This is a genomic window from Aquitalea aquatica (genome assembly GCF_013911085.1).
In the GTDB taxonomy this organism is placed as follows: Bacteria; Pseudomonadota; Gammaproteobacteria; order Burkholderiales; family Chromobacteriaceae; genus Aquitalea; species Aquitalea aquatica.
Genome location: NZ_JACERN010000022.1, coordinates 287581 through 345124, shown reverse-complemented (window position 1 = coordinate 345124; position 57544 = coordinate 287581). Strand labels below are relative to the sequence as shown.

Annotated in this window: 53 protein-coding genes, 2 tRNA genes and 1 riboswitch (2 of these 56 running past the window's edge); of the genes, 17 read left to right on the top strand and 38 right to left on the bottom strand. The window is 59.3% G+C overall.

Annotation, left to right across the window (positions count from 1 at the left end; genetic code table 11):
- A protein-coding gene (locus tag H2Z84_RS07440) for a histone deacetylase family protein (RefSeq protein ID WP_181835409.1) crosses the window boundary here: on the top strand, window positions 1-102 show its 3' portion. Its footprint begins 858 nt before the window's first position; only the last 102 of its 960 coding nucleotides appear in the window; the start codon falls outside the window, past its left edge; the stop codon is at window positions 100-102.
- Between the two features lie 107 nt (window positions 103-209).
- Here the strand turns inward: H2Z84_RS07440 and plsY are convergent, their stop codons facing one another.
- Window positions 210-836, bottom strand: coding sequence for a glycerol-3-phosphate 1-O-acyltransferase PlsY (gene plsY, locus H2Z84_RS07435; RefSeq protein ID WP_181835408.1), 627 nt, complete (start codon window positions 834-836; stop codon window positions 210-212).
- A 72-nt stretch (window positions 837-908) separates the two neighbouring features.
- Here plsY and H2Z84_RS07430 point away from each other — a divergent pair, with 72 nt between their 5' ends.
- Together H2Z84_RS07430 and H2Z84_RS07425 are read left to right on the top strand one after the other, a co-directional pair.
- Window positions 909-1268 carry a dihydroneopterin aldolase gene (locus H2Z84_RS07430; protein ID WP_089085860.1) on the top strand — a complete coding sequence of 120 codons (360 nt, stop codon included), beginning with the start codon at window positions 909-911 and terminating at the stop codon, window positions 1266-1268.
- 91 nt (window positions 1269-1359) lie between these two features.
- Complete coding sequence (locus tag H2Z84_RS07425) at window positions 1360-1788, top strand: PaaI family thioesterase (protein ID WP_181835407.1); 429 nt, start codon at window positions 1360-1362, stop codon at window positions 1786-1788.
- 66 nt (window positions 1789-1854) lie between these two features.
- Here the strand turns inward: H2Z84_RS07425 and H2Z84_RS07420 are convergent, their stop codons facing one another.
- The 9 genes from H2Z84_RS07420 to rplM form a co-directional block, all read right to left on the bottom strand.
- A complete protein-coding gene (locus tag H2Z84_RS07420; RefSeq protein ID WP_181835406.1) occupies window positions 1855-2241 on the bottom strand; it encodes a group II truncated hemoglobin in 387 nt (128 codons plus the stop codon).
- Between the two features lie 3 nt (window positions 2242-2244).
- Window positions 2245-3444: a formate-dependent phosphoribosylglycinamide formyltransferase gene (gene purT / locus H2Z84_RS07415; protein ID WP_181835405.1), complete on the bottom strand. Its 1200-nt coding sequence runs from the start codon at window positions 3442-3444 to the stop codon at window positions 2245-2247.
- A gap of 69 nt (window positions 3445-3513) precedes the next feature.
- The gene (locus H2Z84_RS07410; RefSeq protein WP_181835404.1) at window positions 3514-4770 is read right to left on the bottom strand and encodes a D-amino acid dehydrogenase; all 1257 of its coding nucleotides are present in this window, start codon (window positions 4768-4770) and stop codon (window positions 3514-3516) included.
- Between the two features lie 110 nt (window positions 4771-4880).
- Window positions 4881-5744: a CheR family methyltransferase gene (locus tag H2Z84_RS07405; protein ID WP_181835403.1), complete on the bottom strand. Its 864-nt coding sequence runs from the start codon at window positions 5742-5744 to the stop codon at window positions 4881-4883.
- A 77-nt stretch (window positions 5745-5821) separates the two neighbouring features.
- On the bottom strand, window positions 5822-6172 hold the full coding sequence (gene erpA / locus H2Z84_RS07400) for an iron-sulfur cluster insertion protein ErpA (protein WP_103525493.1): 351 nt from the start codon (window positions 6170-6172) through the stop codon (window positions 5822-5824).
- 96 nt (window positions 6173-6268) lie between these two features.
- Complete coding sequence (gene argC, locus H2Z84_RS07395) at window positions 6269-7312, bottom strand: N-acetyl-gamma-glutamyl-phosphate reductase (protein WP_181835402.1); 1044 nt, start codon at window positions 7310-7312, stop codon at window positions 6269-6271.
- Window positions 7313-7413: 101 nt separating this feature from the next.
- On the bottom strand, window positions 7414-9294 hold the full coding sequence (locus H2Z84_RS07390; RefSeq protein ID WP_181835401.1) for a methyl-accepting chemotaxis protein: 1881 nt from the start codon (window positions 9292-9294) through the stop codon (window positions 7414-7416).
- A gap of 351 nt (window positions 9295-9645) precedes the next feature.
- On the bottom strand, window positions 9646-10038 hold the full coding sequence (rpsI, locus tag H2Z84_RS07385; protein ID WP_103526466.1) for a 30S ribosomal protein S9: 393 nt from the start codon (window positions 10036-10038) through the stop codon (window positions 9646-9648).
- 10 nt (window positions 10039-10048) lie between these two features.
- Window positions 10049-10483, bottom strand: coding sequence for a 50S ribosomal protein L13 (gene rplM / locus H2Z84_RS07380; protein WP_059284599.1), 435 nt, complete (start codon window positions 10481-10483; stop codon window positions 10049-10051).
- A 45-nt stretch (window positions 10484-10528) separates the two neighbouring features.
- Between rplM and H2Z84_RS07375 the strand changes: the two genes are divergently transcribed.
- Entirely contained in the window at window positions 10529-10723 is a 195-nt protein-coding gene (locus H2Z84_RS07375) for a hypothetical protein (protein ID WP_181835400.1), read from the top strand.
- Window positions 10724-11027: 304 nt separating this feature from the next.
- Here H2Z84_RS07375 and deoD read toward each other — a convergent pair whose 3' ends face one another.
- The 7 genes from deoD to mutY all read right to left on the bottom strand — a co-directional run bounded on the left by deoD (window position 11028) and on the right by mutY (window position 19110).
- Window positions 11028-11738 (bottom strand): purine-nucleoside phosphorylase, encoded by a 711-nt coding sequence (deoD, locus tag H2Z84_RS07370; RefSeq protein ID WP_181835399.1) that lies wholly within the window; start codon window positions 11736-11738, stop codon window positions 11028-11030.
- 23 nt (window positions 11739-11761) lie between these two features.
- On the bottom strand, window positions 11762-12976 hold the full coding sequence (locus H2Z84_RS07365) for a phosphopentomutase (RefSeq protein ID WP_181835398.1): 1215 nt from the start codon (window positions 12974-12976) through the stop codon (window positions 11762-11764).
- A gap of 17 nt (window positions 12977-12993) precedes the next feature.
- Window positions 12994-14319, bottom strand: a complete 1326-nt coding sequence (deoA, locus tag H2Z84_RS07360) for a thymidine phosphorylase (protein WP_181835397.1) — start codon at window positions 14317-14319, stop codon at window positions 12994-12996.
- A 117-nt stretch (window positions 14320-14436) separates the two neighbouring features.
- A complete protein-coding gene (deoC, locus tag H2Z84_RS07355; RefSeq protein WP_181835396.1) occupies window positions 14437-15204 on the bottom strand; it encodes a deoxyribose-phosphate aldolase in 768 nt (255 codons plus the stop codon).
- Window positions 15205-15381: 177 nt separating this feature from the next.
- Window positions 15382-15804, bottom strand: coding sequence for an NUDIX hydrolase (locus tag H2Z84_RS07350; protein WP_181835395.1), 423 nt, complete (start codon window positions 15802-15804; stop codon window positions 15382-15384).
- 9 nt (window positions 15805-15813) lie between these two features.
- Window positions 15814-18018, bottom strand: coding sequence for a RelA/SpoT family protein (locus H2Z84_RS07345; RefSeq protein ID WP_181835394.1), 2205 nt, complete (start codon window positions 18016-18018; stop codon window positions 15814-15816).
- Window positions 18019-18072: 54 nt separating this feature from the next.
- Complete coding sequence (gene mutY, locus H2Z84_RS07340) at window positions 18073-19110, bottom strand: A/G-specific adenine glycosylase (protein ID WP_220272734.1); 1038 nt, start codon at window positions 19108-19110, stop codon at window positions 18073-18075.
- A gap of 119 nt (window positions 19111-19229) precedes the next feature.
- Here mutY and H2Z84_RS21465 point away from each other — a divergent pair, with 119 nt between their 5' ends.
- Complete coding sequence (locus tag H2Z84_RS21465) at window positions 19230-22157, top strand: THUMP domain-containing protein (RefSeq protein WP_309545452.1); 2928 nt, start codon at window positions 19230-19232, stop codon at window positions 22155-22157.
- A gap of 93 nt (window positions 22158-22250) precedes the next feature.
- Here H2Z84_RS21465 and H2Z84_RS07330 read toward each other — a convergent pair whose 3' ends face one another.
- On the bottom strand, window positions 22251-23267 hold the full coding sequence (locus H2Z84_RS07330; RefSeq protein ID WP_181835392.1) for a DMT family transporter: 1017 nt from the start codon (window positions 23265-23267) through the stop codon (window positions 22251-22253).
- Window positions 23268-23405: 138 nt separating this feature from the next.
- Here H2Z84_RS07330 and H2Z84_RS07325 point away from each other — a divergent pair, with 138 nt between their 5' ends.
- Window positions 23406-24011, top strand: coding sequence for a MarC family protein (locus H2Z84_RS07325; RefSeq protein ID WP_103526307.1), 606 nt, complete (start codon window positions 23406-23408; stop codon window positions 24009-24011).
- Between the two features lie 10 nt (window positions 24012-24021).
- Here H2Z84_RS07325 and H2Z84_RS07320 read toward each other — a convergent pair whose 3' ends face one another.
- Window positions 24022-25011, bottom strand: a complete 990-nt coding sequence (locus H2Z84_RS07320; RefSeq protein ID WP_181835391.1) for a DNA-binding protein — start codon at window positions 25009-25011, stop codon at window positions 24022-24024.
- Window positions 25012-25364: 353 nt separating this feature from the next.
- On the opposite strand from H2Z84_RS07320, the gene H2Z84_RS07315 reads away from it, so the two are divergent.
- On the top strand, window positions 25365-26663 hold the full coding sequence (locus tag H2Z84_RS07315; protein WP_181835390.1) for a dicarboxylate/amino acid:cation symporter: 1299 nt from the start codon (window positions 25365-25367) through the stop codon (window positions 26661-26663).
- Window positions 26664-26687: 24 nt separating this feature from the next.
- Here H2Z84_RS07315 and H2Z84_RS07310 read toward each other — a convergent pair whose 3' ends face one another.
- The gene (locus H2Z84_RS07310) at window positions 26688-27605 is read right to left on the bottom strand and encodes a LysR family transcriptional regulator (RefSeq protein ID WP_181835389.1); all 918 of its coding nucleotides are present in this window, start codon (window positions 27603-27605) and stop codon (window positions 26688-26690) included.
- A 128-nt stretch (window positions 27606-27733) separates the two neighbouring features.
- On the opposite strand from H2Z84_RS07310, the gene H2Z84_RS07305 reads away from it, so the two are divergent.
- The 3 genes from H2Z84_RS07305 (at window position 27734) to ptsG (ending at window position 32950) form a co-directional block, all read left to right on the top strand.
- On the top strand, window positions 27734-28126 hold the full coding sequence (locus H2Z84_RS07305; RefSeq protein ID WP_181835388.1) for a DoxX family protein: 393 nt from the start codon (window positions 27734-27736) through the stop codon (window positions 28124-28126).
- Between the two features lie 441 nt (window positions 28127-28567).
- Window positions 28568-31081, top strand: a complete 2514-nt coding sequence (ptsP, locus tag H2Z84_RS07300) for a phosphoenolpyruvate--protein phosphotransferase (RefSeq protein ID WP_181835387.1) — start codon at window positions 28568-28570, stop codon at window positions 31079-31081.
- An 87-nt stretch (window positions 31082-31168) separates the two neighbouring features.
- Window positions 31169-32950 carry a PTS glucose transporter subunit IIBC gene (gene ptsG / locus H2Z84_RS07295; RefSeq protein ID WP_181835386.1) on the top strand — a complete coding sequence of 594 codons (1782 nt, stop codon included), beginning with the start codon at window positions 31169-31171 and terminating at the stop codon, window positions 32948-32950.
- A gap of 76 nt (window positions 32951-33026) precedes the next feature.
- Here the strand turns inward: ptsG and H2Z84_RS07290 are convergent, their stop codons facing one another.
- The 7 genes from H2Z84_RS07290 to hppD all read right to left on the bottom strand — a co-directional run bounded on the left by H2Z84_RS07290 (window position 33027) and on the right by hppD (window position 38260).
- The gene (locus H2Z84_RS07290) at window positions 33027-33854 is read right to left on the bottom strand and encodes a Cof-type HAD-IIB family hydrolase (protein ID WP_220272727.1); all 828 of its coding nucleotides are present in this window, start codon (window positions 33852-33854) and stop codon (window positions 33027-33029) included.
- Window positions 33855-33947: 93 nt separating this feature from the next.
- Window positions 33948-34023: transfer RNA gene (locus H2Z84_RS07285), tRNA-Phe, on the bottom strand.
- A gap of 20 nt (window positions 34024-34043) precedes the next feature.
- Window positions 34044-34119: transfer RNA gene (locus H2Z84_RS07280), tRNA-Phe, on the bottom strand.
- Between the two features lie 142 nt (window positions 34120-34261).
- Window positions 34262-34906, bottom strand: coding sequence for a maleylacetoacetate isomerase (gene maiA / locus H2Z84_RS07275; RefSeq protein ID WP_181835384.1), 645 nt, complete (start codon window positions 34904-34906; stop codon window positions 34262-34264).
- Window positions 34899-35882: a fumarylacetoacetate hydrolase family protein gene (locus H2Z84_RS07270; protein ID WP_181835383.1), complete on the bottom strand. Its 984-nt coding sequence runs from the start codon at window positions 35880-35882 to the stop codon at window positions 34899-34901. The genes maiA and H2Z84_RS07270 overlap by 8 nt, the downstream gene beginning before the upstream one ends.
- A gap of 66 nt (window positions 35883-35948) precedes the next feature.
- Window positions 35949-37079, bottom strand: coding sequence for a homogentisate 1,2-dioxygenase (locus H2Z84_RS07265; RefSeq protein ID WP_181835382.1), 1131 nt, complete (start codon window positions 37077-37079; stop codon window positions 35949-35951).
- A 98-nt stretch (window positions 37080-37177) separates the two neighbouring features.
- Window positions 37178-38260 carry a 4-hydroxyphenylpyruvate dioxygenase gene (gene hppD / locus H2Z84_RS07260; protein ID WP_181835381.1) on the bottom strand — a complete coding sequence of 361 codons (1083 nt, stop codon included), beginning with the start codon at window positions 38258-38260 and terminating at the stop codon, window positions 37178-37180.
- Window positions 38261-38744: 484 nt separating this feature from the next.
- Here hppD and H2Z84_RS07255 point away from each other — a divergent pair, with 484 nt between their 5' ends.
- The 3 genes from H2Z84_RS07255 to H2Z84_RS07245 all read left to right on the top strand — a co-directional run bounded on the left by H2Z84_RS07255 (window position 38745) and on the right by H2Z84_RS07245 (window position 42244).
- A complete protein-coding gene (locus H2Z84_RS07255) occupies window positions 38745-39230 on the top strand; it encodes an Lrp/AsnC family transcriptional regulator (RefSeq protein ID WP_089085887.1) in 486 nt (161 codons plus the stop codon).
- A gap of 67 nt (window positions 39231-39297) precedes the next feature.
- Window positions 39298-40392, top strand: coding sequence for an ABC transporter substrate-binding protein (locus H2Z84_RS07250; protein ID WP_309545451.1), 1095 nt, complete (start codon window positions 39298-39300; stop codon window positions 40390-40392).
- Window positions 40393-40402: 10 nt separating this feature from the next.
- Window positions 40403-42244, top strand: a complete 1842-nt coding sequence (locus H2Z84_RS07245) for a GGDEF domain-containing protein (RefSeq protein WP_181835379.1) — start codon at window positions 40403-40405, stop codon at window positions 42242-42244.
- Window positions 42245-42325: 81 nt separating this feature from the next.
- Here the strand turns inward: H2Z84_RS07245 and metF are convergent, their stop codons facing one another.
- Window positions 42326-43162: a methylenetetrahydrofolate reductase [NAD(P)H] gene (gene metF / locus H2Z84_RS07240; protein WP_181835378.1), complete on the bottom strand. Its 837-nt coding sequence runs from the start codon at window positions 43160-43162 to the stop codon at window positions 42326-42328.
- A 135-nt stretch (window positions 43163-43297) separates the two neighbouring features.
- A complete protein-coding gene (gene ahcY / locus H2Z84_RS07235) occupies window positions 43298-44713 on the bottom strand; it encodes an adenosylhomocysteinase (protein WP_181835377.1) in 1416 nt (471 codons plus the stop codon).
- A gap of 70 nt (window positions 44714-44783) precedes the next feature.
- Window positions 44784-44848, bottom strand: a riboswitch (S-adenosyl-L-homocysteine riboswitch).
- A gap of 104 nt (window positions 44849-44952) precedes the next feature.
- On the opposite strand from ahcY, the gene H2Z84_RS07230 reads away from it, so the two are divergent.
- On the top strand, window positions 44953-46602 hold the full coding sequence (locus H2Z84_RS07230; protein ID WP_181835376.1) for a histidine kinase N-terminal 7TM domain-containing diguanylate cyclase: 1650 nt from the start codon (window positions 44953-44955) through the stop codon (window positions 46600-46602).
- Between the two features lie 51 nt (window positions 46603-46653).
- Here the strand turns inward: H2Z84_RS07230 and H2Z84_RS07225 are convergent, their stop codons facing one another.
- The 9 genes from H2Z84_RS07225 to H2Z84_RS07185 form a co-directional block, all read right to left on the bottom strand.
- Window positions 46654-47091, bottom strand: a complete 438-nt coding sequence (locus H2Z84_RS07225) for a ClpXP protease specificity-enhancing factor (RefSeq protein WP_181835375.1) — start codon at window positions 47089-47091, stop codon at window positions 46654-46656.
- Between the two features lie 9 nt (window positions 47092-47100).
- Window positions 47101-47703 carry a glutathione S-transferase N-terminal domain-containing protein gene (locus H2Z84_RS07220; RefSeq protein ID WP_082693274.1) on the bottom strand — a complete coding sequence of 201 codons (603 nt, stop codon included), beginning with the start codon at window positions 47701-47703 and terminating at the stop codon, window positions 47101-47103.
- A gap of 156 nt (window positions 47704-47859) precedes the next feature.
- A complete protein-coding gene (locus H2Z84_RS07215) occupies window positions 47860-48621 on the bottom strand; it encodes a cytochrome c1 (protein ID WP_181835374.1) in 762 nt (253 codons plus the stop codon).
- 17 nt (window positions 48622-48638) lie between these two features.
- Entirely contained in the window at window positions 48639-49976 is a 1338-nt protein-coding gene (locus tag H2Z84_RS07210; protein ID WP_181835373.1) for a cytochrome b, read from the bottom strand.
- A 14-nt stretch (window positions 49977-49990) separates the two neighbouring features.
- Window positions 49991-50575 (bottom strand): ubiquinol-cytochrome c reductase iron-sulfur subunit, encoded by a 585-nt coding sequence (petA, locus tag H2Z84_RS07205; protein WP_124642297.1) that lies wholly within the window; start codon window positions 50573-50575, stop codon window positions 49991-49993.
- 120 nt (window positions 50576-50695) lie between these two features.
- On the bottom strand, window positions 50696-51442 hold the full coding sequence (locus H2Z84_RS07200) for a Nif3-like dinuclear metal center hexameric protein (protein WP_181835372.1): 747 nt from the start codon (window positions 51440-51442) through the stop codon (window positions 50696-50698).
- A gap of 128 nt (window positions 51443-51570) precedes the next feature.
- Entirely contained in the window at window positions 51571-53214 is a 1644-nt protein-coding gene (groL, locus tag H2Z84_RS07195) for a chaperonin GroEL (protein WP_103524241.1), read from the bottom strand.
- Between the two features lie 52 nt (window positions 53215-53266).
- Window positions 53267-53554 carry a co-chaperone GroES gene (gene groES / locus H2Z84_RS07190; RefSeq protein ID WP_124642293.1) on the bottom strand — a complete coding sequence of 96 codons (288 nt, stop codon included), beginning with the start codon at window positions 53552-53554 and terminating at the stop codon, window positions 53267-53269.
- A 176-nt stretch (window positions 53555-53730) separates the two neighbouring features.
- On the bottom strand, window positions 53731-54837 hold the full coding sequence (locus H2Z84_RS07185) for an MraY family glycosyltransferase (RefSeq protein WP_181835371.1): 1107 nt from the start codon (window positions 54835-54837) through the stop codon (window positions 53731-53733).
- A 200-nt stretch (window positions 54838-55037) separates the two neighbouring features.
- On the opposite strand from H2Z84_RS07185, the gene rfbB reads away from it, so the two are divergent.
- The 3 genes in view from rfbB to rfbA are tightly spaced (at most 16 nt apart) and all read left to right on the top strand, a layout consistent with a single transcriptional unit that may run on beyond the window.
- Complete coding sequence (gene rfbB, locus H2Z84_RS07180; RefSeq protein ID WP_181835370.1) at window positions 55038-56102, top strand: dTDP-glucose 4,6-dehydratase; 1065 nt, start codon at window positions 55038-55040, stop codon at window positions 56100-56102.
- Window positions 56099-56992 (top strand): dTDP-4-dehydrorhamnose reductase, encoded by an 894-nt coding sequence (gene rfbD, locus H2Z84_RS07175; protein WP_181835369.1) that lies wholly within the window; start codon window positions 56099-56101, stop codon window positions 56990-56992. The genes rfbB and rfbD overlap by 4 nt, the downstream gene beginning before the upstream one ends.
- Before the next feature lie 16 nt (window positions 56993-57008).
- Window positions 57009-57544, top strand: partial view of a glucose-1-phosphate thymidylyltransferase RfbA gene (rfbA, locus tag H2Z84_RS07170; RefSeq protein WP_181835368.1) — the 5' portion only. 334 nt of this gene lie beyond the right edge of the window; the window shows 536 of its 870 coding nt (coding positions 1-536); its start codon is at window positions 57009-57011; its stop codon lies off the right edge, out of view.

Genomic DNA, 57544 nt, shown 5'->3' with positions numbered 1-57544 from the left:
TACGCCGATGGCCGCATCGTATCGGTACTGGAGGGGGGCTACGACCTGTCCTCGCTGGCGCGCAGCGTGACCGCCCATGTGAAAGTACTGTCGGACGGTTAACCGCCATCCGTCAGTAAAAATAAAAAGCCACCGCATGCGGTGGCTTTTTTGTTCTCCGGCTGGCCTCTCCCCACCGTGACGCGCACCATGGCGGCTTGTTGGCAGCACTAATTGCCTTTCTTCTCGGCCTTCTCGCCAATCTTGCCTTCCTGGCCGGTCAGCAGCTTGATCAGATTGGACTTGTGACGGTGGATCACCAGAATGGCAATGATGATGCAAGTTCCGAAATATGGTGAAGCCGGCCCGGTGATGAAATAGGCATACACCGGCACCATCACGCAGGCGACGATGGCGGATAGCGAAGAAATCTTCACCACAAAGGCCATGAACAGCCAGGTCGCGATGGCGGCCAGCGCCAGCCAGGCATTGAAGCCAAACAACACGCCTACCGCGGTGGCCACGCCCTTGCCGCCCTTGAAGCCGAAGAATACCGGCCACATATGGCCAATCAGCACGGCCAGTGCCGACATGGCAATGGCTTGCTCGCCCAGGCCATAGCGCGGACCGAACCAGGCCGTCAGCGCCACGGCTACCCAGCCCTTGGCCCCGTCACCCAGCAGGGTAAGTACGGCGGCAGTCTTCTTGCCGGAACGCAGGACATTGGTGGCACCGGGGTTGCCGGAGCCATAGCTGCGCGGGTCTGCCATGCCCATGGCTTTGCTTACGATGACGGCAAAGGACAGGGAGCCCAGCAGGTAGGCCGCAACAACGAAGGCAAAAGCTGTCGTGGTCATGGTGTATCCATTAGAATAGAAGGCTTCGGATTTTACGGTATCGGGCGACAAAGCCCAACTCCCGGCATAAAAATGGACATCATTTTCCTGCGCGAAGTGCGCGCTGACACCATTATCGGTGTTTATGAGTGGGAGCGGAAAAATCCGCAGACCATCGAAATCGACCTGGAAATCGGCATTCCCAGCGAGGTGCCCTGTCACAGCGACAATATCGGCGACACCATCCACTACGGCGTGGTGGTGGAGCGCTTGCGCAAGGCGCTGTCCGAGCAACACTTCCTGCTGCTGGAGGCGCTGGCCGAATATATCGCCAAGGTGATCCGCGAAGACTTTGGCGCGCCGTGGGTCCAGGTATCGGTGACCAAGCTGGGTATTCTGCCCGGCGTACGCCGCGTAGGCGTATTGATCGAGCGCGGCCACCGCCCGCGCTGAGATGTGCCCCCACAGGCTGGGGGTGTCACAACAGATTGACGTTAACGTTATCGTCAAGCACCATGCAAGAACCACTTCCGAGGGCCTTCGCATGAGCCAGATCAGTGTTGCAGAATTCCAGGCTTTGATTGACAGCGAGCTGCCGCTGGTCAAGCTGTTCGGCATGCGTACCGAAGCCATCGGCCATGGCCGTGCCAGCCTGCGCATGCATTTCAACCCCGACCTGATCCGCCCCGGCGGCACCATTGCCGGCCCGGCCTTGATGGCACTGGCCGACGCCACCCTCTACGCCGTGGTGCTGGGCATGATAGGCAAAGTGGAACTGGCGGTGACCACCAGCCTGAATATCAATTTCTTGCGCAAGCCGCCGCAGGCGGATGTGATTGCCGAAGGCCGCATCCTCAAGCTGGGCAAACGGCTGGCAGTGGGCGAAGTACTGCTGTACTCGGAGGGCAATGACGAGCCGGTCGCCCATGTCACTGGCACCTACTCCATCCCGCCGCTGCCGGATAACAGATAAACAAAAACCCTCTGCCAGCTTTCGCCATGCAGAGGGTTATCCAGGCTGACCGGGTCAGACCGGCAATTACTCTTCCTGGTTACGCATGAAGTCCGCCGTGTTGTAGAAGGCCTCCAACAGCTTGGCCTTGAGCCAGTCTTCCACCAGCAGCTCATTGACTGCCTGAGTCATGCACTGCATCCACTGGTCGCGCATGGGGCCATCCACCGCAAACGGCATATGGCGCATGCGCAGGCGCGGATGGCCAAACTTCTCCATGTACAGCCCCGGCCCACCCAACCAGCCGGACAGGAACATGAACAGCTTCTCGCGTGAGCCAGCCAGATCAGCCGGATGCATGTCGCGCAGCACCTTGACCGAAGGGTCGCTATCCATGATGTCGTAGAAGCGGTTGGTGAGCCAGCGCACCACACCTTCACCACCCATCAGCTCGTATGGCGTCATTTCCTGCATGGCTCAACCCTTCACCGGCTTGACCAGCGAGGCCGCCAACAAGGCACGCTCGCGCGCGGTGGCCACATCATCAGCCTGCGCCACAGCCACACCCATGCGGCGGCGGACAAAGCTTTCCGGCTTGCCGAACAGGCGCAGGTCAGCACCCGGCACCGCCAGTGCTTCGGCCACGCCCTCAAAAGCAATGCCCTGTTCTTCCATGCCGCCGTAGATCACGGCCGAAGCGCCAGCGCTGCGCAGCGCCGCATCCACCGGCAGGCCCAGAATGGCACGGGCATGCAGTTCAAACTCGGAGAAGCGCTGGGTGGCCAGCGTCACCAGCCCGGTATCATGCGGACGCGGACTGACTTCGGAAAACCACACCTGATCGCCCTTGACGAACAGCTCCACGCCGAACAAACCACGGCCGCCCAGAGCATCGGTCACCGCCTTGGCCATTTCACGAGCGCGCAGCAGGGCCAGCTCGTTCATCGGCTGCGGCTGCCAGCTTTCCACATAGTCGCCATTTCTTTGCAGATGGCCGATGGGCTCACAGAAATGGGTAGCAATACCGCCGGTACCATCACTGGCGCGTACCGTCAGCAAGGTGATTTCGTAATCGAAATCGATAAAGCCCTCGACAATGACCCGGCCCTTGTCGACACGACCGGCGCTGACGGCATATTCCCATGCCTTGGCCACATCATCCGGGCCGCGCAGCAGCGATTGTCCCTTGCCGCTGGACGACATCACCGGCTTCACCAGGCAGGGGTAGCCGATACCGGCGTCGATGGCCTGCTGCAATTCGTCCAGCGAGGAAGCAAAGGCAAACGGCGAGGTGGGCAGGCCCAGCTCGTCAGCGGCCAGGCAGCGGATACCCTCGCGGTTCATGGTGAGATTGGTGGCACGGGCAGTGGGGATTACCTCAGCCAGACCATCCGCTTCGATGCGCAGCAGTTCTTCGGTGGCGATGGCTTCGATTTCCGGCACGATCAGATGCGGGCGTCGCTGCTCCACCAGGGCACGCAGCGCGGCGGCATCCGCCATATCGATCACATGACTGCTGTGTGCCACCTGCATGGCCGGGGCATCCGCATAGCGGTCCACCGCGATGGTTTCCACGCCCAGGCGCTGCAGCGCGATGACAACTTCCTTGCCCAGTTCGCCACTACCCAGCAGCATGACACGCAGCGCGCTGGCGCTGAGCGGGGTTCCGATACGCATGGTCCGACTCCAGTTTGATGATCCAGGCCGGCATTTTAGCATTGCTGCCGCGCTACCCGCTGCGCCGGATCAAATCCCCTGAAAGGCAAAGTCAATGGGCGGGGTGCGGCCACTGATGATTTCCGCCAGCGCTCTACCGCTGCCAGCGCCTTCCGTCCAGCCCAGCGTGCCGTGGCCGGTATTGAGGTAAAGATTGGCATAGCGACTACGGCCAATCAGCGGCACATTGCCCGGTGTGGCCGGCCGCAGGCCGCTCCAGAACTCGGCCGCCTCCCAGTCGGCGACATCCGGCATCAGTGCTTGTCCGCGCTTGAGCAAGGCCTGACAGCGCACCGCATTCAGGCTGCTGGAATAGCCAGCCAACTCGGCCGTACCGGCAATGCGCAATCTTGAGCCAAGGCGGGAAATCACCACCTTGTAGGCTTCGTCGGTAATGCTAGTTGTCGGTGCGCTGGCCGGGTCACGCAGCGGCAGGGTGGCGGAATAGCCTTTCCATGGGTAGATCGGCAGGCGGATGCCTATTGGTGCCGCCAGCAGCGGTGAATAGCTGCCCACGGCCAGCACATAGGCATCGGCGGTCACCTGGCTGTAGTTGCCCGCTGGCAGGTTGACCGACACGCCACTGATGCGCCCACCAGCGGTTTCCAGTGCATTGATACGGGTATTGAAGCGGAACTCCACCCCGGCCCGGGCGGCATGCTCGGCCATGGCACAGCTATACAGATGCACATCGCCCGATTCATCGGAAGGGCAGTAGCTGGCCCCGGCCAGCGTCGGGGCGATGCCAGCCAGCGCCGGTTCGATGCGCGCCAGTTCTTCACGGCTGATGATGTGCTTGTCCATGCCCAGTGCCTGCATCTGGCTGGCCACATGCGCTGCCGAATCCAGCTCGCGCTGGCTATGAAACAAGGACACAATGCCACGGGTCTGCTGCTGGTAGTCCAGCCCCAGTTCGGCACGCAGCAGCTGCAGGGTGTCACGGCTATAGCGCCCCAGCGCCAGCATCTGCCGCATATTGTGCTCGGCCCGGCTACCACGACATTCCAGCAGGAATTGCCAGCACCAGCGCCATTGCGCCGGGTCCAGCCGCATGCGGAACAACAGCGGCGCATCATCCCGCAACAGCCATTTGATGATTTGCCACGGTGCCGACGGATTGGCCCAGGGTTCGGACTGGCTGACCGAAATCTGCCCGCCATTGGCAAAGCTGGTTTCCCGCGCCGGCCCACAGGCGCGATCCAGCACCACCACCTCATGCCCTGCCCGGGCCAGAAACCAGGCAGTGGATACCCCCACCACGCCAGACCCCAGCACTGCTACCTTCATGTCGACTCCAGCAGACGTGACAACGGGCAAGACGCGCCTGCCCGTTTGGCTAACTCGATTGAGACCCCGGATACTACGCCGCAGCGTAGGCCGGCTCAATGGGATGGCTGCTACTTTTTCGCGGCGTGCTGGTAAACGGTTTTGCCCTTGAGGTGAAAATAGTCCGAGGCAAAATAGAAATTCTCCGAATGGCCGACAAACAGCAGGCCGTCCGGCTTCAGCAGCGGGGCAAACTTTTTCAGCACCGCAAACTGGGTGTCGCGATCAAAGTAGATCATCACATTGCGGCAGAAAATGGCATCGAACTGCTTGCGTAGCGCCCAGTTGTTCTCGATCAGGTTCAGCCGCTGAAAAGTGATCATATTGCGCAGCACTGCCTTGGCCTGATAGTTGCCATCCGGCAGCTTGTCGAAATACTTCTGCGCATGGCCGGGCGGCAGGCGGGCGATCTTGTCGTCGGAATAAATACCCTTGCGGCCGGTTTCCAGCACGCTGGTATCCAGATCGGTCGCCACGATGCTGATGCTGGGCTTGCTGGCCAGCGGGAAGGCTTCCAGCGCGGTGATGGCCAGCGAATACGGCTCCTCGCCAGTAGACGAGGCTGCGCACCAGATGGACAGCTCGCTGGCTCCGGCGGACGCACGCTGTTTCAGATGCTCGGCCAGGATGGGGAAATGATGTTCTTCGCGGAAGAAGAAGGTCAGATTGGTGGTGAGCGCGTTGACGAACTGCTCGAACTCGCGCTTGCCCGACACCGATTCCAGAAAATCCACATAGGCCGCGAAACTGGCCAGCTTCAGCTCGCGAATACGCCGTACCAGTCGCCCGTACACCATGTCTTTCTTGGACGGATTGAGCGAAATGCCGGCTTCCTTGTAGATCAGTTTGCGGATGCGTTCGAAATCGGCATCGCTGAAACTGAACTCGCGATTGAATTCCACCTTGGGTAATACCAGCGGCGGCAATTTATTCATCTTGATTTTCCCCGATACAAAAAAACCCGGAACAGAGTCCGGGTTTTCATTCTACTCCTGTTTGCATTCGCCCCGGTTTACACCGAGAAGGACGAACCGCAACCACAAGTGGTGGTGGCGTTCGGATTGCGAATGACAAACTGGGAGCCTTCCAGGCTTTCCTGATAATCGATTTCTGCGCCCACCAGATACTGGTAGCTCATCGGGTCGACCAGGAAAGTGACACCGTCTCTCTCTATAGCGGTATCGTCCTCATTGGCGATTTCGTCAAATGTAAAACCGTACTGAAAACCGGAGCAGCCACCACCGGTCACGAATACGCGCAGTTTCAGATCAGGATTGCCTTCTTCCGCGATCAGGTCCAGCACCTTGTTGCAAGCGCTGTCGGTAAAGTTGATCGGGCACGGCATTTCGGTAGTAGCAGACATGGTTCACCTCGCAAATCGATTTCGGCCTTGCGGCCATTCACCTACTATTTTAGTCGGATATCGGGGCGAATGGCCAACATTCAATCGCCGAGTGCGTCAAGGCAGCAACGGCACGATGTCCAGGCCGGCATTTTCCGGCTGGCCAAACATCAGATTCATGGTCTGCACAGCCTGGCCGGATGCGCCTTTCACCAGATTATCCTCCACCACCAGGATGATCAGCAGATCGCCATTACCCGGACGATGCACAGCGAGACGCGCGGTGTTGGAGCCACGCACGCTGCGGGTTTCCGGGTGGCTGCCAGCCGGCAGTACATCGACAAAGGGTTCGCCGGCATAGCGTTGCTCGAACAGCGCCTGGAAATCGGTGTCCATGGCTGCGGGCTTGATACGGGCATAGATGGTGGAGTGGATGCCGCGAATCATCGGCGTCAGGTGCGGCACAAAGGTCAGCTTGACCGGCGCACCATGAATGGCGGACAAGCCTTGCTCGATTTCCGGCGAATGACGATGGCCCTTCACCGCATAGGCCTTGAAGTTGTCACCGGCTTCGGCCAGCAGTGCGCCAACTTCGGCCTTGCGCCCGGCACCGGACACCCCGGACTTGCAGTCGGCGATCAGCGTCTGGCTGTCGATCAGCTTCTTGCCGCCTTCCAGCAGCGGCAGCAGGCCCAACTGGACCGAAGTGGGATAGCAACCGGCCATGCCGACCAGACGCGCTGCGCGGATGGCATCGCGGTTGACTTCGGGCAGGCCGTAAACGGCGTCGGCCAGCAGATCGGTGCAGCTGTGCTCCATGGCATACCATTGCTGGAATACCGCAGGGTCTTTCAGACGGAAATCAGCCGCCAGGTCGATTACCTTTACGCCGGCCGCCAGCAGTTCACGCGCCTGGGCCATGGCCACACCGTGCGGGGTGGCAAAAAATACCACATCGCACTGAGCCAGCGGGGTTTCGTCCGGAGTGGAAAACGCCACGTCCACGCGGCCGCGCAGGCTGGGGAACATCTCGGCCACTTTCATGCCCGCTTCCTTGCGCGAGGTAACGGCCACGACTTCGGCACCGGGATGACCGGCCAGAAGACGCAACAGTTCGACACCGGTATAACCCGTGCCGCCGACGATGCCCACCTTGATCATGCTGTACTTCCTTGTATAAATAAACGTCGCAAAAGCGACAGTCTAAGGACTAGCCTTGCGCGATGCAACATCGTTCTGGTGCATACCATAGCCGTGGTCACTCACAGGCGGAACTGCGCCACCATGGCCTGCAGATCGGATGACAGCCGGTGCAGCTCGGCCACGGTCTGCATCGCGCCCTGTACCGCCTGATCGGTTTCCATGGTGGCGCGGTTGGCCTGCTCGGCAGCCCGTGCCATTTCGGTGGTGGCCACCGACTGCTCGCGGGTGGAGTCGGCAATATCGTGAATCGAACCCACCACCTGGGTAATCTGGCCCTGAATGCCGGACATGTCCTGTGCCACACTGCGTGAAGCCTCGACACCGCTGGCAACCGAGCGCTGCGTCTCGCTCATGTCGTTCAGCGCAGTACGAATGTCGCCATGGGTGGCATCGATCAACTGGCCGATTTCCACCGTGGCCTTGGCCGTGCGCTCGGCCAGCTTGCGTACCTCATCCGCCACCACGGCAAAGCCACGGCCGGCTTCGCCCGCGCGTGCCGCTTCGATGGCTGCATTCAGTGCCAGCAGATTGGTCTGATCGGCGATATCACGGATCACGCCGATGATGGTATTCATCTGACCGGAGCGATCCCCCAGCGCATTTAGCGCGCCACCCAGCCGGCCCACTTCCTGGGCGATATGGGCAATATCATCCGCCAGTTGGCCAACGGCCTGTGCCGAGTGCTGCGAGGTGGCACCGGTCTGGCTCGCCACTTGCTCGGCCATGCTGGCGTTGTCGGCAATGTGATTGATGCTGACGGTAATCTGTTCGATCGTGGCGGCTGCGGCGCTGGACACCTCGGACTGCCGCTCAGACTGCAGACTCACGGTGTGCGTCACCTGCTTCAGGCTGTCCAGCTCGCTGTTGAGCGACAAGGCGTGTTCGCGCACATCGATAAACATGCGGCGCAGACTGGCAACAAAGCGGTTGAAAGCCTCGGCAGTCTGGCCAATTTCATCCTGCGGTTCCACATGCAGCTGGTGGGTCAGGTCGGCCTGACCGCTGGAAATCTCCAGCAAGGCATCACGCAAACGCACCAGGCCACGCAGCAGACGGGTCAGCGCCAGCTGTGTCAGCACGATGGCGAGTACGCTACACAACAGACCTGCCACGACCAGCGTGATCAACAAGCCCTGCAGCGGCGCCAGAATGGCAGCCTTGTCGACCACACTACCCAGCACCCAGTCTGAGCCGGGCACCGGAGCTAGCTGCAAGAAAACCGCACGTCCACCGATTTCGACCTCTTCAGTCTTGCTGCTGTCCGTTGCCTGCTGCAACAAGGCCGCATCCAGCCCTGGCATCACCTCGGCCACCGGTTTGAGCGTGCTGTCCGCCGCCGGGTGAGCGACGATCTTGCCGCTGCGGGTAGTCAGAAAAGCGTAACCATCGCCGCGCAGCTTGATGCCCTGCACCAAGCTGATGATGCCTTCCAGCGAGATATCCCCGCCCACCACACCCTGTAGTTGCTGATTACGCAGCAAGGGATAGGCCACCGTTACTCCCAGTTTTTTGGTCGAGGCAAACAGATAGGGCTCGGTAACGATACTGCCACCAGTGGCGGCGGCCTGCTTATACCAGGGGCGTGCGGTCGGGTCATAGCCCTCCGGTGCGTGCTTGTCAGCCAGCTGATAAATCATGCGCTTGTCGGCATAGCCGGCAAACAGCTGGTCGAACCGCCCTGCAGTCTTGCCCTGCTGTAATTGCGGCAGCACATCCCCGGTGCTCACCAACAAACTGGCCGTGGCCTCCACCGCATCCTTACGTTGGGCCAGCCAATTACCCAAAGCATTGCGGTTGCCCAACATGGCCGCGTCCAGTTCGTGGCGCACCCCTTCGATGATTTCCGTGCGCATGCGCTGATAGGACAGCACCGACAATACCGTTACCACCACTACCAGCAAGCTGGCGACAAAAGCCAGCAAGCGTTGTTTCAAAGACATCTGGTTTTCCCGTTGTTCAACTGATTGGCAGACCGCATGAAGCTGCTACCGACTTGGTCGGCACCATGGGCCAGACCATGAAAAGGCGGCCACCATACACCGAGACACGGCAAGGGTAAACCCGTTAAACCTTGTGGCATTTTCTTTGTAAACTAATTAATTTAAATGACACTTTAAAGACATCAATATGAATATGGTCATATCTGTCAGGAGAAACAGCAGAAAATAGGAGAGGATCCGCAGGAAAAACAGCTGACAGGATGGCTAAGCCACGCAAGCGGGAAGATGGGAACAGTGAAAATAGAAAAAGCCGCCCGAAGGCGGCTTTTCTGAAAACAGTAAACCTTGCGATTAACGCTTGGAGAACTGCTTGGCACGGCGAGCTTTACGCAGGCCAACCTTCTTACGTTCAACTTCACGAGCATCGCGGGTAACATAACCTGCAGCCGACAGAGCCGGTTTCAGGATAGTGTCGAAGTCGATCAGAGCGCGGGTGATACCGTGACGGATCGCACCTGCCTGGCCGGTTTCACCACCACCAACAACATTAACCTTAATGTCGAAGGATTCGAGGTTTTCGGTCAGAACCAGCGGCTGGCGGATAACCATGCGACCGGTTTCGCGGGCAAAGTATTCGTCAACAGGCTTGCCGTTAACGATGATCTGACCGCTACCCTTTTGCATGAACACGCGAGCAACGGAGCTCTTGCGACGGCCGGTGCCGTAGTAGTATTTACCGTTCATTCTCTATGCCTTAAAAACGAAATTCCAGCACTTTGGGCTGCTGGGCAGTGTGCGGATGTTCGGTACCAGCGTACACCTTGAGCTTCTTGATCATGGCGTAACCCAGCGGACCCTTCGGCAGCATGCCTTTTACGGCTTTTTCCAGAACGCGCTCCGGGAACTGGTTTTGCAGTTCGGTGAAGTTGCGTTCGTAGATACCACCAGGATAGCCGGAGTGACGGTAGTACTTCTTGTCCAGCGCTTTGTTACCAGTAACACGCAGTTTGTCAACGTTGACTACGACAATGTAGTCACCGGTATCAACGTGCGGAGTGTATTCCGGCTTGTGCTTGCCACGCAGGCGGTGAGCGATTTCGGCGGCGAGGCGACCCAGCACCTTGTCTTCGGCGTCGACCACGAACCACTCGCGCTTAACCTCATGCGGCTTGGCAGAAAAGGTCTTCATGGAACTCTTCCATCGTAATTCTTGAAAGTTACGGATTCTAGTACAGTGGCCTTTGCACTGTCAAACCATTGTGCGACAAAGAAAATGGCGGAAGCAAAACCAGGGCAAAAACCGCTCGTTTTTGCCACAGTTGTTGCAAAAACAGGCAAACGGGCGGTTTTCCACTATCCAGGGCTGGACAGCGATCATAAAGCAAAAAAAAAGGCGCAATCCATTCTGATTGCGCCAAGTTCCACCTAAAAGAAGGAGGATGGAGGAGACAACACCAAAACGCACACATTGCATGCCACGTCCTGATGCAGGTTTCATTATCTGCACCGCATCCCGGTTTGGCAAGACTTTTTTGTGCACCGCACTAAAATTTGCTGTGCGGTGTGCAACACCAAGGCAATACATTGTTATTAAAAGAGAAAAGCCCACTGCAAGCGGGCTTTACACTTGTGAAACACAACAGAAAAGCTGCTTTTCAGTGCTGATTTTGCTTGAGATGGCCCGAAAAACTGGCATTTATGCTGCGTTGCAATATAAACATATTCCCACCGTTTTACAGCCGGATGGCTGTTGCCAGTGCCAGCTCCATCATCTCGCGGAAGGTGGTTTGCCGCTCTTCAGCGCTGGCCGCCTCACCGGTGGGAATGATGTCGGAAACGGTGAGAATGCCCAGGGCGCGGGCACCATACTGCGCCGCCACACTGTAAATGCCGGCCAGCTCCATCTCGATGACCTGCACATTCATTTTTTCCAGCACCTCCAGCATATTGGGCTCTACGCCGTAAAACAGGTCGGCCGAAAACACATTGCCCACGGTGACCTTGCGCCCCTGCTCCGCCGCCACGTCCATGGCGGTGCGCAGCAGTTCGTAGTCGGCGATGGCAGCAAAGTCGTGCTGGTTGAAACGCATGCGGTTGACCTTGCTATCGGTACTGGCCCCCATGGCGATGTACAGCTCGCGTAGCTGGGTGCGGGCGGTAACGGCACCGCAGGAACCGATGCGAATGATGTTTTTCACCCCGTAGTGCTGGATCAGCTCGGTGGTGTAGATGCTGGCGGAGGGAATGCCCATGCCATGCGCCATCACTGACAGCCGCTTGCCCTGGTAGCTGCCGGTATAGCCCAGCATATTGCGCACGCTGGTGACCTCGCGCACTTCCTGCAGAAAGGTTTCGGCAATCATCTTGGCGCGTAGCGGGTCGCCCGGCATCAGCACGGTTTCGGCGAAATCACCCGGCTGGGCGTTGATATGCGGTGTAGCCATTGTGGTTTTCCTTGTGGGATTGTTCAGTTCAGAAATGAGCGGCCGTAATCCATGGCCGGCAGGCCCAGATGGGCGGCCACGCTCTGGCCGATATCGGCAAAGCTGCCGCGCTCACCGATGGAGCCGGGCTTGACGCCATGGCCGTAGCACAGCACCGGGATATGCTCGCGGGTGTGATCGGTACCGGGCCAGGTCGGGTCGCAACCATGGTCGGCAGACAGGATCAGGATATCGTCCGGCTGCAGGGCAGCCATGACCTCGGGCAGACGGCGGTCGAACTGTTCCAGCGCAGCGGCGTATCCCGCCACATCGCGACGATGACCGTAGCTGGAGTCGAAATCGACGAAGTTGGCCATGATGATGGCGCGCTGCTGTGTGTCGCACATGGCGGCCAGCGTGGCATCCCAGATCTGGTCGAAGCCGGTGGCCTTGTGCTGTTCAGTGATGCCGACATGGGCGTAAATGTCAGCGATCTTGCCGATGGACACCACCTGCCCGCCAGCGTCGGCCAGCTTTTGCAATACGGTAGCGGCTGGCGGCGGCAGCGCCAGGTCCTTGCGGTTGCCGGTGCGGACAAACCGGCCGCGCCCTTCCCCCAGGAAGGGCCGTGCGATCACCCGGCCAATATTGTAAGGCTCCAGCGCAGCGCGGGTGATCCGGCACAGCTCATAAAGCCGCTCTAGGCCGAAGCTTTCTTCGTGGCAGGCAATCTGGAATACCGAATCAGCCGAGGTATAAAAAATGGGCTTGCCGCTGCGCATGTGTTCTTCGCCCAGCCGGTCGAGAATTTCCGTGCCGGAGGCGTGGCAGTTGCCCAGATAGCCCGGCAGGCCGGCCTGGGCCACGATGTCGTCCAGCAGGGCCTGCGGGAAGCTGTTGTCCTTGTCGCGGAAATAACCCCAGTCGAACAGCACCGGCACCCCGGCGATCTCCCAGTGACCGGACGGCGTATCCTTGCCGCTGGACAGCTCACGGGCATAGCCATAAGCGGCAAGAGGGGCCGCCTGCTCCATGCCGGCAGGAAAATAGCCGGAGGACAGCTGACAGGCATGGCCCAGCCCCATTTTCGACAGATTGGGCAGGTGCAGCGGGCCGCTGCGACCCTTGTCGGCACGACCGGCGGCGGCTTCCATGGCGATATGGCCCAGGGTATTGCTACCGGCATCGCCGAATTGCGGTGCATCGGCAGCGGCACCGATGCCGAGTGAGTCAAGTATCAGGATGATGGCGCGTTGCATGATGTGATCTCCTGCGCTTAGCGGCGGTGGATGGTCTGATAGACCAGCGGCAAGGCCGCTGGTGCTGCCTCGCTCAGGCTAATGGCGCTGCGGATGCGGCGGGCTGCTTCGTCGGCCCCACTCTCATCGGCAGCATGAATCAACAGCAGGGGCTGATCGGCAGCCACCCACTGCCCCAGTTCGACAAACTGCGTCAGGCCAACCCGGTAGTCCAGCTGGTCACTGGCCAGGCGACGGCCACCACCCAGCGCACACACCGCCATGCCCAGGGCTCGGGTATCCATGGCGGCGACAAAGCCGCTGCGCTCAGCATAGACCGGGCGCAGCGCCGGTGCCGCCGGCAGATAACGCGGATAGTGCTCGATAAAATCTGCCGGGCCACCCAGCTCGGCCACCATGCGGGCAAAGATCTCGGCAGCGCGGCCAGAGTCCAGCGCCTGCTCCAGCTGCAGGCGTGCATCGTCCTCGCTGGCCGCCAGCCCGCCGGCCAGCAGCATTTCGCTGCACAAGGCCATGGTGATGGCGTGCAGGCGCGGGTTGCGCTCTTCGCCCTTCAGATAGCGTACTGCCTCGGTGGTTTCCAGACTGTTGCCAGCGCTGCTGGCCAGCGGCTGGCTCATGTCGGTAATCAGTGCGCTGGTACGCACTCCCGCGCCATTGCCCACCTCGACGATGCGCTCGGCCAGGGCGATGGAGGCTGCCATGCTGGGCATGAAGGCGCCGCTGCCGGCCTTGACGTCCATCACCAGCACATCCAGCCCGGCGGCCAGCTTTTTCGACAGGATGGAGGCGGTGATCAGCGCGATGGATTCCACCGTGGCGGTGATGTCTCGCGTGGCATAGAAGCGGCGGTCGGCCGGGGCCAGATCGCTGGTCTGGCCGATGATGGCCACGCCGACCTCACGCACTACCTGTCGCAGACGCTCGGGCGTGGGAAAGGGGTTGTAGCCCGGAATGGCCGACAGCTTGTCCAGCGTGCCGCCGGTATGGCCCAGACCACGGCCGGAAATCATTGGTACAAAGCCGCCACAGGCGGCAATCAGCGGGCCCAGCATCAGTGACACCACATCACCGACCCCGCCGGTGGAGTGCTTGTCCAGCACCGGGCCGGGCAAGTTCAGGTCGGCCCAGTGCAGGCAACGGCCGGAGTCGCGCATGGCCAGGGCCAGCGCGACGTTTTCTTCCAGCTCCATGCCGCGAAAATACACCGCCATGGCCAGGGCGGCGATCTGGCTGTCAGCCACGCTGTCATCGGTAATACCGGCCACGAACTGGTGGATTTCCTCGGCCGACAGCGTCTGGCCATCGCGTTTCCTGCGAATGACTTCTTGTGGCAAAAACATGCTGTTCTCCTGCGGCGACGCTGCTGCATCTGCGGCAGCGTCCGCAAAAAATGATGGCCGAAGACAGGCTTCGGCCCTGGTATGGCAAGCGATACACCGCCTGCCCTGCCGCTTGGGTCAATAGCCGCTGGCGGGCGCGCTGCTGGTACCGGCAATTTCCGCCTGCAAGCTGGCCAGCAGGCTGGACGCGCCAAAACGGAAACGCTCGGCCGTCACCCACGACTCGCCCAGCAGATGTTCGGCCAGATCGATGTATTCGGCCGCATCGGCGGCACTGCGTACGCCGCCAGCGGCCTTGAAACCACAATGGGCACCAGTAGAACGGATGGCGGCCAGCATGATGCCCGCCGCATCCAACGTGGCATTGACCGGCACCTTGCCGGTGGAGGTCTTGATAAAGTCAGCCCCGGCTTCGATGGCGATCAGGCTGGCCTGACGAATCAGTGCCGGCTCGTGCAGCACGCCGCTTTCGATGATGACTTTCAGCACTTTGTCACCACAAGCTTCCTTGCAGGCGGCCACCAGTTCGGCCCCGACTTCGGCATTGCCGGCCATCAGCGCACGGTAGGGAAACACCACATCCACTTCGTCAGCCCCGGCGGCGATGGCGGCCTCGGTTTCGGCCACGGCCTGTGCGACATCAGCGCCGCCAGCCGGGAAGTTGGTTACGGTAGCGACCTTGACCTGTGACAGGCCCAGCTCATCCAGCGTGCGGTGCGCCAGCGCGACAAAACGCGGAAACACGCACAGTGCCGCCACAGTACCGGCGCTGCTGCTGGCCTGCTGGCACAGGGCGATCACCCGGGCATCGGTATCGTCATCGTTCAGGGTGGTGAGGTCCATCATGGACAGGGCGCGACGCGCGGCAGTAATGAGTTCTGACATGGGATTCCTGCTGGGTTGTCATCTGCATGCCAGGCCATGGCCAGTCGCCATGCCCGCAGATTCAAGGGACAGATTATGGAAATATCTTTAGCTGAAAGCAATCGTGAATAGCAGGAAGCAGCCGAACAGGACAATGGCTTCCAGGCCTAACCGGCTCTGGAGCATACGTCGCAGCGCTTAGCCGGCCATGTGTTGCAGATAGTGTTGCAAACGTTGCTGCAGATAGGGAACGGCGGCGCGATGGTCCAGATACTCGGCGGGCGTCATCCAGCCCCAGTACTGGCCTTCGTCGCCAAAACGGATGGTACTGACCTGCGCCGCGTCGAGCTGGCCCACCATGAAAAAGCTGACGACACCGGGCTGGTGCCAGCTGGGGTAGCTGCGCTGCCAGAGTAGTTGCTCCGGCCGTAGCAGGATGCCGAATTCTTCTGTGGTCTCACGCTGCAGACAGGCAAACGGGCTTTCCTGCCCTTCCCTGCCGCCACCGGGAAAATCCCAGCAGGCGGCAAAGGGCAGGCCGGGCTTGTCGTCACGCAGATACACCAGCAGGCTGTCCTGATAAAACAGCGCCGCCTTGGCTCCGCAAAACGACTCACGCATGGCCGGTCCTTACACCCGCCGTGCGTCGGTCACACCGGGCAGCTCCATCATGCGTGCCAGTACCCGGCTGATGTCCTGAACCTGGCGAACTTCCACGGTAAAGCGCATCTTGGCGCGCATGTCGCGCGACAGGGTATGCACGGCGATCAGGTTGAGCTTTTCCCGCGACAACACATCGGAAATATCCCGCAACAGGCCGCCACGATCCAACGACACTACTTCAATATCAATCGGAAACACACTGCTTTTCTGATCGCCCCAACCCGCTGAAATCAGCCGCTCCGGCACATCGGCTGACAAGCGCTTGAGTGTGAGGCAATTGGTGCGATGGATGGAGATACCGCGGCCCTTGGTGACAAAACCGACCACGGCATCCGGCGGTGCCGGCTTGCAGCACTTGGCCAGCACCGTCATCAGGTTGTCCACGCCTTCGATCAGGATGCCGCCCGCATCATGGCCGCCCCGACTGGCGCGGATGATGCTTTCCGGCTCCACATCCGCTGGCGGCGGCGGGGCAAAGCTGAGAATGGCATTGGCCACGGCACGGACACTGAGTTCGCCATGGCCCATGGCACCGTACAGCTCGTCCATCTTGGCATAGCCCAGCTTTTCCGCCAGCGCACCCAGATTGGGCTGCAGATGCGGATGGCGCGCCAGTTCGCGCTCGAACAATTGCTTGCCGGTTTCACGCACGGTATCGGCATTTTGCAGGCGGATATACTGGCGGATCTTGGAAATGGCGCGGTGGCTCTTGACCCAGCCGTCGTGCAGCCAGTTGACCGACGGTCCACCTTCCTTGGCGGTCAGTACCTCTACCCGCTGGCCATTCTGCAAGGGGGTGGACAGGGGTACGATCTGCCCTTCCACCTTGGCACCACGGCAGCGGTTGCCCAGGCCGGAGTGAATGGCATAGGCGAAATCGATGGGAGTGGCACCGTGCGGCAGCGCCAGCACCCGGCCTTGCGGCGTCAGCACATAGATGGTGTCGGAGAACAGCTCGGTCTTGAAGGCTTCCGCCAGCCCTTCGCGGTCGGACATTTCCTCGCGCCAGTCCAGCAGTTGGCGCAGCCAGGAGATTTTTTCCTCGTACTGCGCATCGCCCTTGCCACCTTCCTTGTAGCGCCAGTGCGCGGCCACGCCGAATTCGGCATGTTCGTGCATTTCGAAAGTGCGGATCTGCACTTCCAGCGCCTTGTCTTCCGGGCCGATCACCGCCGTATGCAGGCTGCGGTAGTTATTGGCCTTGGGGTGGGAGATGTAGTCGTCGAACTCGCCGGGAATGGGCTGCCACATGCCATGGATGATGCCCAGCGCGGTGTAGCAGTCCGGCAGCTTGTCCACCAGGATGCGCACGGCGCGGATGTCGTACAGCTCGGTAAAATCGAGCTTTTTCTTCTTCATCTTTTTCCAGATGGAGAAAATATGCTTGGGTCGGCCAGCCACCTCGGCCTTGACCCCGGCCGCTTTCAGCTCGCCGCGCAGGGTGTCCAGCACGCGGCCGATATAGTCGATGCGCTCCAGCCGACGCTCATCCAGCAGCTTGGCAATTTTCTTGTAGCTGTCGGGCTCGGTATGACGAAAGCCCAGGTCTTCCAGCTCCCACTTGATCTGCCACACCCCCAGGCGGTTGGCCAAGGGGGCAAACAGGTCCAGCGTTTCGGTTGCAATGGCGCGCCGTACTGCCTCGTCATGCACATGGGGCAGGTAGTGCATGGTCTGGGTGCGCCAAGCCAGCTTGATCAGCACCACGCGGATATCCGCCACCATGGCCAGCAGCATCTTGCGCATGGTTTCTGCCTGGCGGGCGCGCTCTTCCGGGGTTTCCAGCTTGTCGATGCGCGCCAGTTCGGTAATGCGGCGCACGCCGCCCACGCCATCCACCAGCACGGTCACGGTCTGGCCGAAGTTTTCCGTCATCCATTCCTGCCACTCGGCGCGCTGGTCCGGCACGGCAAACAGCAGGGTGGCGACGATGGCATCGGTCAGCAGATTGAGATCGGCCACGATGGCCGCGGCGGATACCGCATGACTGAACAGGTCTTCGCCCGTACTGGCCAGCACCTTGCCACGGTAGAGTTCGCGGGCTGCGGCAAAGGCGCGGCTCAGCAGGTCGGATTCGGCCTGGGGCAGGCTGGCGGACAACAGTTCAAGCCACCGTGTCGGGTCGGCGGCATCGGCCAGGGTATCGGCCATCGAACGTACTACGGAAACCATATTTCACACCTGGGCAGCAGTGCTGCACAAAAAATGGATGCCAACTTCCGTCGGTCAGGCCAGCAGACGTTGCAACAGTCGCTTCACCGGCGCGGGCAAGCCCGCCTCCAGCGCCTGCTGCAAGGGTATCCACTGTCCGGCGGATTCCTGCACTCCGGTGGCCGCCAGCGTATCCAGCCGCGCCGGCACCGGGGTAATGATCAAGCGGTAATGGGTAAACACATGCTCCAGCTCGGGCCAGGATGGCAGTACATCACCACTGCCCTGCCGGGCAAACCAGGCCTCCAGCGCCATGCTGTCGGCAAACTCCGGCAGCGACAACAGCCCACCCCAGATGCCGGAAGGTGGCCGCCGCTCCAGCCAGATACGGTCGCCATGCTGCGCCAGCAACATGACGGTGTGGCGGGTGGGCACCGCCTTTTTCGGGCGCGGCGTCGGCAGTTCGTGGGTGCGGCCCTGCCGGGCAGCCACACAGCCATCCACCATCGGGCAAACGGTACAGGCCGGCTTGCGGCCACATACGGTGGCGCCCAGGTCCATCAGGCCCTGGGTGTAGGCGGTCATCTGGCTGCTGTCAGCAGGCAGCAGGGCTTCGGCCAAGGCCCACAGCTGCTTTTCAACGGCTTTTTCACCGGGAAAGCCTGCAATGCCGAAGCAGCGCGTGAGCACTCTTTTGACATTGCCATCCAGAATGGTTTCGCGCTGAGCGAAGGCGAAGGAGGCAATGGCAGCGGCGGTGGAACGCCCTACTCCCGGCAAGCGCTGCAATGCCTCGCGCTGCACCGGAAAATGGCCGCCAAATTCGTCCACCACCATCACCGCTGCCTTATGTAAATTACGTGCCCGGCTGTAATAGCCAAGCCCGCTCCACAAGGCCAGCACTTCGTCCACCGAAGCTGCCGCCAGCGACGCCACATCGGGAAAGCGCAGCAGAAAGCGGGCGTAGTACTCCAACACCGCAGTGACCTGGGTCTGCTGCAACATGATTTCCGACAGCCACACCCGGTAGGGGTCGCTCACCTGCCAGGGCAGATCGTGACGGCCATGCTGTTTTTGCCAGGCCACCAAGCGGGTGGCAAATGAATCCTGCAACATGCGGGCCCGCGTTTATGCAAAAGGGAACCGGACATGCTACCTCAAAGGCGAGGAGGCACCAAGCAGTGTCGCGGCAAATAAGGTAAAATGAAAGATTGCTTATTAAGGATGTACCCATGGCCACTTTCCGTTCACGCCAGCGCGCCAATCTGCGCCGCGATATCAGCAGCAGCGAAACAGACTCCGCTCAGCCTGCCGCTGGCAACGCCGCAGCATCAGCCGAAGGCGCGGCCAAGGGACCCATCATCCAGAAAAAGGCACCATCGGCCAGCGGCCCGCGTGATCCTTACTCCGCACGTCGTCCGGCCGGCGGCCAGCCGCCACGTCAAGGCGAACGCCAGTTCCAGCAGCGCGATGGTGAACGCAAGCCCTACCCGCCGCGTGACGGCGAAAAACGCTTCGAACCGCGTGATGGTGAACGCAAGCCGTACAACCGTGACGATCGTGAGCGCAAACCCTACCCGCCGCGTGACGGCGAAAAGCGCTTCGAGCCACGTGATGGTGAACGCAAGCCGTACAACCGTGACGACCGCGAGCGCAAGCCCTACCCGCCGCGTGACGGCGAAAAGCGCTTCGAGCCGCGTGATGGTGAACGCAAGCCCTACAACCGTGACGATCGTGAGCGCAAACCCTACCCGCCGCGTGATGGCGAAAAGCGCTTCGAACCACGTGATGGCGAACGCAAGCCGTATAACCGCGACGACCGCGAGCGCAAGCCCTACCCGCCGCGCGACGGCGAACCGCGTCGTTTCGAACCCCGTGATGGCGAACGCAAGCCCTACAACCGTGACGACCGCGAGCGCAAGCCCTACCCGCCGCGCGACGGCGAACCGCGTCGTTTCGAACCCCGTGATGGCGAACGCAAGCCCTACAACCGTGACGACCGCGAGCGCAAGCCCTACCCACCGCGCGAACGCGATGCCTCGGCACCGCGCAGCCTGCACCCGGCCGACAGCCGTGGTGATCTGCACGAATCGCGCCGCCCGGAAGGCGAACGCAGCTATCAACGTGATCGTGGCCCGTCCGGCCGCAAACCACTGAACAGCCAGCCTGATCGCCAGATCGAACACAAGCCGCATGCGCCGCGTCATGTGGAGCGGGATACCCCTGCGGCGAGTACACCCACCATTCCGGCAGCAGTAGAACAAGGCCCGCGCAAGCTGTTTTCCAAGCCTGCCGAGCGCAATGCGCCGCCAGCAACACGTGATGACAGCTTCCGCCGCGAAGCAGCCCCGCGCCGTTTTGAACGTGAAGAACAGCACAGCCCGCGCAGCTACGACAAGGCGCCGGTTGAGCGGGAAAACCGTTTCCGCAGCGACGATACAGCGCCGCAGGAACAGGCACCGCGCAAGCTGTTCTCCAAACCTGCCGCACCGCGCAATGATGGCCCGCACGAACAGGCCCCGAGCCCGAGCGAGCGCAATAATGCCGCCAGTTACTACGACCCGGAAATCCTGCCGGCACCGAGCGCCGAGCGCGAAAACCGCTTCCGTCGTGATGAAAGCACACCAGCAGCCGCACCGCGCCGCTTCGAGCGCGAAGACAAGCCGCGTGCCGAAGGCGGCCAGCGCAAACTGTTCAGCAAGCCATCCGACAGCCCGCGTGACAACAGCTTCCGCCGTGAAGACAGCCGCGAGCAGGCCCCGCGCCGTGATGCACGCGACGAACGTGGCAGCTGGAGCGATCGACCGAGCAGCCTGAAGCCCTTCGACAATAATCGCCGCATGGAGCGCGACCCGCGCGCACCGCGCCAGCACGACAGCCGCCAGCACGGAGACAGCGCCAAGCCGGCCTGGAGCGGCAAGCCCGCAGAACAATCGGTCTACGCCCTGTCCGGCCTGCGCCACAATCAGCTGGCCTTGTTCTCTCCCTGCCCGCGTGGCCTGGAAATGACCCTGGTCGCCGAACTCAATGCACTGGGTGCCAGCAATGTCAGCAAGGTAGACGGCGGCGTGGCCTTCAATGGCGACGCCGACATCATGATGAAGGCCAACCTCTACAGCCGCACTGCCAGCCGCGTGCTGCTGAAACTGGCTGAAGGTGGCTACCAGCAGGAAAGCGACATCTACCAGCTGGCCATGCAGATCGACTGGCCGCGCTGGTTCGACGTATCGCGCAGCATCAAGGTAAAAACCGATGCCATCGGCGCACAATTGCGCAGCCTGGATTTTGTTTCGCTCAAGGTGAAAGATGCCGTGTGCGACCGCTTCCGTCAGGCCAATGCCGGCCGTCCCAATGTGGACACTCGCGAACCGGACATGCGCATCCACACCTTCCTCACCCGCGACCACGCCACCATTTACCTGGATACCAGCGGCGAGCCGCTGTTCAAGCGCGGCTGGCGCGAGGAAACCGGCGAAGCGCCGCTCCGGGAAAACCTGGCTGCCGGCATCTTGCTGATTGCCGGTTACGATGGCAGCCAGCCCTTGCTGGACCCGATGTGTGGCAGCGGCACCTTCCTGGTGGAAGCAGCCGACATCGCCCTCAAGCGTGCACCAGGCCGCAACCGCCGCTTCGGCTTCCAGCGCCTGCGCGAATTCGACGCCCTGTCCTGGGAAGCCCTGCTGAGCGAAGCCCGCGCCGCCGAGCTGCCGGTACGCGACCTGGCCATCAAGGGCAGCGACCGTGCCCTCAACATGCTGCCGATTGCCCGTGCCAACCTGCAACGCGCCGGCCTGGCCGATGCCATCGAACTGCAGGCACAGGACATCCTGGAAGCACGCCCGTTTGCCGACAGCGGCTTTATCGTCACCAACCCGCCCTATGGCGTGCGCATGGATGAGCAAGACGCGCTGGCCGAGCTGTACCCGCAGCTGGGCGACTGGCTGAAAGCGTACTTTGCTGGCTGGACTGCCCACTTCTTCAGTGGCGACCTGCGCCTGTCCGACATGATTCACCTGTCGGTCAAGCGTCGCACCCCGCTGTTCAACGGCTCGCTGCCCTGCCGCTTGTTTGCCATTCCCATGGTGGCAGGGAGTGCCCGCCGCGAAAAACCGGCTGCCGATGCCGATAACGCTGCCGACGAAGGGAAGGATGCCGAGTAATCTCCTGCGGTATGCGTGATAAACAAGGCCCGGCATTGCCGGGCCTTGTTTATCTTCCTGCATTGAGCGCAGGACTGATTTTACGACGCTAGCTCACGCATCCTGGCGTGCGGCCTCTGCATGCCGCTGAACAAGATACCCGCCGAACACAATAAGGCAAATTCCTAGCAGTTCGAATACGCGCGGGATTCGAGCATCAAGTGCATAACCGTAGGCCAGCGCAAAAATGGTTTCTAGGCAAAGCACTCGCCCTGCCACAATGCTGGAAACATGGCGTGACGACACATTCCACAGCCACATTGCCAGATAAGATACAAAGACACCCAAAAACACGACACCGAATATAAATGCAGCTAAACGGTCGGCAGAATAAGCGTTTAGCACTGACATATCATACCCGGCGAACACATACGCGAAGAGCGCAAGCAGGAGACTTTGCCATAATGCGCAAATACCCAACAAACCTGCCCAACGCAATGAAGAAATACCAGCATTCAACTTAAGAAAACTGGCATTAGCAATGCAATACATGGTAAGCAGCAATAAAGATATCAGTGAAAAAATGATGCCACGAAGATGATTAGCATTGAGCAATAGACCTGAAGAAGCATTCACATTCAAATAATTAATCAACACAATTCCAGAAACAATCAAGCCAATACCTGGTAGCAAGCCAGGCAGCGACCACACCTTGTCCTGGAATGCGCCGACCAGAATGACAGAAACTGGCAACAATCCAATAATCAGCGCAGGATAAACGAAGCCACTATATTTGACCCCCAAGGTCAAGAAAAGATAATAGCCAACATTGCCACAGAATGAGATTGCATTTCCCAGCATGAAAATGGGCAAGGAAATCTTTACATTTCCCAAGCCTAGCAGCACTAAAATAATAATCGACATGACACCATATACTACATAACGAAAAACGGTAATCAATTCCGAGGGAAAATCATGCAAGGCATACGGCACGACAAAAGCCGCTCCCCACAGGGCATTGGCAGCCACACCCAAAGCCATATAAAAATTTACGCTCTTGCTTCCGGCCATTGCATAGCCTCCAAAATAAATAACACGCACCCAAAATAAATAAACAATATCAATTGACAAGCATTACAAGCACCACACAAAATTTCATTAACTTAACAGTCGTACAATTGCAATAGCATTTTTCCCAAAAACTAACTATCAAGAAAATAGCTGTCACTACAGACAGAACATCACCTCCACCAACACGTCGACACCACCATGCAAACATCCTTCATTTCCGCCACGGTCTTGCTGATTCTGATTACCGATCCGCTGGGCAATATCCCGCTGTTCATCAGTGCGCTCAAACAAGTCAAACCGGAGCGGCGTAAAAAGGTGGTCTATCGCGAATGCCTGATCGCATTTCTGGTATTGCTGACCTTCATGTTCTTTGGTCGCAATTTTCTGGATGTGATGCACCTGACGGATCAGTCGATGCAGGTCGCTGGCGGGGTGATTTTGTTTCTGATTGCGCTGAAGATGATTTTCCCCAGCGAGGGCGGCAGCGTGTTCGGCAGTGACAAGATGCATGGCGAGCCCTTCATCGTGCCGATTGCCATTCCGCTGATTGCCGGCCCCTCGGCGATGGCCACGGTGTTGCTGATGTCCACCCGCGAGCCGGCGCGCATGCTGGAGTGGATAGGCGCACTCACCATCTGCATGCTGGTCACTACCGTGGTATTTCTGTTTTCTGGACGTCTGCAGAAACTACTGGGCGAGCAAGCGATTACCGCGCTGGAACGGCTGATGGGCCTGGTGCTGACGGCCATTTCCATCGAGATGCTGCTTAGCGGTGTCGCTTCCTATATCCGCCAGTTCCACTGAGCTTTCGCGGCTAGCGGGCCTTCCATATTTGCTCGGTCGGCTCCGTATCTGCCGAGAGCTGGCTGGGCAGGCTGGGACTGAAGGCCAGCATTTTCAGGCGTGCCAGGCGCTCGGCCTGCTCTTCCGGTGTCGCCAGCTGTATCTGCTTGAGCTGCTGCAGTTGCTGGCGCAGATTGGCCACCGCGCGATAGGCGCTTTCCTTGTCCGAGCGCAGCGTACGTAGCTCCTCCTGCATTTGTTCCAACTTGTGCTGCAGCGCATCCATTTCTTCTTGTGCTTGCCGGTGTAGCTGTTGTGCCTGGGCAGCCTCTTGCTCCGACTGTGCCAGACTGCCACGCAGGGCATCCACGTCCTGCTGCAACGCTGACACTCGCTCATCCTGTGGCTCTACCTGCGGGACAGGGGCGGCAGTACGCTGGGCTTGCTCACGCATGTGGTGTAAAGCCTGCTCAGCCGCCGCGCGGCCTTGCCGCGCATCATCCAGTTGATGCTGCAAGGCCTGCACCCGCTCATCCCGCAAAACGTCCAACTCAGTAGCAGGCTGATACACACTGTTCGCCTGCGGCCCTGCGGTGAGCCCCAGCACCTTGCTCAAATGCTGTCGGACGGCATCCAGTTCCTGCGCCTGTTGTTCACACAGCAAGGCCAGATCCTGTTGCTCGGCCAGCAGTTCTTGCCGGTCATCTTGCCAGGCAGCCTGTGCTGACCGCACATACTGATTGGCCCGCTGCTGCGCCTGCTGCCAGGTACGGTCGAGAACAAGCCCGGCCTGCTGATTGAGTTCGCCAGGCAGGCCCTGTGGCAAGGGGGCAATATTGGCCTGCTGGCTCTTACGCCATTCCATGTACAGCTGGCTGGCGACATTCATGTCGACCCCGGCCAGCCTGCACACATCAGCCAGCAGCGGGAAGCATTGCTGATCATGCTGCAGGGATAACAGAGACATAAGCTGGTGGATGCGTTCACGTAGATCCGCAGGAATGATGGCTGCCTGACTCATGACATTTTCCTTTTCTTAGACCGCACACCGGATGAGCCGCCATGCCGCAAGTAGCGGCCTGAAGGCGCAGTGATCAGCACCTGCCCATGGCTGGGATGAAGACAGGAGCAGGGTGCATCTTGCCATTTGAATAAACAATTGAGAATAACAGCAATAAATACCTGTAGCGAACATCCACCACTGCCCAGTAGATCTGCCGCGGGCCGGAATCTACCGATGGCCAATGACACAGCTTAGGGATATCAGCAATTAGCTAGCAACCGATCGCTTGCTAGGATGGCGCTTAATAACAGGACCCTGCAGGGCCCGGCACAGCGCTCGATATCCGAACATCTGCGAACAAGAGACCAGACATGCAAGCCAGAACACCGCTTTACTCACGCCTGTACTTTCAGGTGTTGGTTGCCATTACCATCGGCGTCTTGATGGGTGCCTTCTATCCGGAAGCCGCCGCCAAGATGAAGCCGCTGGGCGACGCCTTCATCAAGCTGATCAAGATGATGATCGCTCCCATCATTTTCTCCACCGTGGTGGTGGGCATTGCCAAGATGGGCGATATGAAGGAAGTGGGCCGGGTCGGCATCAAGGCACTGCTGTACTTTGAAGTGGTAACCACGCTGGCGCTGGTCATCGGCCTGGTGGTGGTGAACCTGCTGCAGCCGGGTGCCGGGCTGAATGTGGACCCGCACACGCTGGATGCCAAATCGGTAGCCAAGTACGCCGCTGGCGCCAAGGACATGAATACCGTTGACTTCATGCTGCACATCATCCCGGATACCGTGGTGGGCGCATTTGCTACGGGTGAAATCCTGCAGGTGCTGCTGTTCTCGGTATTGCTGGGCCTGGCCCTCACCCGCATGGGCAGCAGCGGCAAGACCGTCATTGCCATGCTGGACGAGTTCTCCCACGCTCTGTTCGGCGTGATCAACATGCTGATGAAGCTGGCCCCTATCGGTGCCTTTGGTGCGATGGCCTTCACCATCGGCAAGTACGGTGTGGGTTCGCTCAAGCAGCTGGGCTTTTTGATGGCCTGTGTCTACCTGACCTGCTTTGCTTTCGTCTTCATCGTACTGGGTGCCATCGCCCGCTTCAACGGTTTCAGCATTTTCAAATTCCTCGCCTACATCAAGGAAGAAATTGTACTGGTGCTGGGGACGTCTTCGTCCGAATCCGCCCTGCCGGGCATGATGAAAAAAATGGAACACCTGGGTTGTGCCAAGCCGGTAGTGGGCATGGTGATTCCCACTGGCTATTCCTTCAATCTGGATGGCACCTCCATCTACCTGACCATGGCTGCCATTTTCATTGCCCAGGCCACCAATGTGCAGCTGAGCCTGGGTGAAGAGCTGGGCATCATCGGCGTGCTGCTGCTGACCTCCAAGGGTGCGGCGGCAGTAACCGGCGGCGGCTTCATCACCCTGGCCGCCACCCTGGCCACCCTGGGCGGCAAGCTGCCGGTGGAAGGCCTGGCCCTGCTGATCGGCGTGGATCGTTTCATGTCCGAAGCCCGTGCCATCACCAACCTGATCGGCAATGGCGTGGCCACCGTGGTGGTGGCCAAATGGGAAAAGGCACTGGATCAGGACCGCATGCAGCGCGTGCTGAACGGCGAAGTGCTGCCGGAAGTAGAAGCCGTACCGGCCAAGCACTAAGACCCGCCCCCTTTTCAGTCAGTCTTACAGCCCGTCACCCGACGGGCTATTTTTTTGCTCGGCAAAAAAGGTCACCAAATGATCGACAAATACCCGCACCTTGCCCGGCACATGGCGACGCACCGGGTATACCGCCGATACATCCAGACACACCCATTGGTAATCCGGCAGGATGACTTGCAGCCGCCCGTCAGCCAGCGCCTGCTGTAACAGGAATTCCGGCTGACGGATGATGCCCATGCCCTGGATGGCGGCATTGGTGAGGATGTCGCCATTATTGGCACGCAAACCACCCTTCACCTTGACCCGGCCTGTGCTGCCATCCGGCGCCTGGTACTCCCACAGCGTCGGCTGACTGGTCAGGGTGTACAGCAGGCAATCATGCCCGGCCAGTTCGTCCGGATGCTGCGGCACACCACGCCGCAACAGATAATCCGGCGCGGCGCACAGCCGGTCGCGCACTCTGGCCAGCGGCCGGGCAATCAGCGAGGAATCCGCCAGATTGGACACACGAATGGCCAGGTCAAAGCCCTCCTCCACCAGATCCACCTTGCGGTCGTTCAGCGACAACTCCACTTCCACCTGCGGATGCTGACGCTGGAAACCGGCAATGGCGCTGCCCAGAAAGCGCATGCCAAACGACACCGGCGCAGTCACCCGCAGCCGGCCGCTGGCCTTGCTGGCCCCCTGCGACAGCAGCGCGTCCAGATCCTCCAGCTCGGCCAGCAGGCTACCCGCCTGGGCCAGATAGGTTTCGCCAGCCTCGGTGAGCGACAAGCGCCGCGTGGTGCGATGCATCAGCCGTACACCCAGCCGTGTTTCCAGTGCTGACACCAGCTTGGTTACCATGGCGCGCGACAGGTCGAGACGGTCTGCCGCGGCGGCGAAGCTGCCTTGCTCTGCTACGGTGACAAAGGCGCGTATTTCAGAAAACCTGTCCATATAATTTCCAATAAGTAAACAATATCTTAATTTATAGCATATTTATTCAGTTTTATGCCCATGGTCAAATACACCCACTGCAACCGCCCACCCATACCCGGGCCCATACCGCTACAGGAGTTTTCACCATGAACATTACCTCTCCCGCTCTGTCCGCCCTCATCCTGCGCGTGTCGCTGGGCCTGATGTATCTGGCACACGGCGCCACCAAGCTGTTCGTCTTCGGCCCGGCTGGTACTGCCCAGTTCTTTTCCAGCCTGGGCCTGCCCGGCTTCGTCGGCTACCTGTCGATGGCCGCCGAACTGGCGGGCGGCCTGTTGCTGATACTGGGGCTGAAAGCACGCTGGGTTGCCCTGGCGCTGGTACCGCTGCTGGCTGGCACCATCGTGCTGGTACATGGTGCCAATGGCTGGATGTTCACCAATCAGGGCGGCGGCTGGGAATATTCGGCCTTCCTGATCAGCAGCTCGCTGGCCCTGTTCCTGCTGGGTGACAAGCCGGCCGGCCAGCAACAAGCCTGATCCATCCACCAACGAGCAAGGGGCGATGCGCCAGACACGGCGCATCGCCCCTTTTTACTTGTCCTTCCGCCAAACCATCAAGCCTTGTCGCCATCCGGCATAAGGCTATGCTGGAGTGGCTGTGCTCTGGGCGAACAGCCACTCCCTCGTCAGCCCGCCACACTGTGGCAAAGCTGCAGCAGCCGTAGATGATTTTGTTGACGGCCATCAAGCCACTTTCACATTAAGACTGTAGCTAAATTACAATATTGGCATGATAGCAACGTTGCAATCTGCCTACACAACTCTGCTAAAAAACAGGTTTATTCCTGCAATAACAATATTCTTGCGTACTACGGGCTGAATAGGCACTTGCCTTTGACGCTAAGTTGCGGCTTAATCCTGCCCCAACAATCGCTCGTAATAAAATAACTGTTGCAATCAACTCCTGAGGAGTTTCACATGGGCTCTCCCGCGCCACGACTGGACATTCTGGCCCCCCTTTCCGGGTGGCTGGTTGCCCTGGACACCGTCCCCGATCCGGTATTCGCCGGAAAAATGGTGGGTGACGGCATTTCCCTGGACCCGACCTCCTGCTCGCTGCTGGCCCCGGTCAGCGGTACTGTCAGCAATATCCACTCCGCCCACCACGCCCTGACCATTACCTCGGACAACGGCGTCGAAGTGCTGGTCCATATCGGCATCGACACCGTCATGCTCAAGGGTGAAGGCTTTGTGCCGCTGGTGGAGCAAGGCCAGCACGTGAAAGCGGGACAGCCGCTGATCGATTTCGACCTGGACCTGGTGGCGCGCCGCGCACAAAGCCTGCTCACCCAGATCATCATCACCAATGGCGAAGTGGTGGAAAAACTCACCTGTGCCAGCGGTCTGGTCGAGGCTGGCAAAAGCATCATCATGACGCTGGATCTGCAAGGCGCAGCCGAAGCAGCCCAGCAGGCCGAAGGTGAAACCCTCTGCTCCGACAGCATTACCATCAGCAACCCGGCCGGCCTGCATGCCCGCCCTGCTGCGGTATTCGCCAGCGCGGCCAAGCGCTTTGCTGCCGACATCCAGCTGCAGCTGGGTGACAAGCTGGCCAATGCCAAATCGGTGGTCGGCATCATGGGCCTGGCTACGGTAAACGGTGATCAGGTACAGGTTGTGGCCACCGGCAGCGATGCCGCCGCCGCCATTGCCGAGCTGTCGCAGCTGCTGCTGGACCGTTGCGGCGAAAGCCTGGACGAAGCACCCACTGCCGTCACAACGGTAGCCGCCCAGCCGGTACAGCAGGACAGCGCAGGCGTGCTGGCTGGCGTGGGTGCCTCGCCCGGCATCGCCATTGGCCGCATCTTCCACCATCGTCTGCAGGAATTCGACGTGGCTGAAGCCGGTGCCGCCGGCGTGGTGGAACAGCAAAACTTCACCCGCGCCACCGAAGAAGCCGCCGAGCAGATCGAGGCCATCAAGTCGCAGCTGCAAGACCAGGCCAAGCGCGCCATCCTGTCCATGCATCAGGAACTGCTGCAAGACCCGGACCTGCTGGCACTGACCTACGCCAGCCTGGCCGATGGCAAGTCTGCTGCCTGGGCCTGGCGTGCTGCTTTCAGCGCCTATTCCGCCCGCCTGGAAGCACAGGACAATGCCCTGCTGCGTGAACGCGCCAACGACATCCGCGACGTGGGCCGCCGCGTGCTGGCCTTGCTGGCCGGTGTGAAACAGAGCGAGCTGGACGTACCGGCCGGTTCCATCCTGATTGCCGAAGACCTGGCCCCGTCCGACACCGCGGCGCTGGACCCGACCAAGGTCCTGGGCTTCTGCACCCGAACCGGTGGTGCCACCAGCCACGTGGCCATCCTAGCCCGCTCACTGGGCATTCCGGCCATTTGCGGTATCTCCCAGGCCGCCCTGGCACTGGAAGATGGCCGTGAGGTGATTCTGGACGGCAGCGCCGGCACCCTGAACATTGCCCCGACCGAGACAGAAAAAACCGAGGCGGCAGCCGCCATCGCCCGACTGGCCGAACGCCGCGCCGCCGAACAGGCCATGTCGCAACAGCCAGGACAGACCAGCGACGGCAGCCGCATCGAAGTGGTAGCCAATATCCGCAACGCCGCCGATGCCCGTGACGCCGTGAAAGCCGGTGCCGAAGGCGTGGGCCTGCTGCGTTCGGAATTCCTGTTCGATAACCGCGACACTGCACCGTCCGAAGCCGAACAGGCTGCCGAATACTGCGCAGTGGCCCGCGAGCTGGGCAGCGATCGCCCGCTGGTAGTGCGCACGCTGGATGTGGGTGGCGACAAGCCGCTGTCCTACCTGCCACTGCCCAAGGAAGACAACCCCTTCCTCGGCCTGCGCGGCATCCGCGTCAGCCTGGATCGCCCCGATCTGCTACGCACCCAGCTGCGCGCCATTCTGCAGGCCGCGCCGCTCACCCGCCTGCACATCATGTTCCCCATGGTGGCTTCGCTGGATGAACTGCGCGCCGCCAAGGCCATTCTGGCCGAAGAGCAAGCTGCCAGCGGACACGCCGACGTCAAGGTAGGCATCATGGTGGAAGTGCCATCGGCGGCCATCCTGGCTGGGCGCTTTGCCCCGGAAGTGGACTTCTTCTCCATCGGCACCAACGACCTCACCCAGTACGTACTGGCAATGGACCGTGGCCATCCGCAATTGGCCAAACAGGCCGATGCCCTGCATCCGGGCGTACTGGCCATGATTGCCATGACCTGCGACGGTGCGCGCGCCCACGGCAAGTGGGTGGGTGTGTGCGGTGGCCTGGCTTCTGACGAACGTGCGGCACCGGTACTGGTTGGCCTGGGCGTGAGCGAGCTGTCGGTCAGCACGCCGTCGGTGGCGACGGTCAAGGCCACACTGGCGCGCTGGAGCATGGACGAATGCCGCGCACTGGCGCAGCAGGTACTGGCGCTCTCTACCGTGGCAGAAGTGCGCAGCCATCTGGCGCAACAGACGCGTTAAGCGCAATGAAACCTGCCGTCCGGCTGGCCCGGACGGTGCTGGCTCCCACCGCCCGGCGGCTGGGGGCATTACGCAGGAATCACTATCATGTTTGATCAATCCTTCGCTTTTCTGCAGAAAATCGGCAAATCGCTGATGCTGCCGGTAGCCGTATTGCCGGTGGCAGGCCTGCTGCTGGGTATTGGCGCCACCGATTTCCACACCCAGAGCACCGTGCTGCTGGCCATCCTGTCGCTGATGAAAAACGCCGGCGACGTGATCTTCGGCAATCTGCCACTGATCTTTGCGGTGGGCGTGGCGCTGGGCTTTACCGAAAACGACGGCGTAGCCGCCATTGCCGCCACCATCGGCTTCCTGGTGATGACCACCACGCTGGGCGTGATGGCCGGGCTGATGGGTGTGAAACCCGACACCATCATGGGCATGCCGTCCATCCAGACTGGCGTATTCGGCGGCATCCTGGCCGGTGGTCTGGCTGCCTATATGTTCAACAAGTACTACCGGATCAATCTGCCGCAGTACCTGGGCTTCTTTGCCGGCAAGCGCTTCGTGCCCATCGTCACCGCCGTGGCGGCCATCGTGCTGGGTGCAGTGCTGTCCTTTGTCTGGCCACCCATTGGCGGCGCCATCAAGAGCTTCTCGCAGTGGGCTGCCGTGAGCGATCCGCGCACTGCAGCCACCGTCTACGGCTTTGTCGAGCGCCTGCTGATTCCGTTTGGCCTGCACCACATCTGGAACGTGCCTTTCTTCTTTGAAATGGGTGACTTTGTCGATGCCAGCGGCAAGCACATCCACGGCGACATCAACCGCTTCTTTGCTGGCGACCCGACGGCCGGCGTGCTGTCAGGTGCCTTCCTGTTCAAGATGTTCGGTCTGCCGGCTGCTGCCATTGCCATCTGGCACACGGCCAAGCCGGAAAACCGGGTGAAAGTGGGCGGCATCATGATTTCCGCCGCGCTCACCTCTTTCCTGACCGGCATTACCGAGCCCATCGAATTTGCCTTCCTGTTCGTGGCTCCGGTGCTGTACTTCATCCATGCCTGCCTGGCGGCATCGGCGCAGTTCGTCGCCAATACGCTGGATATGCACATGGGCTTTACCTTCTCGCAAGGTGGCATCGACTTTTTGATGTTCAACCTGATCGGCAACAAGTCGCATCACGCCTGGTATGTGTTCATCCTCGGCCCGATCTACGCGGTCATCTATTACAGCGTGTTCCGCTTCGTCATCCTCAAGTTCAACCTGAAAACTCCGGGTCGTGAAGATGAAAGCGGCGAAGCACAGGCCGCAGTCAGTGAAGACCAGCGCGCCCGTGCCCTGGTACTGGCCTTTGGTGGCCGCAGCAACATCACCAATCTGGACGCCTGCATCACCCGTCTGCGTATTGCGGTGAAAAACCCGGCCCATGTCGACCAGGCCAAGCTCAAGTCCATGGGTGCATCGGGTGTGGTACAGGTGGGTAGCGGCATTCAGGCCATTTTCGGACCGCAATCGGAAAACCTGAAAACCGATATGGAGATCTACCTGAAAACCGCCGGTGACGATGCCGAACTGCCGGCAGCCGCCGCCAGCGCCGCCCCTGCCGCCACGGTTAGCACAGCAGCAGCGCCGGCAGCCGTGGCCGCCGATCCGCAAGTGGCCGCCACCGCAGCAGCCGTGCTGGCCGCACTGGGTGGCCGTGGCAATGTGCAAAAGGTGGAAGCCATCGCCCATACCCGTCTGCGGGTTGAGCTGAAGCAGGCGGCGGTGTTTGATCAGGCTGCGGCCCAGCAAGCCGGCGTGGTGGCCTGCGTGCAGACCCAGCCGGGTGTGTGGCATCTGGTGGTGGGCGAACAGGCCGCCGTACTGGCACAGGCACTACAAGGCTGATCCGCCTATCTGCAACACAAAAGGGCTGCCACTGGCAGCCCTTTTTCATGTGCGCTCATGGCGCGGCGAAGAACGCTTACAAGGCGAATAACTGGCGCAGATGCAGGGCGACGCCGGACTCGACATTGCTGGCCACCGTGGCCGCCTGCGGCAGCTGCGAGGCCAGCCGTGGGTGGGCATTGGCCATCACCCGCGGGTGACCAGCCGTTTGCAGCAATTCGATATCGTTCTGGCCATCACCAAAGGCCAGGCAGTCGGCCGTGCTGATGCCCAGCTCGTCCAGCACCAACCGCAAGGCATGGCCCTTGGACACACCTGGTGCCATCACTTCCAGGCAGTTGTCGGCCGAGAAGGTGATATAGGCCGAGTCGCCCAGCGCCTGGTGCAGCTTGGCCTCCACGGTCAGCAAATGGGCATGATCGGCGATATACAGCACCTTGCCGACACCCGCGCCATCATGCTGATGCAGCGCCTCGATCTGGTAATGCAGGCCGGAATCGGCATGCAGGTCGAGCAGGTACTGGTAGGGCTGATCAATCAGCCAGGCATCGTCCAGATAGAAATTGAGTATGGTGCCGGCGGCAAATTCCGGCTGGGCAATCTGGCGCACGATAGCGGGGTCCAGATTGCTGCTGTGGATCAGGCGATTGTCCGGGTCATGCACGCGGGCACCGTTGGAGCTGATCAGGTAGGCGGAAATCCCCAGCGCATCGCGTATGCCTTTCACATCCAGATAATGACGGCCAGTGGCCAGGGCAAAGCGCAGGCCTTGGGCCTCCAGCTGCTGCAGGGTTTGCGCGGTGAGCGCGTTGACGGCGTGGTGTTCATCCAGCAGGGTGCCGTCCAGGTCGGAGGCGATGAAACGGTACACGGCAAAACTCCGCTTGTAGTGGGAGCTGGCCATTTTACACCTGCCACCATGTAGCCGCAGGACTACACCAGGCACGCCGCACCAATGCAAAAAAGCCAAGCGGTAAGCTTGGCTTTTTTTGTATTCTGGTGGCCAGTCGCGGAATCGAACCACGGACACGCGGATTTTCAATCCGCTGCTCTACCAACTGAGCTAACTGGCCGTCTGACAGCTGCGGTGATTTGGTGGCCAGTCGCGGAATCGAACCACGGACACGCGGATTTTCAATCCGCTGCTCTACCAACTGAGCTAACTGGCCATCACTGCTACGCTTTCGCGTCATCAGAGCCACGCATTTAATCAGAGCCAGCTTGCCGCGTCAAGATTTTTTTCAAATACCGCTTTAAAGCCATGGCATTCGGCCGTCACGCTGCTTAGCGTCGCGGCATTGTGCTGCTGCACTAAACGGCATCCGGCTGCTGTGCCGGGTGTGCGGCCTGTACCGCTGGCAGCGCGCTCAAGGCCGCATCCACCCGCACGATATGCGGGAAAGCTGCCAGATCCACGCCGAAACGCCGTGCAGCAAACACCTGCGGCACCAGGCAGACATCCAGCAAGCCAGGGGCATCGCCACAGGCATAAGTGGCTGGCTGGCTGGCCAGCTGCAGCTCCAGCGCAGTAAAGCCGGTGGTAATCCAGTGACGTATCCATTGGGTTTTCTGCACATCGTCCTGGCCCAGCTCGGTCTCCAGATACTTGAGCACACGGGCATTGTGCAAGGGATGAATGTCAGCACAAATGCTCAGCGCCAGTGCACGCACCCGGGCGCGCTCGATCAGGCCGGATGGCAACAGCGCCGGGGTATCCGGATAGGCTTCATCCAGATATTCACAGATGGCCAGCGACTGGCTCAGCAACTGGCTATTATCCAGCAGCGCCGGTACCAAGCCTTGCGGATTAAGCGCCAGATAGGCCGGGGCACGCTGCTCACCCTTGAGCAGATTGACCGGCTGCTGCCGGTATTGCAGGCCTTTGAGATTGAGCGCAATGCGCACCCGATAAGCCGCGCTGGAGCGGTAGTAGCCATACAGCACACGCTCAGTCATTGCCCATCACCCGCTGATCGATACGACCGAAAATCGACTGTCCGCTGGCATCCAGCATTTCGATACGGACATGGTCACCCGGCTGCATGAAAGGCGTGCGCGCCTCGCCACTTTCGATGATCTCTATCATGCGCTGCTCGGCCAGGCAGCAGGAGCCGGTGCTGCGGTCGTGATTGGAAATGGTACCGGAGCCAACAATGGAGCCGGCCGCCAGCTGGCGGGTTTTCGCCACATGCGCCACCAGTTGCGCAAAACTGAACTGCATCTCCACCCCGCATTGGGGTTCGCCGTACAACGCCCCGTTGTATTCCACGCGCAGTGGCAGATGCACCTTGCCATCGCGCCAGGCGGCACCCAGCTCGTCCGGGGTAACTGCCACCGGTGAGAAAGCAGTGGCCGGCTTGCTCTGGAAGAAGCCGAAACCCTTGGCCAGCTCGGCCGGAATCAGGTTGCGCAGGGTGATATCGTTCACCAGCATCAGCAGGCGGATATGGCTGGCACACTCTGCAGCAACTGTCCCCAGCGGTACATCATCGGTAATCACCGCCACTTCGCCCTCGAAATCCAGCCCCCAGCTGACATCGGCCAGCGGAATGGCCGCATGGGGTGGCAGGAAGGCGTCCGAGCCGCCCTGATACATCAGCGGGTCGTGGTAAAAGCTGGCCGGCACTTCGGCACCGCGCGCCTTGCGCACCAGCTCCACGTGATTGAGATAGGCACTGCCATCGGCCCACTGGTAGGCACGCGGCAAGGGGCTGTGGCAGGCGGCCTGGTCGAAATCGACAGCCCCGTTGACCGGCCCCTGGTTCAAGGCGGCATAGACTTCCTGCAAGGCCGGTTCACAGCGGCCCCAGTCATCCAGTGCGGCTTGCAGGCTGGCGGCGATATGCGGAACGGCGACGGCGCGGGTGAGATCGCGGCTGACGACCATCAGCTGGCCATCGCGGGTGTGATTTTGGTAGGTGGCAAGTTTCATGTGTGTTCTTTCTGCTCACCGACCGGCCTTGACCGGTCGCGGGAGGCGATCAGGGGATGATGCGGCTCAGACCTTGGGCTTCCAGCTATCGACATAGCCGGCCCACTCTACGGCAGGCAGACCCGGCCCCTGCTCCAGTGCGCTGCGGGTATCTATCATCACCGCCACTTCGTCAGTGAATTTCTTCGGCTCACTCATGGCCTTGGCAAATGCCTTGGGATGCGGGCCATGGGTAAAGCCGGCCGGGTGGAAGGTGAGCATGCCGGGCTTGATGTTGTCACGGCTGAAGAAGTCGCCAGCGTGATAGAAGATGACTTCGTCGTAGTCGTCGTTGTTGTGATAGAACGGCACCTTCAATGCACCAGGGTCGGATTCGATCGGACGCGGCACAAAGGTGCAGATCACAAAACCATCCGCCACAAAGGTGCTGTGTGCCGATGGCGGCAGATGGTAACGATGGCTCATCAAGGGGCGGATGTCGCGCCAGTTGATACGTGCCACGGCGATATTACCGTGCCAGCCGATGGCATCCAGCGGATTGAACGGATAGGTCACGGTGGACAGCGCATTCAGGCGCTTGATCACCACCTGCCACTCGTCCTCGGTCTGCTGCGCCTTGAAGGCATCGTCGATGGCCGGCACATCCAGCATGGCCTCGTCGAAGATGGCATGCGGCCCCACCAGTCCCTTGTCCGGCAGTTGGTAAGCGCCATTACTGGCCTCGATCAGCAGCATGGTGGTGGTGTCGGCCGGCTCGATGCGCCAGCTGGTGGAACGCGGAATCAGGATGTAATCACCATCGCGATAGCTCAGATGGCCGTAGTCGCAAAACAGCTCGCCGCTGCCGGCATGGATGAACAGCAGGTCGTCGCCGTCGCCATTGCGGAACAACTGGGTCATGGCCTGGCTGCAGGTCCAGATACGGAATTGGCACTGGCTGTTATGCAAGACCAGCGGCGCGCCCCACGGAGCAGCCGTTTCTTTGGGCAGCTCATTCAAATCAAAGGCACGCGGCTTGAGCGGGCCTTCCCAGGCCGACCAGCCGGTGGGCGGGTGCTTGTGATGCAGATGGGTAGCCGGGCCGAAAAAACCGCTGCGCCCGACTTCTCGTTCATAAATGCCCTCGGCCGGCAGATCGGCATGAGCCTGACGGGAAATTGTCCCTTCCCGGTGCGGGAAACTTATCCATTTGCGCATGGGCCATTCCTTGCCATATGGCGCAGCAAGCGCCACCGGCTATCGATTTTGCAGATCGGCGAACAGACAAGCTGTTCGCCGCACAGTCACCATCCGGCTCAGTCAGCCTTCAGCACACCACGGCGGATCTGGTCTTCTTCGATGGATTCGAACAGGGCACGGAAGTTGCCCTCGCCAAACCCTTCATTACCCTTGCGCTGGATGATTTCAAAGAAAATCGGCCCGATGACGGTTTCGGTGAAGATCTGCAGCAGGATGCCCGCCCCCTCTACCGGTGCGCCATCAATCAGGATGCTGTTCTTGCGCAGGCGGGCCAGATCTTCACCATGGCCGGCCACGCGGCTATCCACCTTGTCATAATAGGTGTCCGGCGTATCCAGGAAGCGGGTGCCGGCGGCTTTCAGCGTTTCCACCGTCTGGTAGATGTCACGCGTGGTCAGCGCAATGTGCTGGATGCCTTCACCATGGTATTCGCGCAGGAATTCTTCGATCTGGCTCTTGTCGTCGGAAGACTCATTGATGGGGATGCGGATCTTGCCGCAGGGGCTGGTCATGGCCTTGGACACCAGGCCGGTCAGCTTGCCTTCGATGTCGAAATAGCGGATTTCGCGGAAATTACCGATGCCTTCGTAGAAGCCAGCCCATTTCGCCATATTGCCGCGGAAAACATTGTGGGTCAGGTGGTCGATCTCAACCAGGCCGACACCAGCCGGGTGCTGGTCGACCCCCTCCAGCGGCAGGAAATCGACATCGTAGATATTGTGGTTCGGGCCATAACGATCGACAAAGTACAGTGCCGAACCACCAATCCCCTCCACCGCCGGAATATTCAGCTCCATCATGCCGATGGGGCGCACATAAGGCTTGGCACCATGGGCCAGCGCATAGTCATAGGCTTTGGCCGCATCCTTGACGCGCCAGGCCATGGCACAGGCCGATGGGCCGTGCACCTTGCCAAACTCATTGGCCGGCTGGGACGGTTCACCATTCAGGATGAAATTGATGTCGCCCTGGCGGTACAGGCTGACATTCTTGCTGCGATGGCGGGCCACTTCGATAAAACCCAGCGACAGGAACAGCTGGCGCAGATCGGCAATGCCTTGCTCGGTGGGGGCGGTGTACTCGACAAACTCGAAGCCGTCGGTCGCCAGCGGGTTTTGCAGCAGTGCTTCCATTTTCATCATTTCTCCTCTTTATCCATTGGCAGTGCCGACCTGGATCACAAGCCGGCCGCCATGGCTGATGTGCAATACGGCAAGGGTCACAACCGGCCATGCAAGGCAGCAGGAGTCAAGGCGGGGGACAATGGACAAAGCGGAGGAACGGGCAGCGTATTGGCTAGTCAGCAGGCAGCCCCGCAGGGCAGCGGTGCACGCAACAGACCAGCCTCAACAAGCCGGATGTGGCAGAGGGTACCGGTGGGATGGACCATGCCATGCGACAGCCAGCGCCATCGCCTTTCCCTGGCGGCACGATTGTGTGTGTCTCACCGGGGCTCTCCTCTATCTTTGCCGACATTATCCAGTGATCTCGCGCCACCGTGTAAAATGTCCGGGTTAGGCTATTTATTCTAGGGAAAATGCCTAGCAATTTTCTTGCAAACATTCCCCAGACAAACAATAACTAGAAATATAATTTCAAAAAATTCAAATCAGAGGAGTTTACATGCCAAGTCTTACGCTAGATAAGACAGACTTGCGCATCCTGTCGGAGCTACAGCTCAATGGCAGGTTGACCAATGTGGAGCTTGCGGAAAGAGTCGCCCTCTCTCCCTCACCTTGCCTGAGACGTCTCAAGCAACTGGAGGAGTCCGGCGTCATCCGCCAATATGTCGCCTTGCTCGATCCGGCCAAAATCGGCCTGGGCCTGCAAGCCTATGTGCGTGTCGTGCTGGAGAAGCGTGGCAATACACATGTGCAAAGTTTCATTGATGCGGTCCAGCGCTGGCCGGAAGTGATCAATTGCTTTGCAATGACTGGGGAAATGGACTATCTGCTGCAAGTTTATTTTGAAGATCTGGAACATTTCTCGCGCTTTGTCATGGATGAGCTGCTACAACAGCAAGGCGTGGAGGATGTGAAATCCAGCTTTGTCCTGAAAGAAATCAAGCGCACCACTTCGCTACCGCTCAGCCAGCTCAGAAGTCTGTGAGCTGGAATGCCTGCCTGAGTCACTGCGCCATCCGATATATCCTGGAGGAATAAGCAAAGGCCCCGGTATGACCGTGATCCGACGACTGCACATCCTGCCCCTTGCTGTTGCAATAATGTTGCACAGCACAGCATGGGCATTTTCGGTCACGTTCATTTCGCCGGGGCGCCATGACGAAGCGTATTGGTTCAGTGCCACACGAGCCATGCAAGCGGCCGCACAGCAACTGGATATCCAGTTGGAGGTGTTATATGCCGAGCGCGATCCACTGCAGATGGTCAACTTGACCCGTGCCGTCACCCAGCGCCGCCACAAACCGGACTACCTGTTGCTGGTCAACGAAAAACTGACCGGCCCGGCCATGCTCTCGCTGGCCGATCAGGCCGGCATCCCCTGCTTTCTCAGCTTCAACCAACTCACCCCCACCCAGTTGCAAAATAGCGGCCAGCCACGGCAAAGACTCAAGCACTGGCTGGGTTCGCTGGCACCGGACAATGCCATGGCCGGAGCACTCACCATGCAGGGACTACTGGCCGAGGCTGGCCGGCGGTTTCCCGCCGGCACACCATTGCATGTGCTGATGATGGCGGGCGATCACGCCACCCCGGCCTCGACCGAGCGTGTAGCCGCGGCCCAGCGCGTGCTGGCCGCACATCCTCAAGCCAAGCTGACACAGCTGGTCTACGGCGAATGGGAACGCCAGCGCGCCTTGCAACAGGGGCAATGGCTGCTACAACGCTATCCACAGATCAATCTGGTGTGGGCCGCCAATGACGAAATGGCTTTCGGCCTGGAGGAAGCCATCCGCCGCCACGGCCAGCAGCCCGGCCGCGAAGTACTGCTCAGCGCCATCAACAACTCGTCGCAAGCCATGCACGAGCGCCGGCAAGGCCGGATCAGCGCCCTGGCAGCCGGCCACTTCATGACCGGAGCCTGGAGTCTGGTGCTACTGTATGACTATCAGCACGGCCACGATTTCGCCGACGAAGGACTGCTGCTACAGCCTGCCATGTTCAGCGCCATCTCTGCCACACAGGCCCAGCGCTTTTTGCAGCAGTTTGCCAATAATGATTTCAGCAGCATCCGTTTCAGGCAATTCAGCAAATTTGCCAACCCGGCCCTGCAGCACTACACCTTTCGTTTCAGCGCTGTGCTGAACTAGGAGCTGGCACATGCCGACCCGCAGACTCACCCGCCAGCTAATCTGGCAGCTGCTGTTGTATACCCTGCTGTTCGGGGCAGCGGTGACCGGCCTAAAAGCCGCGCTGGTATGGTACAACGGCAAGCAGCAGATGGATGCCATACCCGCCACGGTATCCCGCCTTTACCTGCCACTGCTGAGCCAGAGTGCCTGGGATGTGGATATTCCGGCCATCCAGCTGCAGTTACGGCTGATCGCCCAAATCCCCGGCGTACAGAGCGTAGCCCTGCGCACCGAACTGGGCCAGTCGCTGCGCTATGACAATCCGGAACAGCAGGGGCAGGACAATAACGGTCAATACCAGTTATCCCTGCTCTCTCCACATAGCACAGAGGCAATTGGCAGCCTGCTACTGACGGTATCCCACCAACACATCTACAGCACCATGCGTCAGGAAGTGGCCAGCGCCACCCTGGCTTTCCTGCTGGGCTTCTTCGGCCTGGCGCTGCTGCTGTGGCTGCTGTTCAACCGCCGGCTGGTACGACCACTGCAGGGTATGGCAGAAATCGTGCGCAACTATCAGCCCGGCATGCAGCTGCCTCCGCTCTTGCCCGGCCAGCAGCAAGGCCAGATCGACAACGAGCTGAGCGAGCTGGCCCGGGCCTTTCGCAGCATGAGCGACAATATCAGCCACCACCTGCAGGAAAGACAACAGATCGAAAATGAGCTGGCCAGCCACCGCGACCAACTGGCCGGCCTGGTAACAGAGCGCACCCGCGAGCTGAAGCAACTACTCAATTTTCAGCAACTGATTGCCGGCATTTCCACCCGTTTCATCAATATTCCGCTGCATGACATCGATCAGGCGACCAAGATGGCACTGGGCGAGATCGGTCATTTCATGCAGGTAGAGCGCTGTTATCTGATCAGCTTTGCCGATGACTGGCTGGTCAATACCGTACATGAATGGTGTGCTTCCGGCATTCAGCCCACCACCCACTCCCTGCAAGGCCAGAGCATGCTGCGCCGCCGCTGGGCCAGTCAGCAATTGCAAGAGCATGGCCTGCTGTCGCTGGACACCCTGGACGAGCTGCCTGACGACGCCACACTGGAACGCCAGGAGCTGGAAGAACATCAGATACAAAGCCTGTTCATGCTGCGCATCGATCACATGGGCCGCCCGGTAGGCCTGTTCGGCTGTGACATGGTCAGCAGCCCACGCCACTGGCAGGGCAAGGAACAGCAACAGGCCCGCCTATTGGGCGAAACGCTGGCCAATACCATCATCCGCCGCCAGCAGTTGCAAGCACTCAGCCAGACCCAACAGCAGCTGCACGCCGCCAATGCTGATCTGGCCCGCATGGCCTTCAGTGACGGCCTCACCGGCATTGCCAACCGCCGCTATTTCGACGAACGACTCAGCCTGTATTTCAATGCGGCCCGTACCACCGGCAAGGCATTGAGCGTCTTGCAGATCGATATCGATTATTTCAAGCAATTCAATGACAGCTATGGTCATCTGGCCGGAGACCAATGCCTGCGCCAGGTAGCGCAATGCATACAGGAGCAGTTGCCGGCAGCGGCTGATCTGGCGGCTCGGGTCGGCGGCGAGGAATTCGCAGTCCTGCTGCCGGGCTATCTGGCCGCGGAGGCTGTGGCGCTGGCAGAAGCCATCCGCTTGGCCGTCTGGCAGCTGGCCATTGCCCATCGCCAGAGTCGTGCTGGCGACCGGGTCTCCATCAGTATCGGCGTAGCCAGCCTGCAGGGGCCGCCACAGTCCGAACACCAGCTGATGCGCAATGCGGATAAAGCGCTTTATCTGGCCAAACATCATGGTCGCAACCGGGTGGAAATAACCGATACCGATCACTGATCGGTCGCGACTCATCGGCGACCAAACCACCATGCAAAAAGCCCGGCAGTGCCGGGCTTCTTCATTACAGCAGGGGACCGATTACAAACCCAGTCGTTGCCATACGGTGGACACCAGGCCAGCCTGGTTCAAGGTATAGAAATGCAGGCCCGGCGCACCATTGGCCAGCAGGCGATCGCACAACTCGGTCACCACATCCAGCCCCAGGGCGCGGATGGAGGCCGTATCGTCATAGTAGGACTGCATGCGCTGGCGCAGCCAGCGTGGCACTTCTGCCCCGCACATATCGGAAAAACGGCATAGCTGACCAAAGTTGGCGATCGGCATGATGCCCGGCACGATGGGAATATCCACACCGCGCGCCTGCGCTTCGTCGACAAAGCGGAAGTAGGCATCGGCATTGAAGAAGTACTGCGTCATGGCCGAATTGGCGCCGGCCTTGACCTTGCGCACAAAGTTGTTCAGGTCATCCTCGGCCGATTTGGACTGGGGATGGAATTCCGGGTAGGCCGCCACTTCGATATGGAAATGGTCGCCGTGCTCGCTGCGGATGAACTCCACCAGTTCGTTGGCATAGCGGAATTCGCCAGCCGCTACCATGCCGGACGGCATGTCGCCACGCAGCGCCACAATGTGACGGATGCCGTGATTGCGGTATTCATTGAGGATGGCGCTGATGTTTTCCCGGGTCGAACCGATGCAGGACAGGTGCGGCGCGGCGGCATGGCCTTCGCTGCGGATTTCCAGGACGGTGGACAGGGTGCCATCGCGGGTGGTGCCGCCGGCACCAAAAGTCACCGAGAAGAATTGCGGCTTGAACTGCGCCAGTTGCTGGCGCGTGGTACGCAGCTTGGCCACGCCTTCGGGGGTCTTGGGCGGGAAAAACTCGAAGCTGAAGGTTTTTTTCGGTTCGTTCATGATCGTCTCTGTCCCTGCTCGTGGCGGCAGGCTGTGTTCTGGTACTGCAGCATGGCGGGCCTGCGCTGGCCTGCCGATAAAAAAACGGACAGGTGCATTCTACCCTGCCCTGTCCGTTCGCCTTACAGCCCGCTATCAATAACGATAGTGCGCCGGCTTATAAGGACCCTGCTTGGGCACGCTGATGTAGGCGGCCTGTTCATCCGACAGCTCGGTCAGGTTGGCGCCGATACGCTTCAGGTGCAGGCGGGCCACCTTCTCGTCCAGATGCTTGGGCAACACATACACTTCCTTGCCGTACTGCTCACCGTGCTGGAAGATCTCCATCTGCGCCAGCACCTGGTTGGTGAAGGAGTTGGACATCACGAAGCTGGGGTGGCCGGTGGCGCAACCCAGGTTCACCAGGCGGCCTTCGGCCAGCAGGATGATGCGCTTGGCCGGTTCATTGCCCTGGGCCGGGAAGATGATGTGGTCTACCTGCGGCTTGATATTGTCCCACTGGTATTGGCGCAGGCTGGCGACTTCGATTTCGCTGTCGAAGTGGCCGATATTGCACACGATGGCGTTGTTGCGCATCTTCACCATGTGATCATGGGTAATCACCGACACATTGCCGGTGGTGGTGACAAAGATGTCACCCTGATCAGCCACGTCATCCATGCGTACCACGCGGTAGCCTTCCATGGCAGCCTGCAAGGCGCAGATCGGGTCTACTTCGGTGACCCATACCGTGGCACCCAGGCCACGCAGGCTCTGCGCGCAACCCTTGCCCACATCACCGTAACCCAATACCACGGCCACCTTGCCGGCGATCATCACGTCGGTGGCGCGCTTGATGCCATCCACCAGCGATTCGCGGCAGCCATACAGATTGTCGAACTTGGATTTGGTCACCGAGTCATTCACATTGAATGCAGGGAAAGGCAAACGGCCTTCCTTTTGCATCTGGTACAGGCGATGCACGCCGGTGGTGGTTTCTTCAGTCACGCCCTGGATGTGCGGCAGACGCTTGGAGTACCAGTGCGGGTCCACTGCCAGATAACGGGCAATCGCGGCAAACAGTGCGGTCTCTTCTTCATTGGCCGGGTGGCTGATCACGCTGCGATCCTGTTCGGCCTTGCTGCCCAGCATCAGCAGCAAGGTGGCGTCGCCGCCATCGTCCAGAATCATATTGGCTTCCTGACCTTCCGGCCATTCGAAGATCTTGTGCGAGAACTCCCAGTATTCGTCCAGGTTCTCTCCCTTGAAGGCAAACACCGGGATATTGGCAGCCGCAATGGCAGCGGCAGCGTGGTCTTGCGTGGAGAAGATATTGCAGGAAGCCCAGCGCACATCGGCCCCCAGCTCCACCAGGGTTTCGATCAGCACACCAGTCTGGATAGTCATGTGCAGCGAACCGGCAATGCGTGCGCCGCGCAGCGGCTTCTGGTGCGCGAACTCTTCGCGCAGCGCCATCAGTCCGGGCATTTCGGTTTCGGCAATCGCCAACTCCTTGCGCCCCCAGGCGGCAAGGTTGATGTCGGCTACATGGAAATCGGTGAATTCAGCCATCGTGCAAAGTCCTTTTACACGCCGGCCAGAACGCGGCTCACCCGCTATTCCGGCTTCGGCACGGAGTTTAGTCAGGTGAGCGCCGTTTGCAAGAAGCCCGAGCCTGGGGATTGACCTCGCAGCGCTCCTCGGGAGTGCCGTAATTATACCTAGAGACGTAAAAATGTGAATGAAACTTCTCTGACAAGGGGTACACTGAAATATTGCCGTCCGCATAGTCACATTGCATAGAGAAGCGCATGTCTTTTGTTTTCACTACCATTTCAGCGACAGCCGGCCTGGCCGCACTGAGTGCAGCCACCATCGGCATCCTGGCCTGGGAACGACGTCAGGTGACAGGGGCGCGCTGGCTGGCCTGGCTGATGCTGGCGGTAACAGTATGGGCAGGTGGTGCCATGCTGGAATTGTCTTCTTCCTTGCTGCGCGAGAAAATTCTCTGGTCCAAGGTGGAATACTTGGGCACCCTCACCGCACCAACGCTATTTTTTCTGCTGGCGGCAGACTACAACCAGCTGGACAAGGCGCTCCGCCTGCGCAGCATCGCCACGCTGTTCCTCATTCCCCTGCTCAGCCTGGGACTGGCTATCAGCAATGAGAAACACGGCCTGATCTGGAGCAGCTTCCAGGCCTCGCCATCCGGCTACAACCTGCTTATCTTCAACCATGGCCCGCTGTTCTGGCTGTTAGTCGCCGGCTATTCCTATCTGATGATGCTGCTGGGTTCCTTGCTATTGCTACGCACCCTGCACTTTTATCCGCCCCACTACCGTGGCCAGTCGCTGATCCTGATGCTGGGCGCCATCGTTCCCTGGGTCGGCAATCTGCTCTATTTGTCGGGCAACATCCCACTACGCGGGCTGGACCCCACCCCCTTGTGCTTTGCCATCACCGGCATGGTGTTTGCCTTTGATCTGCTCTATCTGCGCATGCTGTATGTGGTACCGATTGCTCGCGGCAATGCCTTCAATGCCATGGGTGACGGTATTGTGGTGATCGATCCCAACAAGACGATTCTCGATATCAACCCTGCGGCCGCCAATCTGTTTGGCAAGCCAGCTGCCGTACTATGCGGCCAGCCGCTGCAGATTGCGTCACTACTTGCCGTAGCCGATCAGGATGGTGCCCATCAAGTGGAACTCAACGGCCCCGGCTCTCGCTCCATTCTGGAAGTTCGCGCTTTTCCCATCAGGGAGTCAGGCGTTACGCTGGGCGGCCGCTTGCTGGTGCTGCGTGACATCTCGCGCCAGCGTCGGGCAGAGGAAGCATTGCATCAGGCCTATATGCAGCTGAAAACCCGCATCGACGAAATCGAGACGCTGCAGGACACCCTGCGCGAACAAGCCCTGCACGACCCGTTGACTGGCCTCTATAACCGACGCTATCTGGAAGAAACACTAGACCGGGAAATCAGCCGGGCCGAGCGAGAACAGCAGCCACTGACCTTTGCCCTGATTGATCTGGACAACTTCAAAAGCATCAACGACCGCTTCGGCCACATTGCTGGCGACCAGGTACTGTGTGCACTGGCGGACCTGCTACGCCGCTACTGCCGCCAGGCCGATATTGTTTGCCGGCTTGGTGGTGAGGAGTTCATCGTGGTACTCCCCTCCGCCGATCAGCGTAACGGTTGGATGCGCCTGGAGTTACTACGCCGCCGCTTTGCCGACTTGCGCTACCAGGCGGACAGCGTGGCGTTCTCTGCCACCTTCTCCTGCGGCATTGCCTGCTACCCCAGTGATGGCAATGGCTTTGCCAAGCTTTATCAACTGGCAGACATGGCCCTGTACGAAGCCAAGGCACAGGGTAAAAACCAGGTCAGGCTGCATGGCAACCCGCTGCCGGACCTCACGGATATTCCCTTGCTACAAGCACATATGGTGAGTAAATAGCAATAAAAAACCGGGAACGCGTCCCGGTTTTTGATGATAGCTGTGGCTGCCTTACTTGACGATGCGCAAGCTCGGCCTGCCGCTGGGGCGTGGTACTGCCGGCTCATCGGTCCTGCTATCTTCCGGCTCGGACTCGCTGGCCACCACAGGTGCCAACACCGGCGACTCGGGCACACCGCCCAACTCGACTTCAAAGCCCATTCCTTCGCCGGTTTCCCGGGCAAAAATGGACATCACATTGCCGACAGGCACCCAAATATCACGTGATACCCCGGCAAAACGTGCGGAAAAAGACACCCACTCGTTGTCGATACGCAGATTCTGGGTGGCCCCGGCTGCAATATTCAACACGATTTCGTTGTTCTTCACGTACTCGCGCGGGACATCGGCGTGCTCGTCCACCCACACCACCAGAAACGGCGTATGGCCATTATCCGTACACCATTCATACAGGGCACGGATCATGTAAGGCTTGGTGCTGGCGCTCATGGTCATTCCTTACTTGCGCATGGCCTTTTCAGACGGGGTCAGCGAGTCGATGAAAGACTGGCGCTGGAAAATACGTTCCGCGTACTTGAGGATAGGCGCAGCATGCTTGCCCAGGTCGATGTTGTAATGCTCCAGACGCCACATCAGCGGGGCGATGGCCACGTCGATCATGGAGAAGTCATCACCCAGCATGAACTTTTGCTTGGCAAATACCGGGGCAATGGTGGTCAGGCCGTCACGAATGGCCTCACGCGCCTTGGTGGCTTCCTTGCCGGTTGCGCCGGCTTCCAGCACCTTCACATTGCAGAACAGCTCGTTCTCGAAGCGGTGCAGGAACAGGCGGGCACGGGCACGCATCACCGGATCAGCCGGCATCAGCTGCGGGTGCGGGAAACGCTCGTCGATGTATTCGTTGATGATATTGGATTCGTGCAGGATCAGGTCGCGCTCTACCAGTACCGGCACTTCGTTGTAGGGATTCATCACAGCCAGGTCTTCCGGCTTGTTGTGAATGTCCACATCGATGATCTCGAAATCCATTCCCTTTTCATACAACACGATACGGCAACGTTGGCTGAAGGGGCAGGTAATTCCAGAATAAAGAGTCATCATGGCTAGCGGATATCCTTGACAGAGGCAATCATTTTCGATCGAAGCGGTGATTTTACCATTTTCAGGCAGGCAATTTCCACAACTACATCGCAAAGCCATGATTACAAAAGAAAAAAGGCGGAAAATTCCGCCTTTTTCATGATGCCAGACCAGTGCTTAGTGCACGTCTTTCCAGTATTCCTTCTTCAGGAAGTAGGTCAACGGCAAGAGCAGCAGACCAAGGAACATCAGTACGACATAACCGATCTGGTGACGTTTGACTTGTGCCGGCTCGCCGATGAAGACCAGGTAATTGGTCAGATCAGCCATGCGCTTGTCAAACTCCACGGTATTGGCCTTGCCGTTTTCCAGCTTAGTCAGGCTACCAGCCTTAACCAGTTCGAGCTTGTGCTCTTCATGGCCAGCGGCGTTCTTCTCGGTCTTCAGTACCTGCTCGCCCTGCATTTCCCACAGCACGTGCGGCATACCAACCTTGTCAAACACCAGGTTGTTCCAGCCGGTAGGACGAGTCGGATCACGGTAGAAGCCGCGCAGATAGGCATACAGATAGTCGGCACCACGCGAACGTGCAATCAGCGACAGATCCGGGGGCGGAGCGCCCAGCCATACCTTGGCATCTTTCTTGTCCATGCTGACATTCATCTGGTCGCCGATCTTGGCACCATCAGGCAGCAAGTTGGCCTTGATCTGCTCTTCGGACAGGCCGATATCTTCCAGACGGTTGTAGCGCATGGCGCTAGCCGAATGGCAGGACAGGCAGTAGTTGCTGAACAACTGTGCACCGCGCTGCAGGCTTTCGGTGTCCTGGATGTCGATCGGGGCCTTTTCCAGCGCCGGGCCTTCATTGGCCAGAACGGTGCCGCTTACCGGCAACACCAGCGCCATGGCAGCGATCAGGTGGCGGATTTTACTTTTCATATGTCCTTTCCCCTTGCTTACACGTTGGTGCCGAACAGATAGGCCGCGATGATCGTCACAGCCACCAGCACCAGGAACTGCAACTGGCGCTTGCCATTGGTCTCCGTCACGCGGGTCGGTACCGGTACCGAGCCGACATCGTTCTTGGTATAGAACGGCATACCCAGGAAGAAGGCAAAGTAGACGAAGGACAGAATCTGCGAAATCAGGGTACGGCCAGCCGTCGGCGGCATAGCACCCAGCATGCCCAGACCGATAAAGGCGATGATGAACAAGACCAACATGAACTTGAACTTCGGACCGCGATAACGGATGGACTTGATCGGGGAACGATCCAGCCACGGCAGGAAGGCAATCACCACCACCGCAGCGCCCATGCCGATCACACCCCACACCTGGGTACCCAGGAAGGACGGAATGGCACGCAAAATGGCGTAGAACGGAGTGAAGTACCATACCGGTGCAATATGCGGCGGGGTTTTCAGCGGATCAGCCTGGTCGAAGTTCGGATGCTCAAGGAAGTAGCCACCCATTTCCGGCAGGAAGAACACGATGGCAGAGAACACGATCAGGAATACTGCCACACCGAAAATATCCTTCACGGTGTAGTAGGGATGGAAAGGAATGCCATCCAGCGGGATGCCCTTTTCGTCCTTCAGTTTCTTGATTTCCACGCCGTCCGGGTTGTTGGAACCCACTTCGTGCAGGGCAATCAGGTGAGCCACGACCAGAGCCAGCAGGACCAGCGGCACGGCAATCACGTGCAGGGCGAAGAAGCGGTTCAGCGTGGCATCAGACACCACGAAGTCACCACGAATCCACACCGACAGATCCGGACCGATAACCGGGATGGAACCGAACAGGTTCACAATCACCTGCGCACCCCAGAAGGACATCTGGCCCCAGGGCAGCAGATAACCCATGAAGGCTTCAGCCATCAGGCACAGGAAGATCAGGCAGCCAAACACCCACACCAGCTCACGCGGCTGCTTGTAGGAGCCGTAAATCAGGCCACGGAACATGTGCAGGTAAACCACCACGAAGAACATGGAAGCACCGGTGGAGTGCATGTAGCGGATGATCCAGCCACCTGCTACATCACGCATGATGTATTCCACCGAGGCGAATGCCACCGGAATGCCAGCACCGTTGAGGGTGCCATCCGGCTTGTAGTTCATGGTGAGGAAGATGCCGGTCACGATCTGGATAACCAGCACCAGCATGGCCAGCGAGCCGAAGAAGTACCAGAAATTGAAGTTCTTCGGTGCGTAGTACTCGGTAACGTGCTCTTTCAGCATCGACGACAGCGGGAAGCGGTCGTCAATCCAGTTCAGCAGCTTTTGTCCTTTGCTCATTTTTCCCCCTAAGCTTATTTGTCGTCGCCAATCAGCAGGCGGGTATCGGACAGATACTTATGCGGCGGGATTTCCAGGTTCTTCGGAGCCGGAACACCCTTGAATACACGGGCGGCCAGGTCGAACTTGGAACCATGACACGGGCAGTAGAAGCCACCCAGCCATTCCGGGCCCAGATCGGCAGGAGCCAGATCAGGACGGAAGGTCGGCGAACAGCCCAGGTGGGTACAGATACCCACGGCCACCAGCAGTTCAGGCTTGATGGAGCGGCCTTCGTTCTGGCAGTACTTGGGTTGTTGCTCTACTTCGGACTTGGGGTCCGCCAGCTTGGGGTCGTTCTTGGGCAGGTCAGCAATCTGCTGCTTGGTACGGGACAACAGCCATACCGGTTTGCCGCGCCACTCGACGTTGATCTTCTGGCCCGGCTCCAGCTTGCTGATATCCACCTCAACCGGTGCACCAGCAGCTTTTGCCCGTTCAGACGGGAAGAAACTCATCAGAAACGGCGTTGCCACCCCGGCAACGGCCACACCCCCAACAGCGCTGGTTGCTACCGTCAGAAACCGACGGCGCCCCGTATCGACTTGTTGTTCACTCATTACAGTCATCCTCAAACGTGGAAACCGAGCTCAAACTTCAAACCAGACGATTTTACCTGATTACCAGTAGGGACATGAAGCGCCTATGCAAATAAATTGAGCCAGGTTGGGTAGATTTGTCTAAACCGGATTAAAAAGATCGACAAACTCAACAGTTATGCCGGGTAAATGAGAAGCCTTCTCGCCCAGAGCCTGCACGCCGTAGCGCTCTGTTACATGGTGCCCTGCCGCAATGAATGCCACGCCATACTCCTCGGCCAGATGGAAACATTGTTCCGAGACCTCGCCTGTGACAAATGCATCAACACCGAGGCGGATGGCTTCCTGAAAGAATGACTGCGCCCCGCCCGTGCACCAGGCCAGTCGGCGCACTGGCCGCTCGGCCGGGCCCAGTAGCATGGCTTGCCGCCCCAGGCTGACAGAAATCTCCTCGGCCAGTTGCGCGGCAGTCCCGCCAGCCGGCCAACTGCCATGCCATAACAGTCCCTGCTCACCAACCTGACCCTCAGCCTGCCAGCCCAATCGCTTGGCCAGGGTGGCGTTATTACCCAGTTCCAGATGTCCATCCAGCGGCAGATGATAAGCAATCAAGCTGATGTCATGCTGCAACAGTTTGGCCACGCGCGCACGCTTCATGCCAATCAACCGGGCGTCTTCACCCTTCCAGAAATAGCCATGGTGCACCAGGATGGCATCTGCGCGGCGGGCAATCGCCACATCAATCAGTGCTTGCGAAGCAGTCACACCCGTGATGATGTGGCTTACCTCTGCTCTACCTTCTATTTGCAATCCATTGGGCGCGTAGTCCTGATAGCGCCACGGTTCCAGCCATTCATCCATGCTGGCAAGCAGCTGCTGTAATTGCATGATGTATCCTTGCGAAATGAGCTGCTGCCTATTGTGCCAGAGAAGCCGGCGGCCACCCGCCATCGCGCAGAAAAACAAAAACCCCGCACAAGTGCGGGGTTTTTGATTCAGCGAGAGGCTGAGACAGCTTACATCATGCCGCCCATACCACCCATGCCGCCCATATCCGGCATGCCGCCAGCAGCCGGCTTGTCTTCCGGCAGTTCTGCGATCATGCAATCGGTAGTCAGCATCAGGCCGGCAACGGAAGCAGCGTGTTGCAGAGCGGAGCGGGTTACCTTGGCCGGATCCAGCACGCCCATTTCCAGCATGTCGCCGTATTCGCCGGTAGCCGCGTTGTAACCGAAGTTACCCTTGCCTTCCAGTACCTTGTTCACCACTACGGACGGCTCGTCGCCAGCGTTCTTGACGATCTGACGCAGCGGGGCTTCGATGGCCTTCAGTACGATCTTCACACCGGCATCCTGATCAACGTTGTCGGTCTTCAGGCTATCCAGAGTGGAGCGGGCACGCAGCAGAGCTACGCCACCACCAGCCACAACGCCTTCTTCTACAGCGGCGCGGGTAGCGTGCAGCGCGTCTTCAACGCGAGCCTTCTTCTCTTTCATTTCAACTTCAGTAGCGGCACCAACCTTGATCACGGCAACGCCGCCGGCCAGCTTGGCCACGCGTTCTTGCAGTTTTTCGCGGTCGTAATCGGAAGAAGCTTCTTCGATCTGGCGACGGATTTCACCCACGCGAGCCTGGATGGCATCAGCCTGACCAGCGCCATCGATGATGATGGTGTTTTCCTTGCCCACTTCGATACGCTTGGCTTGGCCCAGCATGTCCAGAGTGGCTTTTTCCAGGGTCAGACCCAGTTCTTCGGCAATCACGGTACCGCCGGTCAGGATGGCGATATCTTGCAGCATGGCCTTGCGACGGTCGCCAAAGCCCGGAGCCTTGACTGCAACCACCTTCAGGATGCCACGAATGGTGTTGACCACCAGGGTAGCCAGCGCTTCGCCTTCAACATCTTCAGCGATGATCAGCAGCGGACGGCCCGACTTGGCCACTTGCTCCAGTACCGGCAGCAGGTCGCGGATGTTGGAAACCTTCTTGTCAAACAGCAGTACAAACGGATTGTCCAGAGCGGCAATCTGCTTTTCCTGGTTGTTGATGAAGTACGGGGACAGGTAGCCGCGGTCGAACTGCATGCCTTCCACCACGTCCAGCTCGTTGTTCAGGCTCTTGCCGTCTTCAACGGTGATCACGCCTTCCTTGCCCACTTTTTCCATGGCGGTGGCGATGATTTCACCGATATCGGAATCGGAGTTGGCCGAGATGGAACCAACCTGGGCGATTTCCTTGGTGGTGGCACATGGCTTGGCGATCTTGGCGATTTCACCTACCAGGGAGATCACAGCCTTGTCGATACCACGCTTCAGGTCCATCGGGTTCATGCCGGCAGCAACGTACTTCATGCCTTCTTGAACGATGGCCTGGGCCAGTACGGTCGCCGTGGTAGTGCCGTCACCGGCCACGTCGGAAGTCTTGGAAGCCACTTCCTTCACCATTTGCGCGCCCATGTTTTCGAACTTGTCTTTCAGTTCGATTTCCTTGGCAACGGAAACACCGTCCTTGGTGATGGTCGGCGCGCCAAAGGAGCGGTCCAGTACGACATTACGGCCTTTCGGGCCCAGGGTAACCTTGACAGCGTCAGCCAGGATATTGACGCCAACTACCATTTTGGCACGAGCGGAATCACCAAACTTTACGTCTTTTGCAGCCATTCTCAAATCTCCAGAATTCTATAGGGTCGTTTGAAGTCGGTATGGGTCGGAATTACTCGACGATGCCCATTACATCTTCCTCGCGCATCACGAGGACTTCATCACCGTCAACCTTGACGGACTGACCGGAGTACTTGCCGAAAATCACTTTGTCGCCAACTTTCAGTTCCAGCGGACGGCGCTCGCCATTGTCCAGAACCTTGCCGTTACCGACAGCCAACACCTCGCCCATGTCGGGCTTTTCAGCGGCCGCACCCGGCAAAACGATGCCGGAAGCAGTCTTTTCTTCAGCCTCAAGGCGCTTGATAACAACACGATCGTGCAGCGGACGAATTGCCATTGATCTCTCCTAAATACTAAGTGGCTGTTGAATGCAATATGTACTGCCAGGGTGGCAGTGTGGGGCAGGTTTAGCACTCACCCCTGACGAGTGCTAATAATAGGGACGGGGTCGTGATGTTTCAAGAGGGGGACAGGCAAAAACTTACCCGCCCCTGCCTGCATCAGGCGTAAAGTTCAGCGAGAAGAGTCGTCACGCCGCAACACCATCCAGCGCGGGGTCTTGAAGCGGACGATCATGCGGTACAGACGTAGGTAGGCCAGCACAAACAGCAACACCAGTAGCATCAGTACCCAAGTGTTACTCCAGAACAGCATGGCTGGCACTACTGAAAAAGAGGCCAGAACCCACAGATAAGGTGAAGTCATGCTATTACGCTGAGTCAGGTGACGGGCCTCTTTTGAGCCGACCATCCACAACACCATGCGCTTGTACACCATCTGATGCAGATGCAAGGCATCCGGATAGCCCACTGCCCGTCCCTGCAAGAACTTGCGCCGGTAAATGGAGAAAATCGTTTCGAAAACCGGATAAATCACACACAACAAGGGAAACCAAGGCGAAACAGCCGTATTGCGCGCCACCAGTAGTACAGAAAGTTCGGCAATCATGAAGCCAATCAGATAGGCACCACCATCTCCGGCAAAAATCAGCCCGCGCGGAAAATTCCAGAACAAAAAGCCCAGAATCGCCCCCACCATGGCAAAGCATACACTCATCAACACAATGTCATGCACCTTGAAGCAGACATAGGCAATGGCCAGAAAAATGAACACCGCCACCATGCCCGACAGGCCGTTATAGCCGTCGATGATATTGACAGCGTGGGCTACTCCACCCACGGCCACCATGGTCAGCAGCAGCGATATAAGCCAGTAGTGCTGTAACAACCGATCCAGAAATGGCAAGTCAAGCCTCCACAAGCCGGCATGAATCAGGAAATAGCCCAGTCCAGCAGCGATAAATGTAGCCAGCAGACGTGGCAGGGGGCCAACTTTCTTGGTCAGGTCTTCGATAAATCCGGCTGCAAAAGCTGGCAAAGCTGACAACAACAACAACAAAACCCAACCGGTGGTATTCAAAAAACCAGATAACGCACAACCAGCTACCAAACCAAGCATGATAGGCAAGCCACCAATGCGGGGAACCGGCGTGGCATGGAATTTCTGCACGCCAGTGACGTCACCATCGCTAGAAAAACGTGCGTGCAAATGCGCATACCGAATCAGCAGCAGCCCGGTAGTAAAAGAAACAATCAGTGCTAGCAAGAGAATCTGCAACATGGGGCATCAAGGCCTGAATGGGCGTGGAATCGGAATAATCGGGCCGACCCGCCGCAGTCGCAAGACTGTACAGCGAGAAGCCGGGCAATTTTGTCTTATAATGTCGGCCTTGCAGACGAGCACTGTGCACTTGCCCGCAGCGGGCTACTTTACCATGGCCCCGCGCCAAGCAAAAACCACTTACTTATTGGAATTGTTAAATGATATTGGTGACTGGCGGTGCCGGCTTCATTGGAGCCAACTTTGTTCTGGACTGGCTGAATGGCAATAACGAAGGTGTGATCAACCTGGACAAGCTGACTTACGCCGGCAATCTGCAAACCCTCGCCAGCCTGGAAAACGACCCGCGCCATGTATTTGTTCAGGGCGATATCGGCGATCGCGAAGTGGTAAGTCGACTGCTGCAACAACATCAGGTGCGCGCCGTCATCAACTTTGCGGCGGAAAGCCATGTTGATCGCTCCATTCACGGCCCGGGCGACTTCATCCAGACCAATGTCGTGGGCACCTTCAACCTGCTGGAAGCGGTGCGCGCTTACTGGAATGGTCTGAAAGGCGAGGCCAAGGCTGCCTTCCGCTTCCTGCATGTTTCCACTGACGAGGTGTACGGCACGCTGTCCGCCAGCGACGCACCATTCAGCGAAAGCAACAGTTACGAACCCAACAGCCCCTACTCCGCCAGCAAGGCTGCGTCGGACCACCTGGTACGTGCCTGGCACCACACTTATGGCCTGCCGGTCCTCACCACCAACTGCAGCAACAACTACGGCCCCTATCATTTCCCGGAAAAGCTGATTCCGCTGGTCATCCTGAATGCGCTGGCCGGCAAGCCCTTGCCCATTTACGGTGACGGCCAGCAAATCCGCGACTGGCTGTATGTGAAAGACCATTGCAGCGCCATCCGCACCGTGCTGGCGCAAGGTCGCCTGGGTGAAACCTATAATGTTGGCGGCTGGAACGAAAAAGCCAATCTGGATGTGGTGCACACCATTTGCGCCATTCTGGATACACTGCGCCCCAAGGCCGATGGCACAGGCTATGCCGAGCAGATCACCTATGTGCAGGACCGCCCCGGCCACGACCGCCGCTATGCGATTGATGCACGCAAGCTGGAACGCGAGCTGGGCTGGAAACCGGCAGAAACCTTTGAAAGCGGCATCCGCAAGACCGTAGAGTGGTACCTGGATAATCAGGACTGGGTCAGCAACGTCACCAGCGGCAATTATCGTCAATGGCTGGAACAACACTACGGGCACAAGGCATGAGCCGCATCCTGATTACCGGCATCAATGGCCAGCTGGGCTTCGAGCTGCGCCGCTCGCTGGCCATGCTGGGCAAGTGCATCTGCCTGGATCGCCAGCAACTGGACCTGTCTCGCCCGGCTGACATTGCTGCCGTGCTGGACCAATACCAACCGGACATCATCGTCAACCCGGCAGCCTACACCGCCGTTGACAAGGCAGAAAGTGACGACGAACTGGCACATGCGGTGAATGCCGCCGCACCGGCAGCCATGGCAGGCTGGACCGGGGCAAAGAATGCCTTGCTGCTGCACTACTCCACCGACTATGTATTTGATGGTGACAAGGCCATGCCTTATGAAGAGGACGATGCCACCAGCCCGCAATCGGTATATGGCCGGAGCAAATGCCAGGGTGAACAGGCCATCCGTGCTAGTGGTGCAGACCACATCATCCTGCGCACCAGCTGGGTGGTGGGGGCACATGGCAGCAATTTCCTCAAGACCATCATGCGGCTGGCGCGCGAACGCGACAGCCTGAATGTGGTAGCCGACCAGATTGGCGCGCCCACACCCGCTGCGCTGATTGCCGATGTGACCGCCCACATCATCAAACAGTGGCAAACCGGCAAGGACAAGCAGTTGCTCGGCACCTACCACCTGAGTAGCAGCGGCAGCACCAGCTGGCATGGCTATACCGAATACTTGCTTGCACTGGCGGAGCGTTACGGTGTCGCACTACAACTGAAGCCGGAGAACCTGCACGCCATTCCCAGCAGCGCCTACCCGACCCCAGCGAAACGCCCCGGCAACTCCAGGCTAAATTGCAGTAAAATCGAGCACAATTTCAGTCTGACCATGCCTGCATGGCAGGATGGCGTGGAACAGGTGTTCCAGCAGATCTTCAATTCCTGATCCGGGGTCCATCATCATGAAACGCAAAGGCATCATCCTTGCGGGAGGCAGCGGAACCCGCCTGTACCCCGCCACACTGGCGGTCAGCAAGCAATTGCTGCCAATCTATGACAAGCCAATGATCTACTACCCGCTCAGCACCCTGATGCTGGCCGGGATTCGCGACATCCTGATTATCTCCACCCCGCAGGACACCCCACGCTTCGAACAGTTGCTGGGCGATGGCAGCCAGTGGGGCATCAACCTGCAATACGCAGTACAACCCAGCCCGGACGGACTGGCACAGGCCTTCATCATTGGCGAAGACTTCCTGGCAGGCGCGCCCTCGGCGCTGGTACTGGGCGACAATATCTTCCACGGCCATGACTTCCCCAAACTGCTGAAATCGGCCAACGCCAAGCAGCAAGGTGCCAGCGTGTTTGCCTACCACGTACAGGACCCGGAGCGCTACGGCGTGGTGAAGTTCGATGACCAGGGTAAAGCCTTGTCCATCGAGGAAAAACCAGCCATCCCGAAATCCAACTATGCCGTGACCGGTCTGTACTTCTACGA

Coding starts and splice junctions, on each gene's coding strand:
- plsY (WP_181835408.1), bottom strand. CDS start 836: ATGACCACGACAGCTTTTGCCTTCGTTGTTGCGGCCTACCTGCTGGGC.
- H2Z84_RS07430 (WP_089085860.1), top strand. CDS start 909: ATGGACATCATTTTCCTGCGCGAAGTGCGCGCTGACACCATTATCGGT.
- H2Z84_RS07425 (WP_181835407.1), top strand. CDS start 1,360: ATGAGCCAGATCAGTGTTGCAGAATTCCAGGCTTTGATTGACAGCGAG.
- H2Z84_RS07420 (WP_181835406.1), bottom strand. CDS start 2,241: ATGCAGGAAATGACGCCATACGAGCTGATGGGTGGTGAAGGTGTGGTG.
- purT (WP_181835405.1), bottom strand. CDS start 3,444: ATGCGTATCGGAACCCCGCTCAGCGCCAGCGCGCTGCGTGTCATGCTG.
- H2Z84_RS07410 (WP_181835404.1), bottom strand. CDS start 4,770: ATGAAGGTAGCAGTGCTGGGGTCTGGCGTGGTGGGGGTATCCACTGCC.
- H2Z84_RS07405 (WP_181835403.1), bottom strand. CDS start 5,744: ATGAATAAATTGCCGCCGCTGGTATTACCCAAGGTGGAATTCAATCGC.
- erpA (WP_103525493.1), bottom strand. CDS start 6,172: ATGTCTGCTACTACCGAAATGCCGTGCCCGATCAACTTTACCGACAGC.
- argC (WP_181835402.1), bottom strand. CDS start 7,312: ATGATCAAGGTGGGCATCGTCGGCGGCACGGGTTATACCGGTGTCGAA.
- H2Z84_RS07390 (WP_181835401.1), bottom strand. CDS start 9,294: ATGTCTTTGAAACAACGCTTGCTGGCTTTTGTCGCCAGCTTGCTGGTA.
- rpsI (WP_103526466.1), bottom strand. CDS start 10,038: ATGAACGGTAAATACTACTACGGCACCGGCCGTCGCAAGAGCTCCGTT.
- rplM (WP_059284599.1), bottom strand. CDS start 10,483: ATGAAGACCTTTTCTGCCAAGCCGCATGAGGTTAAGCGCGAGTGGTTC.
- deoD (WP_181835399.1), bottom strand. CDS start 11,738: ATGGCTACACCGCATATCAACGCCCAGCCGGGTGATTTCGCCGAAACC.
- H2Z84_RS07365 (WP_181835398.1), bottom strand. CDS start 12,976: ATGCAACGCGCCATCATCCTGATACTTGACTCACTCGGCATCGGTGCC.
- deoA (WP_181835397.1), bottom strand. CDS start 14,319: ATGTTTTTGCCACAAGAAGTCATTCGCAGGAAACGCGATGGCCAGACG.
- deoC (WP_181835396.1), bottom strand. CDS start 15,204: ATGTCAGAACTCATTACTGCCGCGCGTCGCGCCCTGTCCATGATGGAC.
- H2Z84_RS07350 (WP_181835395.1), bottom strand. CDS start 15,804: ATGCGTGAGTCGTTTTGCGGAGCCAAGGCGGCGCTGTTTTATCAGGAC.
- H2Z84_RS07345 (WP_181835394.1), bottom strand. CDS start 18,018: ATGGTTTCCGTAGTACGTTCGATGGCCGATACCCTGGCCGATGCCGCC.
- H2Z84_RS21465 (WP_309545452.1), top strand. CDS start 19,230: ATGGCCACTTTCCGTTCACGCCAGCGCGCCAATCTGCGCCGCGATATC.
- H2Z84_RS07325 (WP_103526307.1), top strand. CDS start 23,406: ATGCAAACATCCTTCATTTCCGCCACGGTCTTGCTGATTCTGATTACC.
- H2Z84_RS07320 (WP_181835391.1), bottom strand. CDS start 25,011: ATGAGTCAGGCAGCCATCATTCCTGCGGATCTACGTGAACGCATCCAC.
- H2Z84_RS07315 (WP_181835390.1), top strand. CDS start 25,365: ATGCAAGCCAGAACACCGCTTTACTCACGCCTGTACTTTCAGGTGTTG.
- H2Z84_RS07310 (WP_181835389.1), bottom strand. CDS start 27,605: ATGGACAGGTTTTCTGAAATACGCGCCTTTGTCACCGTAGCAGAGCAA.
- H2Z84_RS07305 (WP_181835388.1), top strand. CDS start 27,734: ATGAACATTACCTCTCCCGCTCTGTCCGCCCTCATCCTGCGCGTGTCG.
- ptsP (WP_181835387.1), top strand. CDS start 28,568: ATGGGCTCTCCCGCGCCACGACTGGACATTCTGGCCCCCCTTTCCGGG.
- ptsG (WP_181835386.1), top strand. CDS start 31,169: ATGTTTGATCAATCCTTCGCTTTTCTGCAGAAAATCGGCAAATCGCTG.
- H2Z84_RS07290 (WP_220272727.1), bottom strand. CDS start 33,854: ATGGCCAGCTCCCACTACAAGCGGAGTTTTGCCGTGTACCGTTTCATC.
- maiA (WP_181835384.1), bottom strand. CDS start 34,906: ATGACTGAGCGTGTGCTGTATGGCTACTACCGCTCCAGCGCGGCTTAT.
- H2Z84_RS07270 (WP_181835383.1), bottom strand. CDS start 35,882: ATGAAACTTGCCACCTACCAAAATCACACCCGCGATGGCCAGCTGATG.
- H2Z84_RS07265 (WP_181835382.1), bottom strand. CDS start 37,079: ATGCGCAAATGGATAAGTTTCCCGCACCGGGAAGGGACAATTTCCCGT.
- hppD (WP_181835381.1), bottom strand. CDS start 38,260: ATGAAAATGGAAGCACTGCTGCAAAACCCGCTGGCGACCGACGGCTTC.
- H2Z84_RS07255 (WP_089085887.1), top strand. CDS start 38,745: ATGCCAAGTCTTACGCTAGATAAGACAGACTTGCGCATCCTGTCGGAG.
- H2Z84_RS07250 (WP_309545451.1), top strand. CDS start 39,298: ATGACCGTGATCCGACGACTGCACATCCTGCCCCTTGCTGTTGCAATA.
- H2Z84_RS07245 (WP_181835379.1), top strand. CDS start 40,403: ATGCCGACCCGCAGACTCACCCGCCAGCTAATCTGGCAGCTGCTGTTG.
- metF (WP_181835378.1), bottom strand. CDS start 43,162: ATGAACGAACCGAAAAAAACCTTCAGCTTCGAGTTTTTCCCGCCCAAG.
- ahcY (WP_181835377.1), bottom strand. CDS start 44,713: ATGGCTGAATTCACCGATTTCCATGTAGCCGACATCAACCTTGCCGCC.
- H2Z84_RS07230 (WP_181835376.1), top strand. CDS start 44,953: ATGTCTTTTGTTTTCACTACCATTTCAGCGACAGCCGGCCTGGCCGCA.
- H2Z84_RS07225 (WP_181835375.1), bottom strand. CDS start 47,091: ATGAGCGCCAGCACCAAGCCTTACATGATCCGTGCCCTGTATGAATGG.
- H2Z84_RS07220 (WP_082693274.1), bottom strand. CDS start 47,703: ATGATGACTCTTTATTCTGGAATTACCTGCCCCTTCAGCCAACGTTGC.
- H2Z84_RS07215 (WP_181835374.1), bottom strand. CDS start 48,621: ATGAAAAGTAAAATCCGCCACCTGATCGCTGCCATGGCGCTGGTGTTG.
- H2Z84_RS07210 (WP_181835373.1), bottom strand. CDS start 49,976: ATGAGCAAAGGACAAAAGCTGCTGAACTGGATTGACGACCGCTTCCCG.
- petA (WP_124642297.1), bottom strand. CDS start 50,575: ATGAGTGAACAACAAGTCGATACGGGGCGCCGTCGGTTTCTGACGGTA.
- H2Z84_RS07200 (WP_181835372.1), bottom strand. CDS start 51,442: ATGCAATTACAGCAGCTGCTTGCCAGCATGGATGAATGGCTGGAACCG.
- groL (WP_103524241.1), bottom strand. CDS start 53,214: ATGGCTGCAAAAGACGTAAAGTTTGGTGATTCCGCTCGTGCCAAAATG.
- groES (WP_124642293.1), bottom strand. CDS start 53,554: ATGGCAATTCGTCCGCTGCACGATCGTGTTGTTATCAAGCGCCTTGAG.
- H2Z84_RS07185 (WP_181835371.1), bottom strand. CDS start 54,837: ATGTTGCAGATTCTCTTGCTAGCACTGATTGTTTCTTTTACTACCGGG.
- rfbB (WP_181835370.1), top strand. CDS start 55,038: ATGATATTGGTGACTGGCGGTGCCGGCTTCATTGGAGCCAACTTTGTT.
- rfbD (WP_181835369.1), top strand. CDS start 56,099: ATGAGCCGCATCCTGATTACCGGCATCAATGGCCAGCTGGGCTTCGAG.